A 41,331-nucleotide genomic window follows, 5' to 3' on the forward strand; every position below is an offset into this window, starting at 1 on the left:
AGCCAGCGGCCGTATCTGAACAGCTGGTCCGCATCGGGATCGAGCGGCGGCAAGTGGTCGTCCTCATGCACGCAGGTAAAGGCGAGATTCGCGCGTACGGCGCTCAGGTCAGGTAGTGAAGCCAACGGGTTCTCCTTGGTACAGGCGCAGACAAGACTCGCCAGCAGGGCGACAAGCATGCCTCGTCTCATGGGTCAATCCTCGTAAGCGTGTTTGAGAGAAGTGCGCAGGAAATCCGCAAGGAACGCCGACGGGCTGGCTTACCGCCTTGATATCTGGCGTTTCCTGAAATGGTCCGGCTCCATTGCTGATAGGTAAGCGCCGCACCCACTGCCTTTCCGTCCTTCCGTCCTATGCACGGCGAGCAAAGGCCCAGCACCAGAACCGGTGCACCCGCGCGCTCAGAAGCAAGGGGACGGCCACCGCTCCACCTATCGCCACAGCAACGAGCACTGGCAAGCCAAGCCCGTCGAACGCGACCAGGCCACCCGCCAAGGCCCCGCCGCCCAGCGCCGACGCGAGCCGGCACGTGTTGGCCCTGGACCGGCGGGGCCCGAGCAGGATCGATGCAATAAAGGCCAGCAGTACACAACCTTCCACACTAAAGAGGAAAGTGACCAGGTCTTGCATCCAGATCGGCGCATGGATCATTGCCATCATTTTCAATTCCTCCCGTTTATTCGCGGACGCGAAAAGTTTCCACTGACATTGGACGAGCCCGATGTCCTACGCCAGATCAAGGTAAGCCGCCAGGGCCCATGCCCTATCGGACGTGCAGGTGCGCATGCCAGGCAACCAGTCCAGTCCCCGAATGAGACGGGGATTGTCCATGACGAGATGCGGCATCGTTTCGCCCTTGCTGAAACGGCGCGTTGCCTCGAGGCTATCCGGCGCGTCAGCGCCGCCCGATGATGAAATAGCGGGCGGCGCATGTTCGCCCGGACTCACGCCTTTATGCCTCGTCGACGTATGCCTTGAGGCTCCATTCCTCATTGGTGCGGTATACGCGCATACCGAGCAGCCAGTCCAGGCCAGGAATGGGACGGGGATCCTTCAGGGCGAGTGGCGGCATCGTCTCGCCTTTCCTGAAACGGCGCGTCGCGTCGTAGCTGACCGAAGCGAATCCCCGGACACACCACACGCCGTCCTGCGGGCAGACTTCGCCGGGGCGAACGAGCGTGCCCAGCGGCACGCGGCTCTCCAGTTCCTTTTCATGCGCGGTCCTGACTCGAAGCCCTGTCGCCGGGTCGAGGCTCTTCTCGCGGGCCAGCCTTTCAACCAGCGCATCGGAGGGCTTCTGAGGCGCCACGACTGCGGCCTGTTCCTTCTCCCACTGGAACGTGCCGTCCCACGGCGGCAGCGGTGCCGGCGGCAGTGGCACGATCTGGTCAGCGTCGGGGACTTTCGGGTTCAGGCCTTCGTTGTCGTCGAGGAATTTGCCGATCGCTTTGTAGCGGTGCGAGCGTTCGGGATCGTTCGGGACAGCAAGGTAATACAGCACCCGGTTTTCTGGAGTTACCGCAAAGCCATTTTCAAGAGCCCACGCGGCCTGACTGTTTCCAGCCATGACGCCCTGCTGGAAGGCCTTGATGGCTTCGTCGTAGACTTTATCTGCCGCGCGACCGATAGCCAGGGAGGTTGCGGCCTTGCCATGTCCCTGATCCGCTGAGCACCGGTACATCTGCAGCGCAACCTCAGGTGCGGCGTCGATCGGGTCCAGTTTCTCCGCGAGGTAATACTGCGCGTCCGGACTGCCCAGGTCCGCCGCCTTGCGGAAATAGCGCAACGCGGTCTCGCTGTTCTGCTTCAGGCCATAGCCGAGTTCGAGGTAGTGAGCGATATCGTAATAGCCGGCCGGCACACCCTGTTTGACCAGTTGCGCTGCCAGGTCGATCGTCTCTTTCGGTGCATCCGGAGAATCGGCCAGTCCCGTCGATACCAGCGCCTGAAGGTTGGTGTTGGCCTTGTAGTGATCGTGAGCCGCCGCGATCCGGTAATACCGCGCGATATCGTCGAAGTCCTTCGGGCCGTCCTGCTTCTGCAGCCAGCGGCCGTATCTGAACAGCTGGTCCGCTGCAGGATCGAGCGGCGGCAAGTGGTCGTCCTCGTGTACGCAGGTAAAGGCGAGATTCGCGCGCACGGCGCTCATGCTGGGTAGTGAAGCCAAAGGGTTCTCCTTCGTACAGGCGCAGGCGAGGGCCGCCAGCAGGGCGACGAGCATGCCTGGTCTCATGGTTCAATCCTCGTAGGTGCGTGTGGGCGAGGTCCGCAGGAAGCCGACGAGGGACGCCATCGGAGCCAATTTCTTGTTCTGATTTTTCGTGTTCATGGAAATGATGTAACTCCACGCCTTGTACGCCTCCGACACGTCATCCTGAGCACCCAGATTGTTCGTATGCAGCGCCCACATCTGTTTGCGCAGCGCGGACGTCAGGCCGCCATGCTCATGGCAGATATTCAGTTCGCTATCCACCTCCATGCTGCGCCGGTTGAAATTGGCCGAGCCGTGCGTCGTAAACACGTCGTCGACGATCATCAGCTTCTGGTGGACATAGACGTAGTCCCACGCCTGACCTGCAGGCGTGTCCGGTGCGACCAGGGTGCAGACCAGCACCTTCATCCCCGGCATATCCTGCGGCGGCACCAGCTCTCCCTCCTTCGTCATGCCGTCCGGGCTCACGCTCGCCACCCGCCGTTTCTCCTGCCTCGTCTGCTCCAGCTGCTGCCCGATTTCCGCCTGCCGGAGCTGGCCGCCCTGCAGGTAATTCGCGAGCCCCTGCATCTGCGAGAAACCCGCGCCCTGCATCATCGCGCGCTGGCTGACCGCCTGTTCGTCAGCAAGCTGCTTCTCCAGCGTCTGCTCCTGCTGCGTAAGCTGGTCGTTCTTCTCCAGTGTCTCGACCCCGGGCATCCGGTCGCCATATCCGAGCGCCGCGAGCATCTGGTAGCTGCTCACTGTCCCGCGGCCGATGCCGTCGTCGTTCGAGTTCGTGACCACGAACAGATAGACCTCACCATGCTTCGCCGGGTTGCGCCCCCCCTTGATCTGCGCGTTGACGTTCTCCCGCAGCCTGTCGGCCACCGGCATATACCGGAAATACTGGTTTTCGATGTACACGAATCTCGTCGTGTTGTTCACCGCCTGCAGGTACAGCGACGCGATGTCCTTCGTGCCGTCCTTGCCGTGCTGCGACTGCGTGCGAAGGATCTGCGCCATCACCGGCGTACCGTGATCCGCGCGCAGCTTCAGCCGGCAAGCCAGCGCCGCCCGCGCCTGGGTCAGGTTCTGCCCGGTCGCGTCGTCCCAGGCCTCGCAGAAATTCTCGTTCAGGTACTCGAGGACCGGGCCCGTCACCTTCGCGGACATGTCCTGCCGCGGATGCAGGCCGTTGCGTCCCATTCGCGGCGCCTGCCGCAGCCAGGTGTGATCGTCCCGGTCCCAGTATTCATCCAGCGTGTTGTGCCCCATCACGAACCCGATGGCCCGCTCGGGAAGCTCGTAGTCGACAAGCACCATCTTCTGGTGATGCGAGGGTTCCGCCGTCATCGCCGCGGTGTTCCGCTCTCTCAGCGTGGGGTCGCCCTGCGGGCCGCTCATCCATGTGCGCCAGGCGATTTCGGCCCGCTCCCTCAGATCGAAATCGCGCGTGGCGAATTCAATGTTTGCCAGCGGCCTGGGCGCGCCCGGCAACGCGTTCAATGCCGCGGTCACCACCGATTTCGCTGCCGGGAACGGATTGGCCCTCGTCCCGGCCGACATCCGTGTGACATTGTTCCGGTTGGCCCGCCAGTACCAGAGCTGGTCGAATTCCCGCTGGGCGCGGGTGCGGCCGTCCTGTGCAGCCCCCGCCAGCCCGACTGGCCCGTGGTTGCCTGGCATCATGTCTTCCGAGAAGGACGCCACGTGCAGTGAGTCGCTCCAGACCAGCAGCCGGATCCTGATGTGAGGTTTTTCGAGGCCCTTGTATTCGAGCAGTTCACCGATCGACGGCGAACCCGCCGCGTCGCTGCCCCGTCTGAAATACATGGACGGCTGGAAACCCCAGCACAGGATATCGATGCTGTGCTCCGCGTTTCGTATGGCGTCGAACACCGCCGCAAAGGCCGTCTCGCCATTCACCAGCGGCAGGTACGTGGCCAGCGCGGGGTTGTATTCGGTGCGCTGCACGAACCATGGGGACGTGAGCGTCGCGCTTCGCGTGCAGGAGAGTGCGAGCGGCGTGGTAGCGCTCTGCTGTTTCATGGTCAGGCGTCCGTATCAGGGGTGAGCAGCGTGTTGTAACTGGCGCGGTGTTCGGCACGATCGACAGTACCGGACCTGGCGCCCGGCAGACCTTCATGAAAACGGAGGCCCTGATTGGCCAGTGCGCCGTTGACGGCATCACCGCGATAATTCTCTGCAACCGGGATGTCATGCGTCACGCCATTAGCCCGTTGCAGCGTGTACTTATGCGTAGTGGGATGGTGATCGATCTGGATCAGGCCTGTTTCATCGAACACGCCCTGCTTCATCAATGAACCATCAGCAAAAAGCTTGTACGGCATGCCGGTTGGCACGGCCGTCCTTGCCGCCGGAGACCCGGTCGCATCCAGGGTAAGCGGTATGGTCGGCAGACCGGCGAGCGCGGGGTGGTTCCGGTCCAGAGGCATGTTCAGCGACGCCTTGCCCTTCTTCTGCACCGTGATCGTCTTGAGGAACAGATCGCCAGGACCACCGAGGATGATGCTACCGTCCTTCATCTGGACGAACGCACCACCGCATTCCAGGATGATCTCCTTTGCCGCCGCCAGGTTGACCTTTCCATTGACGCTGGCAAGGTCGAGATCTTTGTCCGCGATGAAAGACATCGGCCCATCTTGCGCCTGAATCTCGACGGGGCCCTTCGCCGCAAAAATCCTGGTACCGAGCTTCTGCGCGAACAGCGAAATCTTTTCACCCGCTGCGACCGTGAAGCGTTTCAGCACGCTCCAGTCGGCGTTCTTCCCGGCTACAGCGTTGATGCTGTCCTGCGCCGCGAACTGCACGCCTCCGCCTGCGACAACAGCCGCCGATGCCGGGGTGCTCATCAGCAGATCCGGCTTCTTCAGCCCGTCGAAGTCTTCCTTCATCTGCTTCTGCGCATCAGTGTCGGCAGGCTCGGCCTTGGCGCTTTGCGCCGATGCCGCCAGCGCCTTCGCAGTCGCCAGCGCGCTTTCCAGTTGTGCGATGGTTTCCTGCATGTCGAGCTGATTCCCGCTCGCGCCTGGACGGTCATACGCCGTGACCATCATTCCCTTACCTGCACGGCTCACTCCGTAGCCGGATGTGCGAAGCTCATGGCCTTCGCCGCGCTTTTCCAGTTTGTTGTCAACCAGGTAGCCGAGATTCAGTTGCGATTTGCCCGAATGCTCCGTGCTGAGCTTGACGCCTTCCTGGCCCGCCCAGTCCTCAAAGCGGATCTTGTTGTTCGCCTGGGTGCGGATCACATTCCGTGAGAGCCAGCGCCGGTCATTCGTCACCAGGTCGCGCGCCTGGCTGTGATGGTGGAACGCAACGATTTCGGGCTTGTCCGGGTCGCCGTCGCGGCAGGTAATCACGGCTTCGGCATCGTCCAGCGCCGGAAAGTGCATGCCGGTTTGCAGCTTGCCCGCGAACGGCTTTGCGAGGCGTAGCGGAACACTTTCTCCGCCGTTGGGCCACGTTTCGAAGTCCGCATCAAAACGCACCGTATAGTGGCCGTTTGCGGTTACATATGCGTATTTGTAGGAGTCCGGGCTGGTGACGCGTGCGCTGAGCGTGCCGGTCACTTTGGCCCAGGTTTGCGTCTCAAGCCTGAGACGGAAGCGCCGGTCAGCGGGGATTGCCTTGTAGCTGTTCGAGTAGGGCGTATCGCGCGCGCCGCTGTGCGTGACCTCGACAATCAACTGGCCTTTGGGTGCATCGGGCAGAACAAGATCTGTTTCCAGCACGCGCCCCGGCTGCAGGTTCAGCACGTTGCTTGCGCCTTCAAAGACTACCTGCCAGGCGATGGCCGCTTCGTGGCGAAGCTGCGCTTCCCACTTCGCTCCCGCCTGGTCCAGGTGGTGAGTGCCATAAATATAGGACTGGCCGTAAGTGGTGGGATCGCTGGGCGCAACGTTGGACGTGTCGCGCAAACGCTCCCAGGCTTGCTCCGGGTTGTAATCCGCGACCATGAACGACTGCGGCACCGTCGCGGAGTGCGTCTTTATCGCCGTCACCGCCTCGACGCCGCACGCCTCAAGTCCCGCTGCTTCGCGGTACGGCACGACGCGTTGCGGTTCGTCGTAAATGTAATGATCTACGTCGTCCCCGAACACCACCTGGTCGCCGTATTCCGTCTCCTGGATATAGCTGTAGATGCCCGATTTCTCTTGCAGCATGTGGGCATAATTCTGGTCGCTCATGCCGTGCTGCATGCGAAAAGCATGCTTCGGATACTGGCGGCGTAGCCGGAAACTGAACTGGTGCTCAAGCATTCCGTGACCGCGCAACATCTCCGCCAGAATCTCGGGCGTTGAACCATGCTGGAAGATCCTGTTTCGGGTCACTGCTGCCAGCCGCCCGAAATGCGACTGCAACACGACTTCATACTTGACGTAGTCCTTCGTGTTCTGGATCGTTGAGAAGCGCGCGATAAAGCCGGAGAATTTCCGGGGTGGTCCATCGTCCAGCACGATGACAAACGACGCGTCACGGCTCAGGTATTCGGAGCGCGCAAGCTGTTGCGGGTGGGTCAATACGATACGCACCTCAGTCGGTGCACCCATCTTCTCGGTGGCCTCGAACGACACCACAGAGAGCGCCGCCGCGCTGTCCGTACCGGGTACGTCGAGGTGGTACGCCTGTCGCCCCGGTAGGACCTGAAGTGCGCCCTGCAGATCTGTCATTGACCTGGCCTCCTTGCGATTGTTTGAGAGGCGCGGCCTGATTCAGCAGGACTACAAAGATTGGGAGGCCGCGATGCGGAGCTTATTTGGCTCCTAAGGGTTTTTACCCTGCGTGCCATCCCAATTCGTGCGGAAAATTCTGCAAATTGGTCGTTAAAAGTCGAAGCACTATTCGGCGCACCGGGAGGCAGCGGCGGACGCACCCGCGTTGTGAGCGAACAAACCTTCGGCAAGGCGCGACGGGTTTATCTGGCGAACTGTTCGAGCGCGCCCATGTCCGCGCTGATTGCGTTGGCCCAACCTCATATCAATTCGATGTGTTGGCACCGCCAGAGGCAGGTCGCCGCTGGCAGCAGCCGGCCGCGCGTGGGCACGCGTCGCCATGCAATATGCCTAACTACCCCGGCGCGCGGGCAAATCGAGTAGCGCCGCCCCTTCCAGGATCTGTGCAGTCGAGCCGTCCCATTCGTCCTGCCGCATCGGTTCCGCGCGGCCACCCAGATGCCGTTCGAGAAACGCCTCCGTGATCGCGTAGAACGAGATGTTGTTTTCGGGTCGCGCGAAACCATGCCCTTCATCCGGATACAGAACGTAGGTCACCGGAATACCGTTGGCCTTCATCGCATCCACCATCTGATCGCTCTCAGCCCGCTTGACGCGCGGGTCGTTCGCACCCTGACCGATTAGCAGCGGCCGGCAGATGCGACCGGCACGATGCACCGGCGAACGCTCGCGCAGTAGCGCCCGGCCCTCCTCCGTCGAAGGGTCTCCAATCGCTCGCACGAACTCCTTGCGGAACGACTCCCAGTAAGGCGGGACGCTCGCCAACAGTGTTTCCAGATTGGACGGCCCGACAATCGCAACCCCGCATGCATACATCTCGGGATTGCGCGTCATGCTCGCGAGCACTGCATATCCACCGTAACTGATGCCCATGATCGCGACACGCGACGGATCTGCGATACCGCTTTCAACGGCCCAGGCTATGGCGTCGAGCAGGTCGTCATCCATGCGACGTCCCCATTCGCCGTCTCCAGCATTGACGAAGCGCTTGCCGAACCCCATCGAACTGCGGAAATTCACGCTCAGCACGCTATAGCCGCGGTTAGCCAGCCATTGATGCTCGGGTTCGAAGCCGAAGATATCCCGGGCCCAGGGGCCACCGTGAACCAGCAACACCAGTGGACCCGCTTGCTGCACGCCGTTGGGACGCGTGAGATACGAAACCAGATCGAAGCCGTCGCGCGAGCGGATTACCACCGGATGCATTGGCGCGAGCGGCGCCGCGCTGAGGACGGGGCGATGTTCGAACAGAACGCGCAGCGACTGGCTCTGCCGGTCATACAGATAAGTCGTGCCGGGCCGCAGATCGGAAATTGCATCGATAAGCCATAGCCGGTTGTCCTCGGTATCTCCTTGCAACCGCCATTCGCCGAGCCCTGCGCCGTTCAGGAAATCAACGTCGATCTGGATCTTCCGGTCGATCGCGACATAAGTGGAGCGCTCCAGATTGAGCCTGTAAGCCAGCGGCTCAAATGTTTCGGGATCCATAATGAAATTGAAAAGGTCGGCGCGCGAATCGGCCGCCACCACTTCGGTCGTGCCGCTGGCAAGATCGATCCGCGTCATCGCGGTCGTATTGCGGCCGCGACTGTCGAGCACGAACAGTGCTGAACCGTCGGCACTGAGATGGCCCGGGCCAGATGTCCTGGTCTCTTCCGGCGCAAACCGCATCCATTCGTCCCAGCTACCGTCTGCATTGCGCCTGAGCACCTCCTGGGAGCCGTCGCTCGCGAGGCGAGTGGCAAAGTGCGGGCGGTAATGCTGGTCGACAATAAAACCTGCAAAGCCGGGATTTTCTTCGACGAGCACAAGTTCGCCGGTTGCGAGGTTCAGCGTGTAGAGGTCGAAGAACTTTGGGTCACGGCGGTTCATACCCACAAGGATGCGATCGCGGATAGTTCGGCTCACCCTCTCGATCGATACCGTAACGCTTTCGAAAGGCGTCAGGTTGCGGCCGGTGCCAGCATCCAGATCGACTACATGAACATGGAAGTCCTCGTTGCCCTCGACGTCCTGCAGATAGACGATATGACCGTCGTAGGTCCAGAGATGAAACCGTAGACCTCGGTTCGTATCGTTCGTCACCGCGCGGGCGAGTGACAGGTCGTCGAGCGGCGCGACCCAGACATTCAATACGCCGTTGACCGGCGCCAGCCAGGAGAGAAAGCGCCCGTCCGGACTGATCTCGACATCAGTGCGCTCTGGATTGCCGAAAAGATCAGCGCGGGGGATGAGAGGAACGTCCGAAGCGGTCGATGTCACCTGGTAGTCTCCTTGCATCGAGTAAGCCGCTGCGCGGATCACACCGACAGCCTGAAGGAGAATAACCGGAATCGACGCGGTAGAAAACGAGCGAGCAAACGTATGCGATGCATGTGGCATATCGGTCCGATCCGGTATGCGCCAAGGTGCCGTCCGCACACGACATGTCTCACCGCGTCACTTCAATAAACATCCCGCACATAGTGCTTGTCTCTCGCGAGCCGATTAACGTATTCGAGCGCCTTCTCATCGCTCATACCGCCATGGCTGACCACGACCGCCTTCAACGCCGCGTCGACATCTTTCGCCATGCGGCTCGCATCGCCGCACACATAGAAATGCGCGCCGGACTCGAGCCATGCCCACAACTCGGCACCGTGTTCGCGCATGCGATCCTGGACATAGATCTTCTCGTGCTGGTCCCGCGAGAAAGCCAGATCGAGCCGCGTCAGCAGCCCTTTCGTGCGCATCGTCTCCAGTTCGTCACCGTAATAAAAGTCGGTCGCGGCGTGCTGCTCGCCGAAGAACAACCAGTTGCGGCCGGTATCCCCACGCGCCAGCCGCTCGTGCAGAAAGCCCCTGAACGGTGCGACGCCGGTGCCGGGGCCAACCATGATCATCGGCGTGTCGCCGTCGCGCGGCGGGCGGAAATGCGCGGATTTCTGCACGTACACCGGCACGCTGATGTCCCCGGCGCGATCGGCGAGGAAGGTCGAGGACACCCCTTTACGCTGGCGTCGGCCGTTGCTGTAACGAACTGCAGACACGGTCAGATGAACTTCGCCCGCGTGCGCCTTGGGGCTCGACGCAATCGAATAGAGCCGCGGTTGCAAGCGCTTGAGCATGCCGAGCAACTCCGGCGCCGTCAGTGTCACGGGAAACTCGTGCAGCACGTCGGCCAGTTGTTGGCCCCACAACCATTTCTTCAGATCAGCCTTGCGGTCTTCGGCCAGCAATGCGCCGAGCGCGCCGTCGCGACTGCGCGAGGCGATGAAGGCCAGCGCTTCGGAATTCGGCCGGGCAATTTCGTAGTGCTTGCCGAGTGCATCGGCGAGGCGCATATCGCCGATACCACTGACATTCACCGGCGCATCCGCTGCCAGCCCGCTCAAACCGATCAGTTCATCTACCAGTTCGGGACAGTTGCTCGGCCACACACCGAGCGCGTCGCCGACTTCGTATTCGAGGCCCGAATCGCCGGTCGACAACGAAAAATACCGCGTATCCTTCGACGCACCGTGCTTGTTGAGCCGCACATTCTTCACGAGGCGCGAGGCGGCGGGATGAGCCTTGGTGGGCAACACGCCGGGTAACACCGAGGGGATCATGCCATCGGCCGGCATCTCGTGTAATGCGGCGTCCTCCTCCTTGATACGCGCGACGATCCGCTCGAGCCATGCATCGGCGGCGGGTTCGAATTCCGTGTCGCAGTCCGTGCGTGGCAGCAGACGCAGCGCGCCCTGCTCGGCGAGGCGCGCATCGAGATTGCGGCCATGACCGCAAAACTGGTCGTAGTTGCGATCGCCGAAGGCCAGCACGGCGTAGCGCACGTTGTCGAGGCGCGGCGCGTTGGCGGCCTTGAGTGCGCTCCAGAAGCTCTCGCCGTTATCTGGCGCATCGCCATCGCCGAACGTGCTCGACATCAGCAGCACGTACTGCGCCCTCGCCAAAGTCGCCACGTCGTAATCGGCCATGCAGGAAGTGCGGATCTCGAAGCCCGACTCCATCAACTGTGTCGCGTAGCGTTCCGTCAACGACTCGATATTGCCCGTCTGCGATGCCCACAGCAGCAGCACCTTTGGACGTGCCCGCGCGATTCGCACAGCGGGGGCAGCGAACGCAGCGTCGGACGAGACGCCAGAAGAGCTATCGGCAAGTCCAGGCGCTGTCGTAACCGCGCGGCTATACAGTCCAGCAAGCATCCCGTCGAACCAGAGCCGGGTGGCGGTCGGCAACGGCGCGCTGGCGGGCATCACGGGCACGCCGTCCGTTTGAGCCTGCGGACCCGCGCTCACGCGCAGGCCATTGATAAAACCGGCCACGTAGGCACGTTGTGCATCGTCGAGCAGCGGCACAGGCATGTCCTGCATGCCGAGCATGGCAGCGAGAGCGTCGATACGGGACATGTCCCCTTCCTTGATCGAACCGGCATCGGCCGCCAGCAGCGGGGCCGCGGCATCCATACCGGAGGAGATAGCGTCGGCGTCATCGGCCGCCGCACTGGGTTCGGGTGCGACGCGGCTCAACGCAACCGCGCAGAACTTGAGTTCCGGTTGCTGTGAGATCGGATCGACCGCATCGTGGGTCACCGCGTTGATGCAGAGGTCTTCGCCGAAGACGTCGTTCCAGTGCATCGGCGCAAAGCAGGCACCCGCCTGCACACGATCGGTCACTACGGCGGGCAGTACCGCACGGCCACGACGTGAACGCACTTCGACGCGGTCTTTGGCCTCGATGCCAAGCGCGGCTGCGTCTTCCGGATTGATCTCCACGAAGGGCCTGGGATTGAGCTTGTTCAGCATGGGCACCTTGCCGGTCTTCGTCATGGTGTGCCATTGATGCTGCAGGCGCCCCGTATTCAGGACGATCGGAAACTCCGGCACCGGCATCTCAGCCGGCTCGGTATGCGGCCGCGCGAAGAACACGGCTTTGCCGCTCGCGGTCGGGAAGACCAGCGCCGGACGAACGCCGTCGGACACTTCCCTGAGCGGCTGACTGATGCCATCGTTCAGATAACGCACGGGATTGCGGTCTCTTAACAACCCCGACGCATCCGGCGAACAGGGCCATTGCAGCGGCGACTCACGCAGCCGCGCGTGGCTCGCGCCGCGCAGGTCGTAGCCGGTCTTCGGGTTCGAGGCTCGCGTGATCTCCGCGAACACTTCCTCTGCCGACGCATAGCCGAACGCGTCCGCAAAGCCCATTTCGCTGGCCACGCGCGCGATGATCTGCCAGTCAGGTAGCGCCGTGCCCGGTGGGTCGATCGCCTTCTGCATGAGCGTCATGTTGCGCTCGGAGTTGATCATCACGCCTTCCGCCTCGGCCCACAACGCGCCAGGCAAGAGGACGTCGGCATAGCGATTGGTTTCGGTGTCGAGAAACGCGTCCTGGGCGATTACCAGTTCCGCGGCCTGCAATCCGGCAATCACAGTCTGCCGGTTGGCGACGCTTGCGACCGGATTGGTGCAGATAATCCAGCACGCCTTAATATCGCCGTCCGCCATGCGCGAGAACATGTCGATAGTGCCCTGCCCGACTGCCGTCTTTAGCGTCCCAGACGGCACTTGCCACAGGTCCTCGACAAACGCCCGGTCTTCTTCCACCAGCACGGAGCGCTGCCCCGGCAAACCCGGCCCCATGTAGCCCATCTCACGGCCGCCCATTGCATTGGGCTGGCCTGTCAGCGAAAACGGCCCGCTACCGGGGCGGCAGATCTTGCCCGTCGCCAGATGGAGGTTGCAAACGGCGTTGGTGTTCCAGGTGCCGTGCGTGCTCTGGTTCAGACCCATCGTCCAGCAGCTCATCCACTCCGGCGCCTCGCCTATCCATTGCGCCGCGGTGCGGATATCCGCCTCGGGGATGCCGGTGATTGCCGCGACATTTCCCGGCGTGTAGTCGTCGAGAAAGGCCGGCATCGCCTCCCAGCCTTCCGTTGCGGTGGCGATGAAGTCGAGGTCCGTATGACCGTTCTGATGCAGCAGATACAGCAGGCCGTTCAGCAACGCGAGATCGGTGCCCGGCTTGATCTGCATGAAAAGATCGGCCTTGTCCGCGGTCGTATTGCGGCGCGGATCGACCACGATCAGTCTGGCTCCCGCTTTGACACGATCCATCATGCGCAGATAGAGGATCGGGTGACAGTCGGCCATGTTGGCGCCGATCACGAAGAACAGATCGGCCTTGTCGAAATCCTCGTACGAGCCCGGCGGACCATCCGCGCCCAACGAGAGCTTGTAGCCGCTGCCGGCGCTTGCCATGCACAGACGCGAGTTCGATTCGATATTGTTGGTGCCGACAAAGCCCTTCGCGAGCTTGTTGGCGAGGTACTGCGCCTCGATCGACATCTGGCCCGACACGTAGAACGACAGCGCATCGGGGCCATACGTATCGAGGATTTCGCGCAGACGGCGGCCGGTGTCGGCAATCACCTGGTCGACCGGCAACGGAGTCGGGTCGCCGTTGCGCTCGCGTCGTTCGTAGGCGTTTTCGAGGCGTCCGGACTTGCGTAGCGCGACATGGGCCGACGACCCCTTGGTGCACAGCCGGCCGAAATTGGTGGGATGTTCCTTGTCGCCGGCAATCTTGACGACCTGGCCATCCTCGACCTGCAGCACCATTCCGCAGCCGACGCCGCAGTAGGGGCACACCGTCTTGACGCTTGCGCTGCTCATTGCGTGAACGACCCCAGCCCGGTTAGACCGCTACCCATACGCGGCCATCCCTGACCTGCGCGGCGAAGGCGCTGACCGAATGCTCGGGCGCTTCGAGACACTCGCCGGTGCGCAGGTCGAAGTGCTGCTTGTAGATCGGCGAAGCCACCACGATGCGTTCACCGAGGTTGCCAATCAGTCCGCGCGACAGCACCGCCGCCTGCGAACAGGGATCGTAGTTGTCGATGGCATACACCCCACCCTCGCCGCGCGCGACGTTAAACACCGCCACCTGCCGTCCGGCCACCAGCGCGCAGACGCCGGTATCGGGCACGATGTCGTCGAGCGCGCAAACCGGCACCCAGTCAGGCGTATTTCGATCGTTGTTCATCAAGGACTCCTCGAGATGCATGACGCTGGATTCAAACGGTCTCGACGACCACGGGAACTGGAAACTGCCTGGCGGTCTCGCGTTCCGCCGGTGTGGCAGGACGGATCTGGCCGCGTTCCTCGACAAACGTTACGTTCTCGTCGAGCTTGTCGCTGTTGACGAAATGACGGAAGCGCTTACGCGTCTCGGGATCGGTCACCGCCTTTTTCCACTCGCATTCGTAGGTATCGATCACGTTCTGCATGTCCGCTTCCAGTTCCACGGCGAGACCCAGCTTGTCGTGGACAACGACGTCGATCAGATAGTCGAGGCCGCCTTCGAGGTTGTCGCGCCATCCGCTGGTGCGCTGCAGACGGTCGGCCGTGCGAACATAGAACATCAGGAAGCGGTCGATGTAGCGCGTGAGCGTCTCGCGATCGAGGTCCGCGGCCAGCAGTTCCGCGTGGCGCGGCTTCATGCCGCCGTTGCCGCATACGTAGAGATTCCAGCCCTTCTCGGTGGCGATGATGCCGACGTCCTTGCCTTGCGCCTCCGCGCATTCGCGGGTGCAGCCCGACACGCCGAACTTGAGCTTATGCGGCGAGCGCAGACCCTTGTAGCGGTTTTCCATCGCAACCGCGAGCCCGACCGAGTCGCCAACGCCATAGCGGCACCACGTCGAGCCCACACACGACTTCACCGTGCGTAACGACTTGCCATACGCGTGACCCGATTCGAAACCGGCCGCGATCAGTTCTTCCCAGATCAGCGGCAACTGGTCGACGCGGGCTCCGAACAGGTCGACGCGCTGGCCGCCGGTGATCTTCGTATAGAGGCCGTATTTCTTCGCCACCTGCCCAACGGCGATGAGTCCCTCTGGCGTGACCTCGCCACCCGGCATGCGCGGCACTACGGAATAGGTGCCGTCGCGCTGGATGTTGGCGAGGTAGTAATCGTTCGAGTCCTGCAGGCTCGCGTGTTCCTTCTTCAGCACGAATTCGTTCCAGCACGAGGCGAGAATGCTGGCGGCGACGGGCTTGCAGATATCGCAGCCCAGACCGTGGCCGTGCTTTTCGAGCAGTGCGCCGAAGCTCCTGATGCGCTCGACGCGCACGATGTGGTGCAGTTCCTGGCGCGAGTACGGGAAGTGTTCGCATACGTGGTTGTTGACCGCCATGCCCTGCTTCTTCATTTCGGCTTTCATCACCTGCGTGACGAGCGGCACGCAACCGCCGCACGAGGTGCCGGCACAGGTCGCCGTCTTGAGGGCGCCGATGCTGGTGGCGCCGGCACACACTGCAGCGCAGATTTCGCCCTTGGAGACGTTGTTGCACGAGCAGATCTGTGCGCCTTCGGGCAATGCGTCGACACCGAGCCCTGGCTTCGTCTTGCCGTCGCTGGCGGGCAAAATCAGGAATTCCGGCGCTTCGGGCAGCTCGATGCGGTTCAGCATCATCTGCAGCAGCGTGCCGTATTCGGCCGCATCGCCCACCATCACCGCGCCGAGCAGTTGCTTGCCGCACTCGGATACCACCAGCTTCTTGTAGACCTGCTTGCGCTCGTCGCTGAACTGGTACGAGCGGCTGCCCGGCGTCTTGCCGTGCGCATCGCCGATGCTCGCCACATCCACGCCCATCAGCTTGAGCTTGGTGCTCATGTCCGCGCCTGCAAAGCCGGCCTCGTCGCCGAGCAGTTGCCGTGCAGCGATGCGCGCCATTTCGTAACCCGGCGCGACGAGACCATACACCATGCCGTTCCACGCGGCGCACTCGCCAATAGCGAAGATATCGGGGTCGCTGGTCCGGCAGGCGTCGTCGATCGCAATGCCGCCGCGCGGGCCCAGTTCGAGGCCGCAAGCGCGTGCGATCTCGTCGCGCGGACGGATGCCTGCGGAAAACACGATCATGTCGGTGTCGAGATGCGTGCCGTCGGCAAACTGCATGCGGTGCGTGCCCGCTTCGCCGTCGACGATCTCGAGCGTCTGCTTGCCGGTGAGAACCTGCACGCCCAGTTCCTCGATCTTGCTGCGCAGAACCCGGCCGCCGCCGTCGTCCACCTGTACCGCCATCAGGCGCGGTGCAAACTCGACGACATGCGCCGCCAGCCCCATATCGTGCAGCGCCTTGGCGCATTCGAGCCCGAGCAGGCCGCCGCCCACCACCACCCCGGTCCTGGCGCGCGCACCGCAAGCCTGCATGGCTTCGAGATCTTCTATGGTGCGATAGACGAAGCAGTCCTGACGATCGTTGCCTTTAATGGGCGGCACGAAAGGCGTCGAACCGGTGGCGAGCACCAGTTTGTCATACGACAGCGTTTCACCGGTCGAGATTGTCACGGTGCGCGCCGCGCGATCGACCGCTACCGCCTTCGCGTTGAGCTTGAGCAGCACGTTCTCGCGTTCGAAGAAACCCGGCTTGACGAGCGACAGGTCTTCAGCGGACTTGCCCGAGAAGAATTCGGACAGATGCACGCGGTCATAAGCAGGACGCGGCTCTTCGCACAGCACGGTGACGTGCAGCGCGCAACGCGCGTCATCCACCAGAGATTCGAGGAGCTTGTGTCCCACCATCCCGTGGCCGACGACGACAACGTTCATGACAGGGGTTTCGTCAGTTTCCAGCTCGGTTCGCGACATGATTTTCGTCCGGCAAATAAAAAGGCGTCCCGTGGATCATCCAGCCGCTCAGCGGTTGAATTCGGGGCAACAACTGTCCATACGTTCCACTTCCTGCTGGCTCACGCACCGCTATCGGCGCGCACACCCGCCGGTGTCGAAAGCGGATTGGCCACCACCAGACCCTCGGCCGGTAGCGCCCATTTGAGCCAACGGGCACGATGCAGCACGACCAGCGCGAAGGCGAGCGCCGAGATCACGCCAAAGGTCGCGAAGCCCATCTGGTAACTGCCCGTGCTTTCCTTGGCCATCCCCATGATGACCGGCAGATAGAAGCCGCCGATCCCGCCGGCCGCGCCAACGATCCCCGACATCAGGCCGGTCTTGCCCTTCCAGCGTTGCGGCACGAGCTGGAAGGTGGCGCCGTTGCCAAGGCCGAAGCACAGATAGGTGACCACCAGCAATGCGATGCCGGCCCCGAGCGGCGGCATCCATGCGGCGAACGCGAAGTCGCACAGCGAAATGCCGGCAAGCAGCAACACGAGAGCGCGAACACCCGAGATGCGGTCGGCGATCAGGCCGCCAATCGGACGCACCAGTGCGCCAGTAAACGCGAGCAGCGACATGAAGAGCCCCGCTTCGAGCTTGGGCAACTGATAGAGCGAGACCAGCAGCGTCGTCACGTAAGACGACATGCCGACGAAGCCGCCGAAGGTGATGCTGTAGACGAGCATCACGACCCACGTGTCGCCTTCAGCCAGCACGCTGCGGTAATGCTTCGGCAACACCGCGATGGCAAGCAGCGCACCCAGCACGGGCAGCAGTAATACCCCCGTTTTTCCGCCGCCGAGGACCCCCGCATGCACGGCCAGCACGAGCGCGATCAGTCCGCCCAACGTGATGCAGAAACTGCGGAAAGCGCGCGGCGCGCTACCCGATTTCGCGCCGAGGTCCTTCGCCCAGAAGAACAGCGCGACCGCCGCGAGAGCCAGCAACGGCAGCGCCGCGCCGGCCGCTTTGGCCCACCCGAAGTGGTCCGCGAGACTGGGGAACATGAAGCCGTCGAGCACTGCGCCGATATTGCCCGCGGCGGCGAGGCCGAGCACGAGGCCTTGCACCTTCGGCGGATAGTTGCTGCCTGCCATCGGCAAGGCCACGGCAAAACTTGCGCCGCCTACACCGAGGAACACGCCGAGCACCAGCAGCGTCACGTAGGACGGTGGCGTCGGCGACAACAGTAGGACAACTGAAGGCAGCGCGGAGAGCGCCACACCAAGCAAGGCGATACGGCGGCCGTCGTAAGCCTGGTACAGGTTGCCGAGCGTCACCCGCAGAATGGCCGCACCCAGCACCGGCACCGCGACGAGGAAGCCCAGTTCCGCGGGCGACATCGCAATGTCCTTGTGGATAAACGGTGCCAACGGGCCAAACATCACCCACACGGTGAACCCGGTATCGAAGTACAGAAAGCACGCTAACAAAGCACGCCAGTTGCCGCTTTTTAGCGAATCCAATAGGTGTTTCATGGGTCTCTCTCGCAGGGTGAAGGCGTTGAAAAATTCGCGGCAAAAAAAATGGAGTGCAAAAAAAAAGCGTCCCGAGTGCCCAGTGCGCTCCGATATCTCGGTGGCTTCTGGGTACTCGGGACGCCGTTGTCCCTGTGGGCCGCTTTAGACGGGCAGCCCCTCAAGTGTGCGATACGTTGAGGCCGTCGTTGGCCTCGCTACGTTGCAATGCAATAGATATGCCATGAGCGCAGCCGGCAGACGATGCGAACCGCGCCGACGCTCGCGGCCGATGCTTGCGTGATCCTGGCGAAGCGCTGTGGAATAAGGCTGAGCGACGCACCGGTCAAGGACCTTAACCAGTGAATTTGCGCGTGAAAACAGGGGTTTCTTTGCGACCGCGCTCTGCGTTCTCGCGATGAGTCGCGCGCTCTTCCGGCGCAGCATGAATTGAGTTGGTGCAACGTTGTGGTGCGTCGCACCATCTTATTGCACCGCCATGCAGTCCAAATCCCTGGCACGGCGCAAGCAGCAGCACCGATGTAGCGGTAACATCCGTACTCGCGCTTAAGCGAACGCTGCGTAGTGTCGCGTCAAGGCCGGTGTCAAAGCGTTCAGGCCCGCACCTTCCAGAAAGCTGACACCCCGGGCAAACCGCCTGCGCGTTCGAGCGGCCTCGAGAAGCCGCGCGATCCCCATTCTTCTATATAGACGGCATGTCACAGCACCCCAAGACAGTACGGCCCCTGGTCATCGCCGCGGTGATGGCCTCCATGGCAATGGTCGCCATCGAAGCCACCATCGTCTCCACCGCCATGCCGCAGATCGTCACGCAGCTCGGCGGCCTGCATCTCTACAGTTGGGTCTTCTCGTCATTCCTGCTCGCGCAGACCGCGATGACGGTTGTGTTCGGCAAACTCGCGGACCTGTACGGCCGCAAGCCCATTGTCCTGATCGGCATCGTCATCTTTCTGGTGGGTTCGGTGCTCGCGGGCTTTGCGTGGTCGATGCCGGCGATGATCGTGTTCCGACTGATACAAGGCGTCGGCGCCGGAGCCATCCAGCCCGTCACGCTCACGATCGTCGGCGATCTGTACCCCGCACGCGAACGCGGCAAGATCCAGGGCTACCTCGCGAGCGTCTGGGCTATCGCTGCCGTGATCGGTCCGATGGCCGGTGGCCTGCTGATTCGCGACCTGTCGTGGGCGTGGATCTTCTGGATCAACATTCCGATCGGACTCGCCTCCGCGGCCGGCTTTCTTGCGTTCCTGCACGAACATGAAAGGCACGGGCGCCCGTCCATCGACTTCGCAGGCGCCACCCTCTTCACCGTATCGATCGGCGCGCTGATGATGGGCCTCACCGACGTGGGCAGTTCCAGCGACGCGCTGGTGGCATTCGAATTCGCGCTGTTCGTCGTCTGCGGGGTCCTGTTCGTGTGGCAGGAGCGCCGTGCCGCCGACCCGATGATTTCATTTGCCTTGTGGGGTCACCGGCCCATCGCCGCCTGCAATGTCGCCACCGTGCTGTCGGGCATGGCGCTGATGGGCCTGACCAGTTTTCTGCCGATGTACGTGCAGGGTGTACTGGGCCGCTCGCCGGTGGTCGCCGGCCTCGCCTTGACCATGATCATGCTGGGCTGGCCGAGCGGTGCGACGCTCGCGGCCCGCTCGTTTCATCGGCTCGGCTTGCGGCGCACGCTGATCGGCGGCAGTGTGTTTTTGCCGCTCGGGGGCGTGTTCTTCGCGACGCTGAACCCGGACAGCAGTCCGGTGCTCGCGGGGATCGGCTCGCTGGTAATCGGCTTCGGCATGGGGATTGTCAGCGTCAGTTCGCTGATCCTGATCCAGGAAATCGTCGAGCCGTCGGAGCGCGGCAGTGCGACTGCGTCGAATCTGTTCTCGCGCAATCTCGGCAGCACGCTCGGCGCTGCCATGTTCGGCGCGGTGCTGAATTACGGGCTCGCGCATTCATCCACAATCGCCGCCGTGACCGCGGACCAGCTCCGGCAGATTCTCGACTCGGCGCCGGGCAATACTGCAAGTAGCGCGGCCGTGCGGCTCGCGCTCCATCAATCGCTGCATCTGACTTTCACGTCCATTCTGGTCATCACCGTGTTTTCCGTACTCTCGGTGATGCTGGTTCCTGCGATCAAGCTGAGTCAGGCGCGCGCAGCTTCAGCAAATTGAAGCGACGGAAAAGGCCGCATCCTTAAAGCATGGCGTCGAGCATGCGCGCAGTAATAACGCGCGCCGAAAATGCACGATTCTCGCGGCTCGGCTAGACTGCAAAAAATCGCCAAATAGAACGGCAGTGCTCATTCCCAGGTGGTTCAGTCAAGCCGCTGCGGGTCTGATGCTTGCTCGCGCAACCAGATTAATGCTCTGACGAATATGCGAACGGATTCTAGAGACAACTCCATCCCGATCGTTGCCACATTGAACACAGTGATTTGCCGCGGTGCGAATATTCAGCCCGCCCGTATGGCTCTAGAATGCCCTTCGTCATTCAGACAGCGAATTCATCGCGCAAACGGCCGATTGCGCAATTAGCACGAGGCAGGGCCCGTAAAGGGCAACACGTCGACAAGCAGCAGCCATGAGACGATTAACGGCGAGCTTGCAGCGCGTGTCTAAACAATAAACATCTGCCGATAAAACAATTTACTCGAGCGGTCGGAAATCCCAATGCGAACCAGCAAGCAACCTCTGCCAGGAAAACTTTTCCGCGCCTTAGTGTTTTGCGCGCTAACTGTCGGTGCAGCAGCGGCTCATGCCGACGAATTCGGTGTGCAAATTTCCGGAGGCGTCGCGGACCATGATGTAAAAAAAGCCGATCTCGGCTTTGTCTGGGACCCCGGTTTAACCTGGTGGGAAATCGGCGGATATCACTTTACCGTCGTCGGCGAGGCGCACGTCGCCTATTGGGACATCCGGGAATCCGATGCCGCCCACCCCGACATCTGGGAATTCGGTCTGACGCCGGTGTTTCGCTTCATCAAGAGCTCGGGATGGTTCCGGCCGTATATTGAAGGCGGTGTCGGAGTGCGCCTGCTGGACCATGTACGGGAGACGGAGGACCGCACCTTCTCGTCGTCGTTCCAGTTCGCCGATATGATCGGCGTGGGTGCGCAGTTCGGCGGCCATCAGCAATACCAGGCCGGTTTCCGCTTCCAGCATCTGTCGAACGCGGGCCTCGAGCACCCCAACCCTGGCGTCAATTTCAGCGAAATTTACCTGCAATACAACTTCTGAGCACAATCGCCGTGGCCGCGTTGTGGCCGATAAGCACAAGGTGTTCCTGAATCCGGCCACCGCGTGCTATCGTTGGGTTGCATCTCAGGACGGTTCGCGCACCGTCGGGAACCGAACGCAACTTGTCGTAGCGGGTATCGCCATGAGTGATGTACGCCTCCATCTGAGCCCACGCGACCGCGTGGAACTGCTTTGCTGGCTCACCTGCGGGAGCCTCGGCGCCTATTACCTCAATGAGACCTGGCCGGAACCCTCCTTCCACGTGCAGGCGGCCCACAAGTGGCTCGACCGTCACTTACGGGAAGCTGACTGGCTGAGTGTCGCCAAACTCTCCGCGATGGCGCTGGAGATCGCCGCCCGGCACGCACACTTTGTCGAAGCGGAGTGGGCCCGTGACGCCGTCGAAGAAATCCTCGACACCGACGACCTCGACTTCCAGGCGCGGCTCGTCACCCAGGTGCTGGGCGACTGCCAGTATGCGCTGGCGGACAAGCGCATCGCGGACTGAGCGCAAGCGGGCGCTGCCGGCCCGCAGGGGTTCGCGTCACTCGCCGCTACCTCGACGCAATGGTCGAAGAATTCCATCCGGCCAATGCAGCGCATCGCGCTTATCCTCCTGATTAATCAGGATTACTTTGCATTCGTATGATGCACTGTGTGTCACCCTGCGTTGACCCCACCGTCCGGCAAAGCGGTCGTCGCATGCACTCTACGAGTAGAGCCGAACGCCAAACGTTTGCGTAAGGGACCGAAAGGATTTTCTGCGCATCGCGCGCCCTCCTGTCCTCGCACAAGCCCGCCCCGTCTGAGGTTGCGGCATTTATTAAAGTGTATCCCCGCGCTAAAGAAATCGGCAAAAAAGTCGTTATACACGGGTAAGCGGCAGCAAAATATGCCGCCAGTGAGCGAGTCCGCAGAGACCGCTTGAGCAGGGCCAAACACTCCGCAGGGGAACACATTGAACCAGCAACAGTCGTCAAGGTCGCGGACCGCGGCTCCGGGCGAAGTCATCTTCTCCGAGGGCTATGTCGGGACCTCAGCCCTCTACGTCATTGCCGACGGCAAAGTCGAAATCTCCACACAGTGCGACGAAAAGCGGGTGATCCTCGCAACCCTGGGCAAGGGCGAAATCTTCGGCGAATCTGCGCTACTGCCGTCCGAGCCACGTGGTTCCACCGCAAAGGCGCTCACCTTCTGCCGTTTGACCGTCATCGAAACCAGCGTCGTCGAGGAGGAAATGGAGCGCGTCTCGCCTCTGCTGCGCCATCTGGTACGCACGATGATTCGCCGCACGAGGCGCAAGGACGAATTGCTCGCAACCTATACGCATGCCGACTTCCTGCCCGGTGTTCTCTCCTATGCGCACGTGCTGGCTCTGATGGCCGGCGCCGATACCCAGAGCCGTGCGCGCCGCGCGCCGGGCGAAGAAGTGTCGGTGCCGCTCGCCGAGGTCATCAGGAAGTGCCGCGCAATTGCAGGCCATTCCCGTTTGCACGTAATGGCCATGCTCAAACGGATGGAAAAACTCAATCTGGTGAGCTTCGATGCAGGACGCCCCGAGTACATCGGCAAGGGCGGGGTCGCGAGCGAAGACGGTGCAGCGGGCCGGCATATGGTCAGTTTTGACCCGATCCGCCTCATCGAGCGCGCCCAGCAAGTGGCCGATCACGAACTGGACCTCGCGATCACCGGCGAACTCGAGCTGATCGAACTGTCCGATCTGGAAGCGTTGATCGGTGTCGAAAAGCAGCTGATTCTCAAGAAGCTTTCCCACTCGGAAATCGCTGAGGATATCTTTGCGTTTCGCAAGAGCAAGGTGCTGAACTACGTCGAAGAGCACGGCACGGCCTATTTCTCGAAGCGAAAAATACGTACCCCCAGCCAGCTCGAATCGCTAGGCGATCTCGAGTTTGTCGACCAGCGGACGCTGTTCGACGCCGTGAGTGCGTTCGACACTTACGACCTCGCCAAGCTGCTTGCCACGATGACTGATCAGACGATCGCCGACCGGCTGCTCTCGGTCATGACGCAGGCGCGCCAGAAGGAGATTTCGTGGATCATGCGACGCGACATCAAGATCGATCCGCTCGAGATCCCGGAGATAGAGCAGCGCTTTCTCGAGCTGGTGAAGAGCATCAAATCGCCTTCAGTGAATCCATCGGTCCCGATCGGGTCGCCCATCTAGGCCGCCGCGTGCCATTGAACCGGTCCAACGCACAATCCTTCAATTGAATTGTCGAGGTCTTGTATGGATTTCCTGACGCTGTGTGGCGCGGTTGTGGGCATCGCGGCCATTGTGCTGGGCTTTGCGCTGGAAGGTGGACGGTTTGCGTCGCTGTTCCAGCTTGAGGCGCTCGTGATCGTGCTGGGCGGCACAATCGGCGCCGTGATGGTTCAGAACAGTTGGGGCCGCTTTGCCGATGGTGTCAGGCAGCTTCGCTTCGCCTTCATCGCCGCCAAACCGGTCGATCAGGAAAACCTCTCTGTGCTGCTCGAATGGGGACACAAAGCCAAGCTGAACGGCATGCTCGCGTTCGAATCGATGGACCCGGCAGGCATTCATCCGTTTGCCAAACGCGGGCTCGAGCTGATCGCCAATGGCGTTTCCACCGCTGTGATCGAAGACGCTTTGCAACGCGAACTGGATGCCTACGAGCGCAACCACATGGCCGCGGCGCGGATCTGGCTGCAAGCGGGCGGCTACGCACCGACCTTCGGCATCCTCGGCGCCGTGCTAGGCCTGATCCAGGTGACGGGGCACATTCTCGAGCCCGAGAGACTCGGCCAAGGTGTGGCGGTCGCCTTCGTGACGACGCTCTACGGCCTCGCGCTCGCCAACATACTGTTCCTGCCCATCTACGGCAAGATCAAGGCGCAGGTGGATAGCGAACTGCGCTACCGGAAACTGTATTTCGATGGACTGCTTGCCATCTCGCGCCGGGAGTCGCCGCAAACCATCGAGACGCGCCTCACCGGCGACGTGCGCGAGCGCTCAAAAGCATTGCTGGCATAGCACGCATGGCTCTCGCAGGCGAAAAGCCCAATCCGAAGCTGGACGATGACGCCGAGGCTCGCCCCGAGCGCTGGCTTCTCTCGTACTCGGATCTTGTCACCACGCTGATGGTGCTGTTTCTGGCGCTGTATGCGATCCAGCTGGCGAAGTACCACGAACTGGAAATCAAGCTTCTCGAATCCGCGCGCAGCGTCAAGAACGACAGGAGCCCTGCCGGCATCGCCGCACATGGCGCGGCGAACGGCCAACAGGAAGCGGTGCGAGCCGGGTTGTTGTCGCTCCTGAGAGCGCTGCGCGACAGAGGCCAGATCAATATCGACGAAGAATCGGGCAGCGTGGAAATCAGCATCAATGCAAAAATCCTGTTTCGCGCGGGCGATGCGCACTTGCTGCCGGACTCGACCAGCGTGCTCGATCAGGTGGCTGCGGCGTTGAAGGGCTACTCCACTCGCAACATCCTGGTAGAAGGTCACACCGACAGTTCACCGATCTCCAACGCCAAATACGAATCCAACTGGGAGCTGTCGTCGGCACGCGCCGGCGCCGTGGTGCGGTTCCTGGTGGATAAAGGCATCGAACCGCAGCGGCTGGCGGCCATCGGCCACTCCGACAATATCCCTCTGTTGCTTGGCGACGACGCGGCAGCTCGCGCAGCAAACCGGCGCGTGACGATACTGGTGCAGTATTAGCTATCCGGTGCCTGTTGCGGCGCCACCGCGCATTTCCACACTTTCCAGGCTCAGACGAAAGCCAGTGCTGCTACGCTATACGTGCAGACACCGCGCGCCGCGCGCGCCATAAGACCTGCCCCGCCACCCGTACGGAGCTTTCATGAGACACCATCGCCCGCGACCACCGAGTTTTCAAGGCGAGCATTCCCATGCCGATCTGCGCGATCTAACCTTGACGTTCGCACCGATCGCCGTGTTCGTGGTGCTGGTGATCACGCTGGTGATCTGGCTGGTGGATCCGGCGCCGCCGCATACGATCGTCATGAGCGCCGGCCCGCACGACAGTTCGTTCCTGCAGGCCGCCAACGAATACAAAAAGATTCTCGCCCGTAACGGCATCACGCTGAAGGTACTGGAATCGGACGGCTCGCTGCAGAACCTGCAACGGCTGCTGGACCCCAAACAGCATGTGGACGTCGCGCTGGTGCAAGGCGGCGTAACCGATGGGCTCGGGGCCTCCTCGTTGATGTCGCTCGGCAGCGTGTTCTATGACCCGATCGTGGTGTTCTATCGCGGCAGCGGCATTACGCGGCTCGCGCAACTCGAAGGCAAACGCATCGCCGTGGGCCGCGAAGGCAGCGGCACGCGGGTGCTGGCGCTCAACCTGCTGGCCGCGAACGGCATCGTGCCGGGCCAGAACACGACGCTGTTACCCGCCGACGGGCTGGAAGCCGCCACGAAGCTGGTCTCGGGCGACGCCGATGCCGCGATACTGAACGGCGATTCGGCCACTCGCGCCCTGATGCTGCGGCTGTTGCGCGTGCCCGGTATCTCCGTGATGGACTTCGAGGAAGCGAGCGCCTATACGCGGCTCTTTCCGTATCTGGATGAAATCGACCTGCCGCCCGGCGTGCTCGACCTGCGCCACAAGATCCCGAACGACACCATCCATCTGATCAGCCCGACCGTGGAAATCATCGCGCGTACCAGGCTGCACCCCGCCATCTCCGATCTGCTGATCGAAGCTGCGCAGGAGATTCACGGCATGCCCGGCCTTCTGCAGCACGCGGGACAGTTTCCGAGCCCGATCCAGCACGAGTATCCGATCAGCGACGACGCGCAGCGCTACTACAAGACCGGCAAGAGCTTTCTCTACCGCAATCTGCCGTTCTGGCTGGCGAGCGTCGGCGATCGCACTCTGGTTCTGCTGCTGCCAGTCGCCGTGCTGCTGTTCCCCGCCATGCGGCTGGTGCCGGCACTGTACCGCTGGCGTGTCCGCTCGCGCATCTATCGCAACTACGGTTCGCTGATCGCAATCGAGCGCGAGGCGCTGAAGGATCCGTCGCAGGCCCAACGCGATGCGCTTGTCGAGGAGCTCGACCAGATCGAAGACTCGCTCAACAGCCTGCGCATGCCGCTCGCCTACGCCGATGCGTTTTACGTATTACGCGAGCATGTCGGCTTCGTGCGCTCGCGCCTCGTTCAAGGAAACGCATAGCGGCGAGCTGCACTGCCCTGCTCCGTCACGTTCTGCGAACGCAGGTTAGCGACACTGCGGCGAAAAAAAGTGTATGTTGCCATGTGCCTGCGGAGTCGCTCCGCCAACCCAGCCAGCCCTCGTCTTCGGGAGACCGCAATGATGAACCTCAGCGCGCTGGACCTCTCGCGATTGCAGTTTGCGTTCACGGTATCGTTCCACATCATCTTCCCGGCGATGAGCATCGGCCTTGCCAGCTTCATCGCCGTGCTCGAAGCGGCGTGGCTGAAAAGCGGCAAGCCGCACTACAAGGAACTGTGCCTGTACTGGTCGAAGGTCTTCGCAATCGGCTTCGGCATGGGCGTTGTCTCCGGCGTGGTGATGGCGTACCAGTTCGGCACCAACTGGGCCGGCTTTTCGAAATTCGCCGGGCCTATCACCGGACCGCTCCTCACCTACGAGGTGATGACCGCGTTCTTTCTCGAGGCCGGCTTTCTCGGCATCATGCTGTTCGGCTGGAATCGCGTGGGACGCAAGGCGCACTTCGGGGCGACGCTGCTGGTCGCCACCGGCACGCTGATTTCCACCTTCTGGATTCTCGCCTCCAATAGCTGGATGCAGACCCCGCAGGGCTTCACGATCGAGGACGGTCACGTAGTGCCGCAGGACTGGCTGAAGATCATCTTCAACCCCTCGTTCCCCTACCGGCTCGCCCATATGGCGATCGCCGCGTTCATCGTCGGCGCGCTGGTTGTTGCTGCCACCGGCGCGTGGCATCTGTTGCGCGGCCGGCGCGACCCCGCCGTCAAAACCATGTTTTCGATGGCGCTCTGGCTATTGCTGGTGCTCGCGCCGATCCAGGCGCTGGTGGGCGATCAGCATGGCCTGAACACGCGCAAATACCAGCCTGCGAAGATCGCGGCTATCGAAGGTCTGTGGGAAACCGAGCACGGCGGAACCGCGCTCAACCTGATCGGCTTTCCGGACATGCAGGCCGAAGTGACCCGCTACGCGATCCAGATTCCGCATCTCGGCAGCCTGATCCTGACGCACTCGTGGGACGGCGAAATTCGCGGCCTGAAAGAGTTTCCGAAAGAGGACCGGCCGAATTCGTCGATCATCTTCTGGACCTTTCGCGTCATGGCGGGCCTCGGCATGCTGATGATCTTGCTCGCGTTGATCGGACTGGTGCTGCGGCGCCACGGCCGTGTTTACGAAAACCGTCTGTTCCAGCGCATCATGGTGGCCATGGGGCCGGCCGGATTCGTGACGCTGCTTGCCGGCTGGGTGACGACCGAAGCGGGCCGCCAGCCGTGGGTGGTATACGGCGTGCTGCGCACCGCGCAAGCGGTGTCGCCGGTGACCCAGCAGGACGTGAGCGTGTCGCTGATGATCTTCGTGATCGTGTATTGCCTGGTGTTCTGCACGGGCATCTACTACATCCTCAAGCTGCTGCGTATCGGTCCAGCCTACGAGGACGCAGGGCCGCGCAATGCGAGCGCCGCCGATACGAACAGCAGCGGCCGGCGGCCGCTCGCCGCAGTCGAATGATGCGCCCGGTGGAGCAGGAACCGGCACCCGTGGCAAACGGCAACATCCCGCGAACCTCTACTCACCTGAAGCGGAGCACAGCATGGACGTGACGACGATCTGGGCCGCAATCATCGCCTTGGGGCTCTTCATGTATGTCGCCCTCGATGGCTTCGATCTCGGCATCGGGATGATTTTCCCGTTCTTCCCCGACGACGGCGAGCGCGACCTGATGATCGCGACCATTGCGCCAGTCTGGGACGGCAACGAAACCTGGCTGGTGCTCGGTGGCGCAGCGCTCTTTGCGGTGTTTCCCGCGGTCTATTCGATCGTGCTCTCGGCGCTGTATCTGCCGATCGTCACGATGCTCGTCTGCCTGATTTTTCGCGGCGTTTCCTTTGAAATCCGCGAGAAGGCAACCCGCACCAAAAACCTCTGGAACCTCGCCTTCATCGCCGGATCGGGTGGGGCGTCGTTTTTTCAGGGCGTCATTCTGGGCGCCTACCTGCAGGGTATTCCGGTAACGAACGGCGTGTTCGCCGGGCCGCCGTTTTTCTGGCTGACGCCGTTCAGCCTGCTCACCGGCTTTGGCCTGATGGCGACATACGCATTGCTCGGCGCCTGCTGGCTCATCATGAAGACCGAGGGTGACCTGCAACATCGTCTGCACGAGGTCGTGCGTCCTCTCACTTTCGTGCTGCTCGGCTTCATGGTGGTGGTGTCGATCTGGACGCCGCTGACCGACGCGAAAATCGCCGCGCGCTGGTTCGATTCGGGCCTGCTGCATCGCTTGCTGCCGGTGCCGTTTCTCGTCGTGATTACCGCGCTGTTCATGCTCCGCGCGCTAAGACGCCGGCACGACAACACGCCGTTTCTGCTGACGCTGCTGCTGATCCTGCTCGGCTACATTGGCCTGCTCGTGAGCATCTGGCCGTATGCGATACCGTACGCCATCACGCTCCAGGACGCCGCTGCGCCACGCTCGAGTCAGCTCTTCACGCTGGTGGGTGCGGTAATCATCCTGCCGGTGATTCTGATCTACACGACACTCGGATATCACGTGTTCCGCGGCAAGTCTGCGCCGGGTGCGAAGTACCACTAAGCTTTGACAAGGTACGCTGCAATGCGACTTTCCTGGCCCCCGCCTACACAAAAGCAGACCGCTTCTTCGCTTGCGCAACCAGGCACGGCGAAACGCCCTGCTCCTACGCGGCTCAAGCGCGTGCTCTGGTTCGTCGCCCTGTGGTGCGCAGGCGTGGCAGGGGCAATGTTGCTCGCGCTGCCATTCCGCCTGTTGATGCAGGCTGCCATGCGCTGAGGCCGGCAACACCGTAAGTACCGTCAGTAGCCTGAGCTGACGCAAAGCGAGCCGAAGCGCTCGGCTCACGCCTCCCGAACGCCTTGCACGCGTTCCTGCAGGAACTGCACAAAGGTGCGCACCTTGCTCGAATGGCGGCGATTCGGCAGGTAAGCCGCGTAGACCGCCGACCGGCCGGCATGCGGATTGATTTCGGCGTCGGCAAACAGGCGCACGAGGCGGCCCGCGCGAATCTCCGCTGCCACCAGCCACTCCGGCAGCAAGGCGATGCCACGGCCCGCGAGCACCGCTTCCAGCAGGATGTCCGGATTGTTGGCAATCATGCGGCCCTCCACTTCGACGCGCACCTCGGTCTCGCCCCGCAGGAAAGTCCAGATCTGGCGCGCGGGCCGATAGGTTCCGCCATAGCCGAAGCGCAGGCACTCGTGCGCGGCCAGTTCCTGCGGCTCGGACGGCAGGCCGCAGCGCGCGAAATACGCGGGACTCGCGACCACGAAGCGCGCGTTATCGGCCAGTTTTCTGATGACCAGGTGTTCGTCACGCGACGGCAGGCCGATCCGGACCGCGACATCGATCCGCTCGGCGGCAAGATCGACGTAGTAGTCGCCGACCACGACGTCGAGCACCATGCGCGGATAGGTGGCGAGAAAGCTCGCCAGATGCGGCGCGAGTTGCAGCCGGCTGTACGCGGTCGGCACGGAAATGCGTAGCACCCCGACTGGCGACGCCCCGCTATCGAAGATGCTGTCGTCGGCCACCGCGAGATCGTCGAGTACCTTGCTGATCTGCTCGACGTAGGCCGTCCCGGCATCGGTCAGGCTAACGCGCCGCGTCGTGCGGGTCAGCAACGCGGTACCGAGCGAAGCTTCAAGCGCGTCCATCAAACGTGTGACGGACGAAGTGGCAACACCCAGCCGCTGGGCCGCTTTGGAAAAGCCACCCGCCTCGGCCACTTCCAGCAAGGTATTCAAGGCAACCAGCTTGTCCACTTCCCGACCTCCTCCGGTAACGTCGAGGCCGGACCCAAGGGGTACAACTCGACGCCTGGCGTTGCGCTGCACGCAACGCCAGGTTGCTCAATGGACGTATTCTACTCACGGATCGCAACCGATATCCTATGCGGGTTCGTCAATCAGGATTTGCCATGACCTCCAACTCACCCGCCGCCAGCGCAAATGGCGGCACCGTCCAGATGACTCGCGGCCTGACCGCGATGTTCGCCTTCTGCTGCGGCGCGATCGTCGCCAACATCTACTACGCCCAGCCGATCACCGAACTGATCGCACCGGACATCCATATGACGGGCGGCACGGCCAGCCTGATCGTCTCGCTGACGCAGATCGGCTACGCCCTGGGACTGTTCTTCCTCGTCCCGCTCGGCGATCTGCTGGAAAACCGCAAGCTGATGATCACAACGGCGCTCGTCGCCATCGTCAGTCTCGCGCTGGCCGCCGTGACACGTCAGCCAAGCGCGTTTCTGGCGATCTCGCTACTGGTCGGGTTCAGTTCGGTTGCGGTGCAGATCCTGATTCCGTTGGCGGCGCACCTCGCGCCCGACGAAACGCGCGGCCGCGTGGTCGGCAACATCATGAGCGGCCTGCTGCTCGGCATCCTGCTGTCGCGGCCGCTCTCAAGCGTGGTGGCCGGGCATTTCGGCTGGCGCGTCGTGTTCGGCGCGGCCGCTGTGGTGATGGCGATCGTGACAACCGTGCTCGCGCTGACGATTCCGCCGCGCCAACCCTCGCACCAGGCGACCTACTTCCAGTTGATCCATTCGCTCGGCGAACTGGTCGCTACTTTGCCGGTGCTGCGTCACCGTGCGCTCTATCAGGGCTTGATGTTCGCTACCTTCAGCCTCTTCTGGACCACCGTGCCGATTGAGCTGACACGTCATTACGGGCTGTCGCAGAACGGCATTGCGCTGTTCGCCCTGGTCGGCGCAATTGGCGCCACCTCCGCGCCGATTGCGGGACGCCTTGCCGATGCGGGCCACTCGGTTAGCGCAACACTGGTCGCGCTGGTGATCGCCGCGCTCGCCTTTACGCCCTCGCTGATTCATCCCGCGTGGGGCGTGGGCGGTCTCGTCGTTACGGGTGTCGTGCTCGACTTCGCCGCGCAGATGAACATGGTGATCGGCCAACGTGCGATCTACGGCTTGCATGCGGCGAGCCGCAACCGTCTGAATGCCCTGTATATGACGAGCATTTTTATCGGCGGCGCGCTCGGCTCGTCGCTCGCGAGCACGCTGTATGAGCACGGCGGCTGGACCTTGACCGCCATCGTCGCGAGCGTGTTTCCGCTGCTCGCGCTGCTGCATTACCTCACGATCGGCAGGCCGGTCGCGGTCGCAATGGCCTGACTGGCAATCAGCACACCCCGCTTTACCAGGACGAATACAGCGAGCACAGCCTGGACCAGGCACAAGGAATGCTGCGACACGGTGGATGAGCACGCCGGAAGCTTCGCTTGCCGGCGCCTCGACGCAAAATCCACCCGGCCCGAAACCAACTAACGGTAACCGCAGGCCAAATCAAGGTAGGATTATCGACTACTCTCAATCCGCCCCGCCGCCAGGAATCCCATGCCAAGCCAACACGCAGCCAGCGTCTCGCTGACTGTATCCCCGCGCCAGTACGCCGTCGCGCGAATCGCACGATGAGCACGCCAGCGCGATTTCCGGTAGTTGGCATCGGCGCCTCCGCGGGCGGTATCGAAGCGCTTGAAGGGTTTTTCCGCGGTATGCCTGAAGAGCCGGAGCTGGCCCTCGTGATCGTTACGCATCTCGGTCCCGCACGCGACAGCCTGTTGTCCGAGATTGTCGGGCGCTATACCACGATGCCGGTGCATGTGGTGGTAGACGGCGAGCCGGTCCAGAAGAATCATGTCTACGTGCTGCCCTCGGACGCCATGCTCGGCGTCGAAAAGCGGCATCTGCGTCTCCATCCGCAAAACGCGTTGCACCGCGAACGCAAACCGATCGACGTGTTTTTCAGCTCGCTCGCCGAAGACCAGGGCGAACTGGCGGTGTGTGTGGTGTTGTCCGGCGGCGACTCGGACGGCACGCTTGGCCTCAAAGCCGTCAAGGAACGCGGCGGCCTGACGATGGCGCAGGTTGCCGACGGTTTTGGGCCGCAACACGCCAACATGCCGGATAGTGCCATCGCCACCGGGCTCGTCGACTACGCGCTGCCAGTCGAGGCAATGGGCAACAAGCTGGCGGAGTTTGCCCGCAGCGCTTACGTGCTGGACGACATTGCGTTCAGCGCCAGCGCCCAGGAAGAGCTGCAAAAGATCGAGCAGGCGCAGGCGGAGATCTACGGCATTTTGCGCGGCCAGATCAGCCACGACTTCAGCGGCTACAAGCTCAAGACCTTCATGCGACGTGTGCAGCGGCGTATGCAGGTGGTGCAGATCGGTCATCTGGAAGCGTACGTTGCACACCTGCGCGATCATCAGCAGGAAGTCAACGCGCTGTTTCGCGATCTGCTGATCAACGTGACCAACTTTTTTCGCGACGCCGAAGCGTTCGATGCGCTTGCCGAACTGGTCGTGTCCAGGCTCTTCGAGGCGCGCGGCATCGACGATATCGTGCGCATCTGGGTTCCCGGTTGCGCCACCGGCGAGGAAGTGTATTCGCTCGCCATCCTGCTGCGCGAGCATATGGATCAGCTCGCGGTCGTGCCGCGCGTGCAGATCTTCGCCACCGATATCGACGACCGGGCCCTCGCCGTCGCACGCGCCGCCAGGTATCCGGCCGCGTTGCTCGGCAGTGTCTCGCCCGCACGGCGCCGGCGCTTTTTCATCTCCGACGGCGGCAGCTTCGCAGTGGCCAAGGAAGTGCGCGACCTGTGCATTTTCTCCCCACACAACGTGATTCGCGACCCGCCCTTCTCCCGTATCGATCTGGTCTCCTGCCGCAACCTGCTGATCTATTTCGGTCTGGACCTGCAAAGCCAGGTGATCCCGACCTTCCACTATGCACTGCGTCCGGACGGTTATCTGTTCCTCGGCGCCTCCGAGAGCGTGAGCCAGTTCGACGATCTGTTCGTGCCGCTCGAGAAAAAACATCGTATCTTCCAGCGCCGCTCGGATGTCATGCCACGCGTGCGTCTGCCGCTCACGGTGTCGGCCTTGCGCCCAGGGCAAACGCACGAACTCACGCCGCGGCGCGTCCAGCCCGGTGGCGCGGCGTTGCGCCAGATGGTCGACACCCAGGTGCTCGAGCGATTTGCCCCGCCCCATGTCGTGGTCAACCGGGAAGGCGATGTCGCCTACTATTCCTCGCGCACCGGCAAGTATCTCGAAGCGGCGCCCGGTGCGCCGACCCGGCAGATTTTCACGATGGCACGCAAAGGCATACGCCTTGAACTGCGCACGGTGTTTCGCGAAGCAGTGGAATCGGGCCGCACCGTCACACGCGACGGTATTGCGATCGAGGAAGACGACGGTCGCGTGCAGGTGGTCAGCCTGACTGTGGAGCCGCTTGCCACACGCTCCGGCGCCGATCCGCTCTATCTGGTCCTGTTCGTCGATCAGGGTCCCGTACTGAGCCGCGAGGAAGCGTTAAACCGCGCGCAAGCCACCACCACCGGTACCGCGCTGCAGATGGAGCGCGAGTTGCGCGAGACGCGCGAGCGCCTGCAATCGATGATAGAGGAATATGAAACGGCGCTCGAAGAGCTGAAGTCGTCGAACGAGGAACTCGTTTCGGTCAACGAAGAACTGCAGTCGACCAACGAGGAGATGGAAGCGTCCAAGGAAGAACTGGTGTCGCTCAACGAAGAGCTGCACACCGTCAATACCGAACTGAACGGCAAGATCGAAGCGCTCGACCGCGCGCGGAGCGACCTGCAGAACCTGTTCGACAGCACTGCGGTCGCCACGGTGTTTCTGGACAACAGGCTGGTGATTCGCAGCTTCACGCCGGCCATGTCCGAGGTGTTCAATATCCGCGCGGCCGACCGCGGCCGACCTATCACCGATCTGGCGAGCCGCCTGCGGCTCACCGGCTTCGACGAAGCGATCGCCAGGGTTGTGGCCAGCGGCGAGGTTATCGAGCGCCGGGTCGACAGCGACGATCACCAGATGCATTACCTTGTACGCCTCGCGCCTTATCGAAACGGCGATGACAAGGCGGAGGGCGTAGTGGTCACCTTCCTCAACGTGACGAGCCTTACGCGCGCCGAGCAGCGCCAGAAGATCCTCGTTGCCGAACTGCAGCATCGCACCCGTAACCTGCTGGCAGTCGTGGAATCCATCGCCTTCCAGACGCTCGGCAAAGGTGCGCCGCTGGAAACATTTACCACCCGGCTGAGCGCATTGGGCCGCCTGCAAGGATTGCTCGGCAAAGCAACCGACGAGCAGATCGAACTCGGTGAGATCGTCCGCATGGAGATCGAGACCATTGCCGGCAGCGCCGCCGAAAACGTCGCCATCTCCGGTCCGACGGTTCCGCTCGGCCTCGAATACGTGCAGAACATCGCTCTCGCAGTTCATGAACTCGCCACCAACGCCGTGAAATACGGCGCGCTGAAGAGCGGCCAGGGCTATCTCGACATCAGTTGGCGTCTGGAAGATCAGCAACAGGACCATTCCTTGCTGGTACTGGAGTGGCGGGAAAGCGGTCTGCCGCAGCCCCCGGAATCGACGCGCCGCGGATACGGGCGGCAGTTGATCGAGCAGGGCCTGCCTTTTTCGCTCCGCGCGAAAGCCGAACTCGTCTTTGGCGAGGATGGCGTTTCGTGCCGGATCGCCATGCCGCTGAGGCCGGAGCGGCCCACGGGTCACACTTGAATCTTTCGGAGACAGCCATGGGACAAAGCGCTGAGCTGCAGGGGCGCCGCATTCTCGTGGTAGAGGATGATTATCTGGTCGCGCAGAGCCTGTGCGCGCTGCTCGAGGAAGCGGGCGCCACGATCGTCGGTCCGTTCGGCTGGGCAGACGAAGCGCTGAAGTTTGTCGAAGCCCACCGGGATGCCTTCGATAGTGCCGTGCTCGACGTCGACCTGCATGGCGAGAAGTCCTATCCGATTGCGGACTGGCTGGCCGGACGCGATGTCCGCTTCGTCTTCACCACCGGCTATGGCGCCGATGCGCTCGATCCCGGCTACCTGCGCTATCCGCGCTGCGAAAAACCCTTCGATGTACGAAATCTGTTCGTGGCGCTCACGAGCAGCTAGCCGACGACGCCGGTCGACACGACAGATCGGCTCTTCCGCAGAAGCCTTTCGCATCCCTTACTTCCCCGCCGCTTATTGACAGATCCTTGACGGTGCCTCGCCGCCGCGGTCAGAATGCTGCCTGTCATAGCTTCCGGCCCCGCATCCGCATGTCGCAAATCACGCATAGCCACGATGCCGTACACGAACTGCCCGACGCCTGCCCCAACTGCGATGCGCCGGTGCATGGGCCGTATTGCGCGCAATGCGGCCAGGAAACCGTGCACGAAATGCCGACCTTGCGCGAATTCGCGCATGAGTATCTGCATCATTACGTGGCCGCGGAAGGCAAACTCGTCCCCACCGTCAGGATGCTGCTGCTCAAGCCGGGGCAGCTCACGATCGAATATCTCCAGGGGCGCCGGCGCCGCTATGTGAAGCCGCTGTCGCTGTATGTGACGTTCAGTTTTGTGTTTTTTCTGCTGCTGGGCTGGACCACCGTCATGACGCCCACGCCCACCGTTGTGACGCTCGACGATAACCGCACCGTGCCCGCCACTCAGGTCTTCTCCACCCTCGCCGCCTCGGAGACCGATCCGAATGGCAAAGCGGTGCTGGGGTTCCTCGACAGGCACATGAACTGGGTGTTTCAACCGGGCAAACTCGCCGCATTCAACGACCACGTTTTGCATCGCCTGCCGTATACGGTGTTCGTGCTGATGCCGGTGTTTGCGGCGATGTGTGGGTACGTCTACCGGAAGAGGCGCCAGAACTACGGCATGCATCTGCTATTTACGGTGCACCTGCATGCGTTTATTTTCCTGGTGTTTCTGCTTTGCATGATTCCCGGTGTGCGGAATTTTGGCGGCTGGGTCATGCTCGTGGTCCTGGTCTATCTGATTCTCGCGCTCAAGCGCGTGTACGGCGGTCGCTGGTTGCCGCAAGTGGCGCGAGGCGTGCTGTTGTGGACCGGTTATGGGGTGGTCACGGGCCTCGCGCTAACGGTGCTCGCATTCGTCTCGACCGATCTCTGGCATATGTCCTGAGCGCGCGCCAAGCGTCGAGTCCGTTGCACGCGTCGGCATCTAGAAGCCGACGATAAAGCGCGTCCCCGCGGCCAGACGGCTCACGCTCAGCCGCCATTCATGCGCGACGGCGATTTCCTTGCAGATGGCGAGCCCCAGGCCCGCGCCGTCATGTCTGACACCGGGCGCGCGCCAGAACCGCTTGAACAGAAAAGGCAGGTGCTCCTCGCGGATACCGGGCCCCGCATCGCTAACCTCGATCGAAGCCGCGCCTATGACAAGCCACACGACGCTATTGGGCGGCGACACATTGATCGCGTTTTCGACAATGTTTTTCAGCAGGATGAAGAGCGCACTGCGGTCCGCCCACACAGAGGCCGGCGCGCCCGATGAGTCGAGTTCGAGTTTGACCTGCTTCGTATCGGCCTTGCGCCCGAGGTACGCCAGGACGTCGCGTGCCACGTCGACCGTACTCACCTCACCGAACGTGAAATTCTGCGCCTCGCTGACTTCGGCCAGATGCAACAGCTGGCGGACCTGGCGCGCCATCAGATCGATCTCGCGAAGCAGGAGTCCCTTGTCCTCGATACCGGGCTGCAATTCGATCTGACCGCGGACCAGCGTGAGGGGCGTCTGCAGTTCATGCGCCGCCGAAGCGAGAAACTGCTGCTGCACGGTGAAGCCGTTTTCCAGTCTGCCGAGCGCTCCGTTGAACGCCTCGATCAGCGGCTTGATCTCGCTCGGCATGCCTCGCAACGACAGCCGTGTCGTCAGATTGCGCGGCGTAATCAGCGCAGCTGCACTCGACGCCTCCCGCAGCGGCTTGAGTAGCCGATGCACCGTGACCGTCAACGTCAGGCCGAAAATAATCGCGGCGATGGAGGTGATGATTCGCACGTTGGCGGGAATCTGCCGAACCTTCGTACCGATCATTGCATCGAGAAGACGTGCGCTCGTTGCGATCTGCGCATAGAAATGCGCCGGTCCCTGCCGCAACTGGAGCGTCGTGATGTCGAACGATCTGCCGTCCATCTTTACCTGCTCGATATGGCCGACAGCCGCAGCAAGGTCGCCCGGAACCCAGGCCGGACCGTTCTGCGCGTTCGCCGAGGCGAACAACACCTGGCCCTGCTCGTCGAGTACCCGGTAGTGAATCTCGGTCGGTGCCGCCGAAAAAATCCAGGCTTGCTCCGCGGGCAGATTGACGGAGACGGGACGGCCAGCGCCATCGAAGCGGACGCCGCTTGCGAGCTCCTTCGTGTGCTGAATCAGGTCGTGCCGCCCCAGCATCTGTTCCGGGTAGTGGTTGAACGCATAGGTGACACCCATGGCCAGCACGGTCAGCGTCAGCGCCAGCGCAACGATGCTGGTCACCCATAAGCGCGCGGACAGACTTCGAATCCAACGATTGAGCATGGTGAAGAAGGTGAACATGGTGAGCGGGCCGCCTCAGGACAATGATGGTGCGCCGGTCGACGCGGGCGTGGCCTGCAGCGCGAAGCCCGCACCCCGGATGTTGGCGAGCCGCAGCCTCGTCCCCACCGTCGTCAGCTTCTTGCGCAGCCGGTGTACGGTCACCTCCAGGGCGTTGGGCGTAACGGCTTCGCCGAGGCCCCAGGCCGCATGTTCGAGAGCGGCGTGGCGAACGGTCTGGCCGCCGGCTTTTACGAGGCACAGCATGATCTGCAGTTCGGCCTGCGCGAGCTGAACCGAGCGGTGCGCGCAGCGCATGGCGTGCTGCTGCCGGTCGACCGTGATGTCGGCAAACTCGGCAATCAGCGCCGACAGCGCCGGCGGCCGGCGCATCAGCGTGCGCACGCGCGCTACCAGTTCGCTCATGGCGAACGGCTTGGTCACGTAGTCGTCCGCTCCGCTCTCCAGTCCGTCGACGCGGTCGTGCAGCGCGTCGCGCGCGGTCAGCATCAGACAGGGCATCATCTGGCCCGCTGCGCGCAACGTGCGCAGAAAGGCGAGGCCATCGCCGTCCGGCAAACCGCGATCGACGATCAGCACGTCATAGTCGGCGCGGCTCACGCCGTAGCTCGCCTCGGAGACGGTGTGGAACAGATCGGCCTCGATTCCGGCCGCCGCGAGCGCCTGGCGCACCATCTCCGCGAGGCGCTCGTGGTCTTCGACAATGGCTACCCGGGACATGATGGTGCGCTCATTTGAACTGATAGAGGTAAGCGAGCCGCACCGCAGGAAGGTAACTGCGTCCTACGATGGGGCTGTCGGAGATACCGCTCGTAAAGTGCTTGACGCCGACGTCCAGCACCAGTTTCTGCTGACGCGTGATGCTGTAGTTGACGCGCGTGCCGAGCGATACGTCGTAGGCGGCGGTGCCAGTGTACTCGGGGCGTCCTGCCCGCGCTTCCGACGCCCGCACGCCGTAATAGTAGTTGACGTAGTCGCTGCTGAGCCATTCGACGCCACCGTACGGTTGCAGCGAGAACTTGCCGAAATCGAACGACTTGCTGTAGTCGATTTTGGCCCGCTCGCCGCGGTTGCCGCCCAGCAGATAGTCGGCCGACAGCGTACCGAAGCCGGTCTTCCAGGCGAGCGCCGGGCCGTACCAGAACGTAGGATTGCGATTCTGCATGCCGTTCAGGATGGGCGCGTCGTCGTTCCTGTAGCCATCGGCGAGGGCATAGTCGCCGCGCAGCGCGACGCTCACGTTGTCCCAGGTGCCGATCTTCAGGTCGATCGTGGTGCCGAGGGCATGGATCCATTTGTCGTCGAAGGAAATCAGCGGAATCGGCGTGTATTTGGTGTCGCCGCTTTTGTACGGCGACGCGGCGACGCCGGCTCCTACGCCAAGGCCCCAATGCGTCACGTTGGTCGCGTTGCTCAGGACGGTGAAGCCGGAGTCGTCGGGGCCGGATTGGGCGTCGGGGACGCCCTGTGCCCATGTGCTCGCCGAATACAGCGCCACGGACGCAAACGTCAGCAGCAGAGGATACCTTCGACAAAAAGGTCTTTTCACGGTTGTTCCTAAAGTAGTGGGATCAGGCGGTCTCGACTTTAGGAGCGGGCGACTTACCCGTTACTTACTCAAACAATCAGCGGCTCGTCGATGCGATGCGACGCCGCGCTCGCCGCGGCGCATAGGCTGGTCCGCGAACGCCCGCAACGACCGGTAGCCGCCGGTAAGTCTTGGGTAAGTCGCGTGCGTGCAGCATGGATGCCCTCGTCCCCTTCTCTATCCGACGGCACGGTCATGCCCCTGAAACCCCGTCTTGCGACCGCGCTGCGTGCCAATCTCCTGCTGTTCGCGGTGTCGATGGGCGCTGCGGCTGTGCCGTGTCTTGGCCTGATCCTGATGTTCGGCATGAGCGAGGCCGGCATGCCGGCGCTGGTCTATCTGGGCGGCATGCTGCTCGGTGCAGGAATGATCACGCTGGTGGTGCGCGGCCACGCAAGGCGTGCGTTCGAAGATGCAGATCTTGCCCGCAAGGTTCAGGTGTATGAAAAGCCGGCTTTCGAAGCGTCAATTGCCGGCGACTGCGCACAACCGTGGCTCGTGCAGTTGCACCTTGAATTGCGGGGGCTGCGGTGCCGGGACTGATTGCGCACTTCTCAACGCGAGGTGCGGACGTTTTGCACCCCTCGTCCTGTTGCAAAGCGTTTTACGGTTATTACCATCTGTTGCCGCTCGCTTGCGCCCGCTCACGCCTGCGCCAGACACCGCGCCCGAAAGCGTCTATTGGCACGCAATGGTGAAAATTTCAAGCTTCACGCTTTGTTGCATTTGCGTAACTCAAGGGTTCTTTCGCAGCGCTACAGTTAAGCCGTCATCCCCACACGTATGGAGGTCAACATGAAAAGCAAACTCTTGATCAGCCTCGGTCTCGGGGCAGCTATCTTCGGTGTCTCGCAGTTCGCCAATGCGGGTGTCGGTATCGGGATCAACCTGGCGTTGCCGGCGCCGGTTTATGTCGCGCCTGCTCCGGTTTATGCACCGCCGCCTCCGCCGCCTGCTGTCGTAGCCTACCAACCGGTTGTGGCGGCACCTGTTGTCGTTTCGCCGTCGCTGGTTATCGGTTGGCATAGCGGGCAATACTGGGACGGGCATCGCTGGTGGTCGCGGCATGACTACTATGGGCATCGGCACTGGTAATGGCGCGTGGTTTTAACGCGTGATTATCCGGTCTTTCGTTGGCCTTTCCCTGATCTGTTCGTGATCCTTTAGTGTCGCCCCTGCGCGGGGCGACACTTACTTTAGCGCGTCCGACGTCGTTGCGTGGACAGATGCATTTTCTATCCGGAAGAGACAGCAAACGCTAGCCGTCCTGTCCTGCCCTGAAATGGCGGGCGGCATGTGACAAGACGTCAGTCTGCAAGGATGCGATGGTCGTGCAAGCCGTGCTGCGCGTCGAGCCCGCGAAATGCGGCACTGACCTATGGATAATTCGGCTTCGTTGCCAATCTACCCTAGTGCGTGAGATCCGGATTCTGTTCAGTCGCACACGCGCGCAATGACGCCGCGATGGCGGGCTTTTTTATTTTGTCAAAGACATCCGCCATCTGCGCCTGCGCAACCGGATCGCCTTCGAGCGCAGCACGCCAGCGCGCCAGCGCAACGATTCGATCGTATTGAGCGTGCCGTCGCTGTTCGCCCGGACTCACGCCTTTATGCCTCGTCGACGTATGCCTTGAGGCTCCATTCCTCAGTGGTGCGGTATGCGCGCATGCCTAGCAGCCAGTCCAGGCCAGGAATTGGACGGGGATCCTTCAGGGCGAGTGGCGGCATCGTCTCGCCTTTCCTGAAACGGCGCGTCGCGTCGTAGCTGACCGAAGCAAATCCCCGGACACA

The 41,331-nt window shown here is 62.4% G+C and carries 31 protein-coding genes and 2 pseudogenes; 16 read left to right on the top strand and 17 right to left on the bottom strand.

What is annotated here, in order from left to right; genetic code table 11:
- The 11 genes and pseudogenes from P3T24_RS37780 to P3T24_RS37830 form a co-directional block, all read right to left on the bottom strand.
- Positions 1-191: pseudogene (locus P3T24_RS37780) on the bottom strand (SEL1-like repeat protein); the annotation flags it as partial.
- Between the two features lie 160 nt (positions 192-351).
- Positions 352-660: a hypothetical protein gene (locus P3T24_RS37785; protein WP_429441772.1), complete on the bottom strand. Its 309-nt coding sequence runs from the start codon at positions 658-660 to the stop codon at positions 352-354.
- 66 nt (positions 661-726) lie between these two features.
- Positions 727-948, bottom strand: coding sequence for a hypothetical protein (locus tag P3T24_RS37790; RefSeq protein ID WP_074264483.1), 222 nt, complete (start codon positions 946-948; stop codon positions 727-729).
- Between the two features lie 4 nt (positions 949-952).
- Positions 953-2,233, bottom strand: coding sequence for a DUF6396 domain-containing protein (locus tag P3T24_RS37795; protein WP_429441774.1), 1,281 nt, complete (start codon positions 2,231-2,233; stop codon positions 953-955).
- 3 nt (positions 2,234-2,236) lie between these two features.
- Positions 2,237-4,243 carry a phospholipase D-like domain-containing protein gene (locus tag P3T24_RS37800; RefSeq protein WP_429441776.1) on the bottom strand — a complete coding sequence of 669 codons (2,007 nt, stop codon included), beginning with the start codon at positions 4,241-4,243 and terminating at the stop codon, positions 2,237-2,239.
- 2 nt (positions 4,244-4,245) lie between these two features.
- A complete protein-coding gene (locus P3T24_RS37805) occupies positions 4,246-6,888 on the bottom strand; it encodes a type VI secretion system Vgr family protein (protein ID WP_429441778.1) in 2,643 nt (880 codons plus the stop codon).
- Between the two features lie 393 nt (positions 6,889-7,281).
- Positions 7,282-9,333 (bottom strand): S9 family peptidase, encoded by a 2,052-nt coding sequence (locus tag P3T24_RS37810; RefSeq protein ID WP_429441779.1) that lies wholly within the window; start codon positions 9,331-9,333, stop codon positions 7,282-7,284.
- Positions 9,334-9,395: 62 nt separating this feature from the next.
- Complete coding sequence (locus P3T24_RS37815) at positions 9,396-13,604, bottom strand: molybdopterin-dependent oxidoreductase (RefSeq protein ID WP_429441781.1); 4,209 nt, start codon at positions 13,602-13,604, stop codon at positions 9,396-9,398.
- Positions 13,605-13,626: 22 nt separating this feature from the next.
- Positions 13,627-13,974, bottom strand: a complete 348-nt coding sequence (nirD, locus tag P3T24_RS37820) for a nitrite reductase small subunit NirD (protein WP_074264479.1) — start codon at positions 13,972-13,974, stop codon at positions 13,627-13,629.
- 31 nt (positions 13,975-14,005) lie between these two features.
- On the bottom strand, positions 14,006-16,549 hold the full coding sequence (nirB, locus tag P3T24_RS37825; protein ID WP_429441798.1) for a nitrite reductase large subunit NirB: 2,544 nt from the start codon (positions 16,547-16,549) through the stop codon (positions 14,006-14,008).
- A gap of 140 nt (positions 16,550-16,689) precedes the next feature.
- Complete coding sequence (locus P3T24_RS37830; protein WP_429441783.1) at positions 16,690-18,093, bottom strand: MFS transporter; 1,404 nt, start codon at positions 18,091-18,093, stop codon at positions 16,690-16,692.
- 695 nt (positions 18,094-18,788) lie between these two features.
- Between P3T24_RS37830 and P3T24_RS37835 the strand changes: the two genes are divergently transcribed.
- The 10 genes from P3T24_RS37835 to P3T24_RS37880 all read left to right on the top strand — a co-directional run bounded on the left by P3T24_RS37835 (position 18,789) and on the right by P3T24_RS37880 (position 29,335).
- Complete coding sequence (locus P3T24_RS37835) at positions 18,789-20,261, top strand: MDR family MFS transporter (protein WP_429441784.1); 1,473 nt, start codon at positions 18,789-18,791, stop codon at positions 20,259-20,261.
- Positions 20,262-20,759: 498 nt separating this feature from the next.
- Positions 20,760-21,326, top strand: coding sequence for an acyloxyacyl hydrolase (locus P3T24_RS37840; RefSeq protein WP_074264475.1), 567 nt, complete (start codon positions 20,760-20,762; stop codon positions 21,324-21,326).
- A gap of 142 nt (positions 21,327-21,468) precedes the next feature.
- Positions 21,469-21,834: a hypothetical protein gene (locus tag P3T24_RS37845; RefSeq protein ID WP_074266053.1), complete on the top strand. Its 366-nt coding sequence runs from the start codon at positions 21,469-21,471 to the stop codon at positions 21,832-21,834.
- A gap of 450 nt (positions 21,835-22,284) precedes the next feature.
- A complete protein-coding gene (locus tag P3T24_RS37850) occupies positions 22,285-23,511 on the top strand; it encodes a Crp/Fnr family transcriptional regulator (protein WP_429404912.1) in 1,227 nt (408 codons plus the stop codon).
- Between the two features lie 63 nt (positions 23,512-23,574).
- Entirely contained in the window at positions 23,575-24,339 is a 765-nt protein-coding gene (locus P3T24_RS37855; RefSeq protein ID WP_074264473.1) for a flagellar motor protein, read from the top strand.
- Between the two features lie 5 nt (positions 24,340-24,344).
- The gene (locus tag P3T24_RS37860) at positions 24,345-25,028 is read left to right on the top strand and encodes an OmpA family protein (protein ID WP_429441786.1); all 684 of its coding nucleotides are present in this window, start codon (positions 24,345-24,347) and stop codon (positions 25,026-25,028) included.
- A 142-nt stretch (positions 25,029-25,170) separates the two neighbouring features.
- Positions 25,171-26,508 (top strand): TAXI family TRAP transporter solute-binding subunit, encoded by a 1,338-nt coding sequence (locus tag P3T24_RS37865; RefSeq protein ID WP_429287024.1) that lies wholly within the window; start codon positions 25,171-25,173, stop codon positions 26,506-26,508.
- A gap of 141 nt (positions 26,509-26,649) precedes the next feature.
- Positions 26,650-28,038 carry a cytochrome ubiquinol oxidase subunit I gene (locus tag P3T24_RS37870; RefSeq protein ID WP_429441799.1) on the top strand — a complete coding sequence of 463 codons (1,389 nt, stop codon included), beginning with the start codon at positions 26,650-26,652 and terminating at the stop codon, positions 28,036-28,038.
- 82 nt (positions 28,039-28,120) lie between these two features.
- The gene (gene cydB / locus P3T24_RS37875) at positions 28,121-29,119 is read left to right on the top strand and encodes a cytochrome d ubiquinol oxidase subunit II (RefSeq protein ID WP_429287025.1); all 999 of its coding nucleotides are present in this window, start codon (positions 28,121-28,123) and stop codon (positions 29,117-29,119) included.
- Positions 29,120-29,140: 21 nt separating this feature from the next.
- Positions 29,141-29,335 carry a DUF2474 domain-containing protein gene (locus P3T24_RS37880; RefSeq protein ID WP_074264469.1) on the top strand — a complete coding sequence of 65 codons (195 nt, stop codon included), beginning with the start codon at positions 29,141-29,143 and terminating at the stop codon, positions 29,333-29,335.
- A gap of 65 nt (positions 29,336-29,400) precedes the next feature.
- Here the strand turns inward: P3T24_RS37880 and P3T24_RS37885 are convergent, their stop codons facing one another.
- Positions 29,401-30,324 carry a LysR family transcriptional regulator gene (locus P3T24_RS37885; protein ID WP_074264468.1) on the bottom strand — a complete coding sequence of 308 codons (924 nt, stop codon included), beginning with the start codon at positions 30,322-30,324 and terminating at the stop codon, positions 29,401-29,403.
- A gap of 155 nt (positions 30,325-30,479) precedes the next feature.
- On the opposite strand from P3T24_RS37885, the gene P3T24_RS37890 reads away from it, so the two are divergent.
- The 4 genes from P3T24_RS37890 (at position 30,480) to P3T24_RS37905 (ending at position 36,539) form a co-directional block, all read left to right on the top strand.
- Complete coding sequence (locus P3T24_RS37890) at positions 30,480-31,694, top strand: MFS transporter (protein ID WP_074264467.1); 1,215 nt, start codon at positions 30,480-30,482, stop codon at positions 31,692-31,694.
- Between the two features lie 296 nt (positions 31,695-31,990).
- Complete coding sequence (locus tag P3T24_RS37895) at positions 31,991-35,128, top strand: CheR family methyltransferase (RefSeq protein WP_429441789.1); 3,138 nt, start codon at positions 31,991-31,993, stop codon at positions 35,126-35,128.
- Positions 35,129-35,145: 17 nt separating this feature from the next.
- Positions 35,146-35,514 carry a response regulator gene (locus P3T24_RS37900; RefSeq protein WP_074264465.1) on the top strand — a complete coding sequence of 123 codons (369 nt, stop codon included), beginning with the start codon at positions 35,146-35,148 and terminating at the stop codon, positions 35,512-35,514.
- A 149-nt stretch (positions 35,515-35,663) separates the two neighbouring features.
- Positions 35,664-36,539 carry a DUF3667 domain-containing protein gene (locus P3T24_RS37905; RefSeq protein WP_429441791.1) on the top strand — a complete coding sequence of 292 codons (876 nt, stop codon included), beginning with the start codon at positions 35,664-35,666 and terminating at the stop codon, positions 36,537-36,539.
- Between the two features lie 39 nt (positions 36,540-36,578).
- Here the strand turns inward: P3T24_RS37905 and P3T24_RS37910 are convergent, their stop codons facing one another.
- The 3 genes from P3T24_RS37910 to P3T24_RS37920 are packed head-to-tail and all read right to left on the bottom strand — an operon-like array spanning position 36,579 to position 39,501.
- Complete coding sequence (locus P3T24_RS37910) at positions 36,579-37,952, bottom strand: ATP-binding protein (RefSeq protein WP_429441793.1); 1,374 nt, start codon at positions 37,950-37,952, stop codon at positions 36,579-36,581.
- Between the two features lie 15 nt (positions 37,953-37,967).
- Positions 37,968-38,672, bottom strand: a complete 705-nt coding sequence (locus tag P3T24_RS37915) for a response regulator transcription factor (protein ID WP_429441795.1) — start codon at positions 38,670-38,672, stop codon at positions 37,968-37,970.
- Between the two features lie 10 nt (positions 38,673-38,682).
- A complete protein-coding gene (locus P3T24_RS37920) occupies positions 38,683-39,501 on the bottom strand; it encodes a MipA/OmpV family protein (protein WP_074264462.1) in 819 nt (272 codons plus the stop codon).
- A gap of 234 nt (positions 39,502-39,735) precedes the next feature.
- Between P3T24_RS37920 and P3T24_RS37925 the strand changes: the two genes are divergently transcribed.
- Positions 39,736-40,083, top strand: a complete 348-nt coding sequence (locus tag P3T24_RS37925) for a hypothetical protein (protein WP_429441797.1) — start codon at positions 39,736-39,738, stop codon at positions 40,081-40,083.
- Between the two features lie 252 nt (positions 40,084-40,335).
- Positions 40,336-40,635 (top strand): hypothetical protein, encoded by a 300-nt coding sequence (locus tag P3T24_RS37930; RefSeq protein ID WP_074264460.1) that lies wholly within the window; start codon positions 40,336-40,338, stop codon positions 40,633-40,635.
- A 314-nt stretch (positions 40,636-40,949) separates the two neighbouring features.
- On the opposite strand, the gene P3T24_RS37935 is transcribed toward P3T24_RS37930, so the two are convergent.
- Together P3T24_RS37935 and P3T24_RS37940 are read right to left on the bottom strand one after the other, a co-directional pair.
- Positions 40,950-41,144 (bottom strand): hypothetical protein, encoded by a 195-nt coding sequence (locus P3T24_RS37935; RefSeq protein ID WP_429404893.1) that lies wholly within the window; start codon positions 41,142-41,144, stop codon positions 40,950-40,952.
- A 4-nt stretch (positions 41,145-41,148) separates the two neighbouring features.
- Positions 41,149-41,331, bottom strand: a pseudogene (locus P3T24_RS37940) (SEL1-like repeat protein); the annotation flags it as partial.

Origin of the sequence: Paraburkholderia sp. GAS33, assembly GCF_050436645.1 — a bacterium.
Classification (GTDB): domain Bacteria; phylum Pseudomonadota; class Gammaproteobacteria; order Burkholderiales; family Burkholderiaceae; genus Paraburkholderia; species Paraburkholderia phenazinium_B.

What these genes read in the sequence shown, in the direction of transcription:
- P3T24_RS37785 (WP_429441772.1), bottom strand. Translation starts at nt 660, where the DNA reads ATGATGGCAATGATCCATGCGCCGATCTGGATGCAAGACCTGGTCACT.
- P3T24_RS37795 (WP_429441774.1), bottom strand. Translation starts at nt 2,233, where the DNA reads ATGAGACCAGGCATGCTCGTCGCCCTGCTGGCGGCCCTCGCCTGCGCC.
- P3T24_RS37800 (WP_429441776.1), bottom strand. Translation starts at nt 4,243, where the DNA reads ATGAAACAGCAGAGCGCTACCACGCCGCTCGCACTCTCCTGCACGCGA.
- P3T24_RS37805 (WP_429441778.1), bottom strand. Translation starts at nt 6,888, where the DNA reads ATGACAGATCTGCAGGGCGCACTTCAGGTCCTACCGGGGCGACAGGCG.
- P3T24_RS37810 (WP_429441779.1), bottom strand. Translation starts at nt 9,333, where the DNA reads ATGCCACATGCATCGCATACGTTTGCTCGCTCGTTTTCTACCGCGTCG.
- P3T24_RS37815 (WP_429441781.1), bottom strand. Translation starts at nt 13,604, where the DNA reads ATGAGCAGCGCAAGCGTCAAGACGGTGTGCCCCTACTGCGGCGTCGGC.
- nirD (WP_074264479.1), bottom strand. Translation starts at nt 13,974, where the DNA reads ATGAACAACGATCGAAATACGCCTGACTGGGTGCCGGTTTGCGCGCTC.
- nirB (WP_429441798.1), bottom strand. Translation starts at nt 16,549, where the DNA reads ATGAACGTTGTCGTCGTCGGCCACGGGATGGTGGGACACAAGCTCCTC.
- P3T24_RS37830 (WP_429441783.1), bottom strand. Translation starts at nt 18,093, where the DNA reads ATGAAACACCTATTGGATTCGCTAAAAAGCGGCAACTGGCGTGCTTTG.
- P3T24_RS37835 (WP_429441784.1), top strand. Translation starts at nt 18,789, where the DNA reads ATGTCACAGCACCCCAAGACAGTACGGCCCCTGGTCATCGCCGCGGTG.
- P3T24_RS37840 (WP_074264475.1), top strand. Translation starts at nt 20,760, where the DNA reads ATGCGAACCAGCAAGCAACCTCTGCCAGGAAAACTTTTCCGCGCCTTA.
- P3T24_RS37845 (WP_074266053.1), top strand. Translation starts at nt 21,469, where the DNA reads ATGAGTGATGTACGCCTCCATCTGAGCCCACGCGACCGCGTGGAACTG.
- P3T24_RS37855 (WP_074264473.1), top strand. Translation starts at nt 23,575, where the DNA reads ATGGATTTCCTGACGCTGTGTGGCGCGGTTGTGGGCATCGCGGCCATT.
- P3T24_RS37860 (WP_429441786.1), top strand. Translation starts at nt 24,345, where the DNA reads ATGGCTCTCGCAGGCGAAAAGCCCAATCCGAAGCTGGACGATGACGCC.
- P3T24_RS37865 (WP_429287024.1), top strand. Translation starts at nt 25,171, where the DNA reads ATGAGACACCATCGCCCGCGACCACCGAGTTTTCAAGGCGAGCATTCC.
- P3T24_RS37870 (WP_429441799.1), top strand. Translation starts at nt 26,650, where the DNA reads ATGAACCTCAGCGCGCTGGACCTCTCGCGATTGCAGTTTGCGTTCACG.
- cydB (WP_429287025.1), top strand. Translation starts at nt 28,121, where the DNA reads ATGGACGTGACGACGATCTGGGCCGCAATCATCGCCTTGGGGCTCTTC.
- P3T24_RS37880 (WP_074264469.1), top strand. Translation starts at nt 29,141, where the DNA reads ATGCGACTTTCCTGGCCCCCGCCTACACAAAAGCAGACCGCTTCTTCG.
- P3T24_RS37890 (WP_074264467.1), top strand. Translation starts at nt 30,480, where the DNA reads ATGACCTCCAACTCACCCGCCGCCAGCGCAAATGGCGGCACCGTCCAG.
- P3T24_RS37895 (WP_429441789.1), top strand. Translation starts at nt 31,991, where the DNA reads ATGAGCACGCCAGCGCGATTTCCGGTAGTTGGCATCGGCGCCTCCGCG.
- P3T24_RS37900 (WP_074264465.1), top strand. Translation starts at nt 35,146, where the DNA reads ATGGGACAAAGCGCTGAGCTGCAGGGGCGCCGCATTCTCGTGGTAGAG.
- P3T24_RS37905 (WP_429441791.1), top strand. Translation starts at nt 35,664, where the DNA reads ATGTCGCAAATCACGCATAGCCACGATGCCGTACACGAACTGCCCGAC.
- P3T24_RS37910 (WP_429441793.1), bottom strand. Translation starts at nt 37,952, where the DNA reads ATGTTCACCTTCTTCACCATGCTCAATCGTTGGATTCGAAGTCTGTCC.
- P3T24_RS37915 (WP_429441795.1), bottom strand. Translation starts at nt 38,672, where the DNA reads ATGTCCCGGGTAGCCATTGTCGAAGACCACGAGCGCCTCGCGGAGATG.
- P3T24_RS37925 (WP_429441797.1), top strand. Translation starts at nt 39,736, where the DNA reads ATGCCCCTGAAACCCCGTCTTGCGACCGCGCTGCGTGCCAATCTCCTG.
- P3T24_RS37930 (WP_074264460.1), top strand. Translation starts at nt 40,336, where the DNA reads ATGAAAAGCAAACTCTTGATCAGCCTCGGTCTCGGGGCAGCTATCTTC.